At 74.4% G+C, this 55,071-nt stretch carries 53 protein-coding genes (1 of these 53 only partly in view); 18 read left to right on the plus strand and 35 right to left on the minus strand.

Annotated elements, in window-relative coordinates; translation table 11 throughout:
• From dtd to hemH, 3 genes are all read right to left on the minus strand, one after another.
• Positions 1–401: D-aminoacyl-tRNA deacylase (dtd, locus tag EV699_RS15970; protein WP_132544596.1), on the minus strand; the 401-nt coding region annotated here is incomplete at its 3' end.
• Entirely contained in the window at positions 398–1,348 is a 951-nt protein-coding gene (gene pip, locus EV699_RS15975; RefSeq protein WP_132544598.1) for a prolyl aminopeptidase, read from the minus strand. The genes dtd and pip, both read right to left, overlap by 4 nt.
• Before the next feature lie 496 nt (positions 1,349–1,844).
• Entirely contained in the window at positions 1,845–2,942 is a 1,098-nt protein-coding gene (hemH, locus tag EV699_RS15980) for a ferrochelatase (protein ID WP_132544600.1), read from the minus strand.
• A 146-nt stretch (positions 2,943–3,088) separates the two neighbouring features.
• Here hemH and EV699_RS15985 point away from each other — a divergent pair, with 146 nt between their 5' ends.
• Genes EV699_RS15985 through EV699_RS16000 form a run of 4 tightly spaced genes read left to right on the plus strand, consistent with a single transcriptional unit; the run spans position 3,089 to position 6,669 of the window.
• Positions 3,089–4,042, plus strand: a complete 954-nt coding sequence (locus tag EV699_RS15985; RefSeq protein ID WP_132544602.1) for a 2-hydroxyacid dehydrogenase — start codon at positions 3,089–3,091, stop codon at positions 4,040–4,042.
• Positions 4,043–4,068: 26 nt separating this feature from the next.
• Entirely contained in the window at positions 4,069–4,329 is a 261-nt protein-coding gene (locus tag EV699_RS15990; RefSeq protein WP_132544604.1) for a TIGR02647 family protein, read from the plus strand.
• Positions 4,330–4,357: 28 nt separating this feature from the next.
• Positions 4,358–5,803 carry a cryptochrome/photolyase family protein gene (locus EV699_RS15995; protein WP_132544606.1) on the plus strand — a complete coding sequence of 482 codons (1,446 nt, stop codon included), beginning with the start codon at positions 4,358–4,360 and terminating at the stop codon, positions 5,801–5,803.
• Complete coding sequence (locus tag EV699_RS16000) at positions 5,800–6,669, plus strand: eIF2B alpha/beta/delta subunit family protein (RefSeq protein ID WP_132544608.1); 870 nt, start codon at positions 5,800–5,802, stop codon at positions 6,667–6,669. Before EV699_RS15995 ends, EV699_RS16000 begins: the two co-directional genes overlap by 4 nt.
• Here the strand turns inward: EV699_RS16000 and waaA are convergent.
• A complete protein-coding gene (gene waaA / locus EV699_RS16005) occupies positions 6,653–7,966 on the minus strand; it encodes a lipid IV(A) 3-deoxy-D-manno-octulosonic acid transferase (protein WP_132544610.1) in 1,314 nt (437 codons plus the stop codon). The genes EV699_RS16000 and waaA overlap by 17 nt on opposite strands.
• Positions 7,957–9,153, minus strand: coding sequence for an FAD-dependent oxidoreductase (locus EV699_RS16010; protein WP_165904173.1), 1,197 nt, complete (start codon positions 9,151–9,153; stop codon positions 7,957–7,959). The genes waaA and EV699_RS16010 overlap by 10 nt, the downstream gene beginning before the upstream one ends.
• 255 nt (positions 9,154–9,408) lie before the next feature.
• Between EV699_RS16010 and msbA the strand changes: the two genes are divergently transcribed.
• The 3 genes from msbA to EV699_RS16025 all read left to right on the plus strand — a co-directional run bounded on the left by msbA (position 9,409) and on the right by EV699_RS16025 (position 13,083).
• Positions 9,409–11,151: a lipid A export permease/ATP-binding protein MsbA gene (msbA, locus tag EV699_RS16015; protein ID WP_132544614.1), complete on the plus strand. Its 1,743-nt coding sequence runs from the start codon at positions 9,409–9,411 to the stop codon at positions 11,149–11,151.
• Between the two features lie 86 nt (positions 11,152–11,237).
• Positions 11,238–12,512 carry a GGDEF domain-containing protein gene (locus tag EV699_RS16020; RefSeq protein ID WP_132544616.1) on the plus strand — a complete coding sequence of 425 codons (1,275 nt, stop codon included), beginning with the start codon at positions 11,238–11,240 and terminating at the stop codon, positions 12,510–12,512.
• 73 nt (positions 12,513–12,585) lie between these two features.
• The gene (locus tag EV699_RS16025) at positions 12,586–13,083 is read left to right on the plus strand and encodes a hypothetical protein (protein WP_132544618.1); all 498 of its coding nucleotides are present in this window, start codon (positions 12,586–12,588) and stop codon (positions 13,081–13,083) included.
• Between the two features lie 57 nt (positions 13,084–13,140).
• Here the strand turns inward: EV699_RS16025 and EV699_RS16030 are convergent, their stop codons facing one another.
• From EV699_RS16030 to EV699_RS16045, 4 genes are all read right to left on the minus strand, one after another.
• The gene (locus EV699_RS16030) at positions 13,141–13,623 is read right to left on the minus strand and encodes a copper chaperone PCu(A)C (RefSeq protein WP_132544620.1); all 483 of its coding nucleotides are present in this window, start codon (positions 13,621–13,623) and stop codon (positions 13,141–13,143) included.
• 73 nt (positions 13,624–13,696) lie between these two features.
• A complete protein-coding gene (locus EV699_RS16035; RefSeq protein ID WP_132544622.1) occupies positions 13,697–15,244 on the minus strand; it encodes a copper resistance CopC/CopD family protein in 1,548 nt (515 codons plus the stop codon).
• A 15-nt stretch (positions 15,245–15,259) separates the two neighbouring features.
• Positions 15,260–15,778 (minus strand): YcnI family protein, encoded by a 519-nt coding sequence (locus tag EV699_RS16040; RefSeq protein ID WP_132544624.1) that lies wholly within the window; start codon positions 15,776–15,778, stop codon positions 15,260–15,262.
• A 179-nt stretch (positions 15,779–15,957) separates the two neighbouring features.
• Entirely contained in the window at positions 15,958–16,335 is a 378-nt protein-coding gene (locus EV699_RS16045) for a DUF2946 family protein (RefSeq protein ID WP_132544626.1), read from the minus strand.
• A gap of 179 nt (positions 16,336–16,514) precedes the next feature.
• Here EV699_RS16045 and EV699_RS16050 point away from each other — a divergent pair, with 179 nt between their 5' ends.
• Positions 16,515–17,495: a TAXI family TRAP transporter solute-binding subunit gene (locus EV699_RS16050; protein WP_132544627.1), complete on the plus strand. Its 981-nt coding sequence runs from the start codon at positions 16,515–16,517 to the stop codon at positions 17,493–17,495.
• A gap of 36 nt (positions 17,496–17,531) precedes the next feature.
• On the opposite strand, the gene EV699_RS16055 is transcribed toward EV699_RS16050, so the two are convergent.
• Together EV699_RS16055 and EV699_RS16060 are read right to left on the minus strand one after the other, a co-directional pair.
• Complete coding sequence (locus EV699_RS16055; protein WP_132544629.1) at positions 17,532–19,865, minus strand: AAA family ATPase; 2,334 nt, start codon at positions 19,863–19,865, stop codon at positions 17,532–17,534.
• Positions 19,866–19,962: 97 nt separating this feature from the next.
• Positions 19,963–20,973 carry an NAD(P)H-quinone oxidoreductase gene (locus EV699_RS16060; protein WP_132544631.1) on the minus strand — a complete coding sequence of 337 codons (1,011 nt, stop codon included), beginning with the start codon at positions 20,971–20,973 and terminating at the stop codon, positions 19,963–19,965.
• A gap of 154 nt (positions 20,974–21,127) precedes the next feature.
• On the opposite strand from EV699_RS16060, the gene EV699_RS16065 reads away from it, so the two are divergent.
• Positions 21,128–22,315 carry a response regulator gene (locus tag EV699_RS16065; RefSeq protein ID WP_132544633.1) on the plus strand — a complete coding sequence of 396 codons (1,188 nt, stop codon included), beginning with the start codon at positions 21,128–21,130 and terminating at the stop codon, positions 22,313–22,315.
• Here EV699_RS16065 and EV699_RS16070 read toward each other — a convergent pair.
• Positions 22,312–22,770, minus strand: a complete 459-nt coding sequence (locus EV699_RS16070; protein ID WP_165904174.1) for a DUF2059 domain-containing protein — start codon at positions 22,768–22,770, stop codon at positions 22,312–22,314. The two genes, EV699_RS16065 and EV699_RS16070, sit on opposite strands and share 4 nt — an antisense overlap.
• Positions 22,771–22,967: 197 nt before the next feature.
• Between EV699_RS16070 and EV699_RS16075 the strand changes: the two genes are divergently transcribed.
• The 3 genes from EV699_RS16075 to EV699_RS20270 all read left to right on the plus strand — a co-directional run bounded on the left by EV699_RS16075 (position 22,968) and on the right by EV699_RS20270 (position 27,194).
• Positions 22,968–23,825: an energy transducer TonB gene (locus EV699_RS16075; protein ID WP_132544637.1), complete on the plus strand. Its 858-nt coding sequence runs from the start codon at positions 22,968–22,970 to the stop codon at positions 23,823–23,825.
• Between the two features lie 81 nt (positions 23,826–23,906).
• Positions 23,907–26,651: a cation-transporting P-type ATPase gene (locus EV699_RS16080; RefSeq protein WP_132544639.1), complete on the plus strand. Its 2,745-nt coding sequence runs from the start codon at positions 23,907–23,909 to the stop codon at positions 26,649–26,651.
• A 126-nt stretch (positions 26,652–26,777) separates the two neighbouring features.
• Positions 26,778–27,194, plus strand: coding sequence for a DUF1127 domain-containing protein (locus EV699_RS20270; protein WP_243662706.1), 417 nt, complete (start codon positions 26,778–26,780; stop codon positions 27,192–27,194).
• 104 nt (positions 27,195–27,298) lie between these two features.
• Here EV699_RS20270 and EV699_RS16090 read toward each other — a convergent pair whose 3' ends face one another.
• From EV699_RS16090 to EV699_RS16120, 7 genes are all read right to left on the minus strand, one after another.
• The gene (locus tag EV699_RS16090) at positions 27,299–27,625 is read right to left on the minus strand and encodes a YnfA family protein (protein WP_132544641.1); all 327 of its coding nucleotides are present in this window, start codon (positions 27,623–27,625) and stop codon (positions 27,299–27,301) included.
• A gap of 16 nt (positions 27,626–27,641) precedes the next feature.
• Positions 27,642–28,178, minus strand: a complete 537-nt coding sequence (locus EV699_RS16095) for a hypothetical protein (RefSeq protein ID WP_132544643.1) — start codon at positions 28,176–28,178, stop codon at positions 27,642–27,644.
• On the minus strand, positions 28,156–28,653 hold the full coding sequence (locus EV699_RS16100; RefSeq protein WP_132544645.1) for a hypothetical protein: 498 nt from the start codon (positions 28,651–28,653) through the stop codon (positions 28,156–28,158). Before EV699_RS16100 ends, EV699_RS16095 begins: the two co-directional genes overlap by 23 nt.
• 53 nt (positions 28,654–28,706) lie before the next feature.
• Positions 28,707–29,282 carry a DNA-3-methyladenine glycosylase I gene (locus tag EV699_RS16105; protein ID WP_132544647.1) on the minus strand — a complete coding sequence of 192 codons (576 nt, stop codon included), beginning with the start codon at positions 29,280–29,282 and terminating at the stop codon, positions 28,707–28,709.
• Between the two features lie 13 nt (positions 29,283–29,295).
• Positions 29,296–29,754 carry a bacteriohemerythrin gene (locus EV699_RS16110; RefSeq protein WP_132544649.1) on the minus strand — a complete coding sequence of 153 codons (459 nt, stop codon included), beginning with the start codon at positions 29,752–29,754 and terminating at the stop codon, positions 29,296–29,298.
• Between the two features lie 62 nt (positions 29,755–29,816).
• Positions 29,817–30,467, minus strand: a complete 651-nt coding sequence (locus tag EV699_RS16115) for a hypothetical protein (protein ID WP_132544651.1) — start codon at positions 30,465–30,467, stop codon at positions 29,817–29,819.
• A gap of 48 nt (positions 30,468–30,515) precedes the next feature.
• Positions 30,516–31,181, minus strand: a complete 666-nt coding sequence (locus EV699_RS16120) for a GNAT family N-acetyltransferase (RefSeq protein WP_132544653.1) — start codon at positions 31,179–31,181, stop codon at positions 30,516–30,518.
• Between the two features lie 156 nt (positions 31,182–31,337).
• On the opposite strand from EV699_RS16120, the gene EV699_RS16125 reads away from it, so the two are divergent.
• A complete protein-coding gene (locus EV699_RS16125) occupies positions 31,338–31,748 on the plus strand; it encodes a hypothetical protein (protein ID WP_132544655.1) in 411 nt (136 codons plus the stop codon).
• A gap of 126 nt (positions 31,749–31,874) precedes the next feature.
• Here the strand turns inward: EV699_RS16125 and EV699_RS16130 are convergent, their stop codons facing one another.
• Entirely contained in the window at positions 31,875–32,873 is a 999-nt protein-coding gene (locus tag EV699_RS16130; RefSeq protein WP_132544657.1) for a LysR family transcriptional regulator, read from the minus strand.
• Between the two features lie 129 nt (positions 32,874–33,002).
• On the opposite strand from EV699_RS16130, the gene EV699_RS16135 reads away from it, so the two are divergent.
• The 4 genes from EV699_RS16135 (at position 33,003) to EV699_RS16150 (ending at position 38,271) form a co-directional block, all read left to right on the plus strand.
• Entirely contained in the window at positions 33,003–33,956 is a 954-nt protein-coding gene (locus tag EV699_RS16135; protein ID WP_165904175.1) for a tripartite tricarboxylate transporter substrate binding protein, read from the plus strand.
• Positions 33,957–34,105: 149 nt separating this feature from the next.
• Positions 34,106–36,253 carry a mechanosensitive ion channel family protein gene (locus tag EV699_RS20450; RefSeq protein ID WP_132544661.1) on the plus strand — a complete coding sequence of 716 codons (2,148 nt, stop codon included), beginning with the start codon at positions 34,106–34,108 and terminating at the stop codon, positions 36,251–36,253.
• A gap of 74 nt (positions 36,254–36,327) precedes the next feature.
• Complete coding sequence (gene msrA, locus EV699_RS16145; RefSeq protein WP_132544663.1) at positions 36,328–36,981, plus strand: peptide-methionine (S)-S-oxide reductase MsrA; 654 nt, start codon at positions 36,328–36,330, stop codon at positions 36,979–36,981.
• A gap of 78 nt (positions 36,982–37,059) precedes the next feature.
• Positions 37,060–38,271, plus strand: a complete 1,212-nt coding sequence (locus tag EV699_RS16150) for an ArsB/NhaD family transporter (protein ID WP_132544665.1) — start codon at positions 37,060–37,062, stop codon at positions 38,269–38,271.
• Here the strand turns inward: EV699_RS16150 and EV699_RS16155 are convergent.
• The 9 genes from EV699_RS16155 to EV699_RS16195 all read right to left on the minus strand — a co-directional run bounded on the left by EV699_RS16155 (position 38,268) and on the right by EV699_RS16195 (position 47,172).
• Positions 38,268–38,858 (minus strand): DUF4202 domain-containing protein, encoded by a 591-nt coding sequence (locus EV699_RS16155; RefSeq protein WP_132544667.1) that lies wholly within the window; start codon positions 38,856–38,858, stop codon positions 38,268–38,270. The genes EV699_RS16150 and EV699_RS16155 overlap by 4 nt on opposite strands.
• A gap of 170 nt (positions 38,859–39,028) precedes the next feature.
• Positions 39,029–40,756, minus strand: coding sequence for an allophanate hydrolase (gene atzF / locus EV699_RS16160; protein ID WP_132544669.1), 1,728 nt, complete (start codon positions 40,754–40,756; stop codon positions 39,029–39,031).
• 25 nt (positions 40,757–40,781) lie between these two features.
• Complete coding sequence (biuH, locus tag EV699_RS16165; RefSeq protein ID WP_132544671.1) at positions 40,782–41,465, minus strand: biuret amidohydrolase; 684 nt, start codon at positions 41,463–41,465, stop codon at positions 40,782–40,784.
• Complete coding sequence (locus tag EV699_RS16170) at positions 41,462–41,842, minus strand: cupin domain-containing protein (RefSeq protein WP_132544673.1); 381 nt, start codon at positions 41,840–41,842, stop codon at positions 41,462–41,464. Before EV699_RS16170 ends, biuH begins: the two co-directional genes overlap by 4 nt.
• Complete coding sequence (locus EV699_RS16175) at positions 41,839–42,501, minus strand: cysteine hydrolase family protein (protein ID WP_132544675.1); 663 nt, start codon at positions 42,499–42,501, stop codon at positions 41,839–41,841. The genes EV699_RS16170 and EV699_RS16175 overlap by 4 nt, the downstream gene beginning before the upstream one ends.
• A gap of 13 nt (positions 42,502–42,514) precedes the next feature.
• Positions 42,515–44,020, minus strand: a complete 1,506-nt coding sequence (locus EV699_RS16180) for an ABC transporter ATP-binding protein (protein ID WP_132544677.1) — start codon at positions 44,018–44,020, stop codon at positions 42,515–42,517.
• Between the two features lie 11 nt (positions 44,021–44,031).
• Positions 44,032–44,943 carry an ABC transporter permease gene (locus tag EV699_RS16185; RefSeq protein ID WP_132544679.1) on the minus strand — a complete coding sequence of 304 codons (912 nt, stop codon included), beginning with the start codon at positions 44,941–44,943 and terminating at the stop codon, positions 44,032–44,034.
• The gene (locus tag EV699_RS16190) at positions 44,940–46,037 is read right to left on the minus strand and encodes an ABC transporter permease (RefSeq protein ID WP_132544681.1); all 1,098 of its coding nucleotides are present in this window, start codon (positions 46,035–46,037) and stop codon (positions 44,940–44,942) included. Before EV699_RS16190 ends, EV699_RS16185 begins: the two co-directional genes overlap by 4 nt.
• A gap of 16 nt (positions 46,038–46,053) precedes the next feature.
• The gene (locus EV699_RS16195; protein WP_243662707.1) at positions 46,054–47,172 is read right to left on the minus strand and encodes a BMP family ABC transporter substrate-binding protein; all 1,119 of its coding nucleotides are present in this window, start codon (positions 47,170–47,172) and stop codon (positions 46,054–46,056) included.
• Positions 47,173–47,392: 220 nt separating this feature from the next.
• On the opposite strand from EV699_RS16195, the gene EV699_RS16200 reads away from it, so the two are divergent.
• Positions 47,393–48,079 (plus strand): GntR family transcriptional regulator, encoded by a 687-nt coding sequence (locus EV699_RS16200; protein ID WP_243662708.1) that lies wholly within the window; start codon positions 47,393–47,395, stop codon positions 48,077–48,079.
• A gap of 10 nt (positions 48,080–48,089) precedes the next feature.
• Here EV699_RS16200 and uca read toward each other — a convergent pair whose 3' ends face one another.
• From uca to EV699_RS16230, 6 genes are all read right to left on the minus strand, one after another.
• Positions 48,090–51,674, minus strand: a complete 3,585-nt coding sequence (gene uca / locus EV699_RS16205; RefSeq protein ID WP_132544687.1) for an urea carboxylase — start codon at positions 51,672–51,674, stop codon at positions 48,090–48,092.
• 133 nt (positions 51,675–51,807) lie between these two features.
• Positions 51,808–52,443 (minus strand): urea amidolyase associated protein UAAP2, encoded by a 636-nt coding sequence (locus tag EV699_RS16210; protein WP_132544689.1) that lies wholly within the window; start codon positions 52,441–52,443, stop codon positions 51,808–51,810.
• A 12-nt stretch (positions 52,444–52,455) separates the two neighbouring features.
• Positions 52,456–53,196: an urea amidolyase associated protein UAAP1 gene (locus tag EV699_RS16215; protein ID WP_132544691.1), complete on the minus strand. Its 741-nt coding sequence runs from the start codon at positions 53,194–53,196 to the stop codon at positions 52,456–52,458.
• On the minus strand, positions 53,189–53,980 hold the full coding sequence (locus EV699_RS16220; protein WP_132544693.1) for an ABC transporter ATP-binding protein: 792 nt from the start codon (positions 53,978–53,980) through the stop codon (positions 53,189–53,191). The genes EV699_RS16215 and EV699_RS16220 overlap by 8 nt, the downstream gene beginning before the upstream one ends.
• Entirely contained in the window at positions 53,977–54,804 is an 828-nt protein-coding gene (locus tag EV699_RS16225; protein ID WP_132544695.1) for an ABC transporter permease, read from the minus strand. Before EV699_RS16225 ends, EV699_RS16220 begins: the two co-directional genes overlap by 4 nt.
• Positions 54,805–54,839: 35 nt before the next feature.
• On the minus strand, positions 54,840–55,071 hold the end of the coding sequence (locus EV699_RS16230; protein WP_132544697.1) for a putative urea ABC transporter substrate-binding protein. 866 nt of this gene lie beyond the right edge of the window; the window shows 232 of its 1,098 coding nt (coding positions 867–1,098); its start codon lies beyond the right edge, outside the window — the gene reads right to left on this strand; its stop codon occupies positions 54,840–54,842.

Genomic DNA, 55,071 nt, shown 5'->3' on the forward strand with positions numbered 1-55,071 from the left:
ACCAGGCTCACCTGCATCTGCGCGCCGAACACGCCGGTCGACACCGGCGCGTGCGCCGCGCGGGCCAGGGCGACCAGATGCGCGAACAGACGCTCGCCCTCGGCCGGTGCGGCGGCCGGCGTGAAACTCGGCCGCGTGCCCTTGCGCGTATCCGCCGGCAGGGTGAACTGGGGCACCAGCAGCAGGCCGCCACCGAGCTCGGCGAGGCTGCGGTTCATCCGCCCGGTGTCATCCGGGAACACGCGGTAGCCGAGCAGGCGCTCGAGCAGGCGCGCCGCCTGTGCCTCGCCGTCGCCCCGCTCGACGCCGACCAGCACCAGCAGCCCGCGGCCGATCTCGCCGCGAACATGGCCGTCGACCTCGACCCGCGCCTGCGTCACCCGCTGCAGCAGCCCGATCACGCGTAGCGATCCGCCAGTTCGTCGGTGGCGCGCACGAGCGCCGCGGCGATGCCGGGTTCGCTCGCCGCATGCCCGGCGTCGGCGACGATCTCCAGCCGCGACCCCGGCCACGCCTTGTGCAGCGCCCAGGCCCCGTCGAGCGGGCAGATCACGTCGTAGCGCCCGTGCACGATCACCCCCGGGATGCCGGCGAGCCGGGGCGCATCGCGCACCAGCTGGTCGGGGGCGAGGAAGCTGTCGTGCATGAAGTAGTGGCATTCGACGCGCGCGAGCGACAGCGCCATGTGCGGATCGGCGAACTGGTCGACGGTGCTCGCGCTCGGCAGCAGCGACAGCGTCGTGCCCTCCCACACCGACCACGCCTTGGCGCAGCGCATGCGTTCGATCTCGTCGTCGCCGGTCAGGCGGGCGTAGTACGCCGCCACCATGTCGCCGCGTTCGGCCTCGGGGATCGGCGCCACGTAGCCTTCCCAGGCATCGGGGAACAGGCGGCTCGCGCCCTCCTGATAGAACCAGCGGATGTCGTGCGGCCGGCACAGGAAGATGCCGCGCAGCACCAGGCCCAGCACGCGCTCGGGGTGCGTCTGGGCGTAGGCGAGCGCCAGCGTCGAGCCCCACGAGCCGCCGAACACCACCCAGCGTTCGATGCCGAGCGCCCGGCGGATCTGCTCGATGTCGGCGACGAGATGCCAGGTGGTGTTGTCGACGAGCTCCGCGTGCGGGGTGCTCTGCCCGGCGCCGCGCTGATCGAACAGCACGATGCGGTAGCGCTCGGGGTCGAAGAAGCGCCGGTGCAGCGGCTGGCACCCGGCACCCGGCCCGCCGTGCAGGAACAGCACCGGCAGGCCGCTCGCGCGACCGCACTCCTCGACGTGGAGGACGTGCCGTGCGTCGACGGCCAGGCGATGGGCGGCGTAGGGCTTGATCTCGGGGTAGAGCGCGGGCATGCGGCCTCCGGTGGCGAAGCAAGTAGGCGCGACGCGATCCACGGCCGGATCGCTCGGGAGTAAGAAATTTCGCACAACAGATTCAGCCTCAGGCGGACACGCGAAGAGGCTTTTTCGCCCCCCCGACGGCTGGTCGCCCCGGGATTATCTGCGACAATACGCGCCATGGGCAGGCAGCCCGCCGGCGAAGGGAAGGACATTCGCCGCACGCACAGGAAGCGCGGACACGGACGTTACGGCCATGAAGGCACGGAGTTCAGGCGCAACGCCTGCTCCGCACGGACAAGGATCCCGATGGACGCGGCCCGTGGCGGGGCCGGAGACACGGAACGTCGCGCCAGGGATCGGGCGCTCCACGGACGGACCTGTGTCGGCCTTGGCGCCAGGACGGCGCGAGATCGGCACGGTGCATCACCTTCTCGACCAAGTCAGGCTGCTTGGCAAGCTGTAGCCGGCGGGGGACGACCCCGCCGGCGCTCTTCCATTGGTGCCCCTGTCAGTCCGCCGCCCCCAGCGCGAGCGCCCGCGTCCGTCCTGGCGTGCGGGTATCGGACGGGGCCGCCGCGTCGAACGTGGGCCACCCGCCGCAGTGCTGGCGGATCAGGCCGACCAGCAGGTCGAGGTGGGCCGGCGTGTCGTTCAGCGCGGGGATGTAACGCAGCGCCTCGCCCCCGGCGTGCACGAACGTGTCGCGGTTCTCGACGGCGATCTCCTCGAGCGTTTCCAGGCAGTCGGCCGAGAAGCCGGGGCAGATCACGTCCGCGCGCCTGACGCCGGCGCGCGCCCATTCGGCGAGCAGCACGCTGGTGTAGGGCTGCAGCCATTCGGCGCGCCCGAACCGCGACTGGAAGGCCACGGCCCAGCGCCCCTCGCCGAGCTGCAGCCGCTCGGCGACGAGGCGCGCGGTCTTGTGGCACTGGCAGAAGTACGGATCGCCGAGTTCGAGGTTGCGCCGCGGCAGCCCGTGGAACGAGAACAGCAGGCGCTCGCCGGCCGCCGCCTCGGCCCAGGCGGTACGCACGCTGGCGGCGAGCGCATCGATGTAGCCGGGTGCGTCGTGGTAGCTGCCGACGGTGCGCAGCTCCGGCACCCAGCGCCAGCGCCGCAGTTCGGCGGCCACGGCATCGAAGGCGCTGGCCGTCGTGCTCGCCGAGTACTGCGGGTAGAGCGGCAGCAGCAGGATGCGCTCGCAGCCGCGCTCGCGCAGCTCCCGCAGCGCCGCGGCGATGGATGGCTCGCCGTAGCGCATGCCCAGGGCCACGTGGACCGGCGCCCGGCAGACGGCGCTCAGGCGCGCCTGCACCCCTGCCGCCTGCCGCCGCGCGATCGCGAGCAGCGGCGAACCGGCCTCGGTCCAGATGCTCACGTACTTGGCCGCCGACTGCGCCGGGCGCACGCGCAGGATCACGCCGTGCAGGATCAGCCACCACAGCGGCCGCGGAATCTCGACCACGCGCGGGTCCCAGAGGAACTCGGCGAGGTAGCGGCGCAGCGCGGCGGCCGTGGGGGCCGCCGGCGTGCCGAGGTTGCAGAGCAGGATGCCGGTCGCGGGCTCGCGACCATGGCGAAAGGGGCGGACGTCCGTCGATGTCATGTGCGCTCCTCGGCGGCAACGGGGGCGTCGAGTATAGAAGGGACACGCCGCAGCGCCGGCGGGTTCACCTTCCGTGCGGCGAGACTGGCCGGCCCGGCGCGACCCTGCTACGGTGCCGCATCCCCGCCCACCCCCGGAGCCGGTCCATGCACGGCGTGTTCCTCGACCGCGGTTCGCTCGATCTCGGCGATCTCGACCTCGCCCCCCTGCTCGACGCCCTGCCCGCCCTGCACTGCCACCCGGCCACCGCCGCCACCGAAACCGCCGCGCGCGTGCGCGCCGCCGAGATCGTCATCAGCAACAAGGTGGTGCTCGATGCCGCGGTGCTCGCCGCCGCGCCCGCGCTGAAGCTGATCTGCGTCGCCGCCACCGGCACCAACAACGTCGACCTCGGTGCCGCGCGGGCGCGCGGCATCACCGTCTGCAACTGCCGCGGCTACGGCACGCCGTCGGTCGCGCAGCACACGCTGACGCTGATGCTCGCGCTCGCGACGCGCCTGCCCGACTACCAGCGCGCGGTGGCCGCAGGCCGCTGGCAGCAGGCCACGCAGTTCTGCCTGCTCGACTTCCCGATCCGCGAACTGGCGGGCAAGACGCTCGGCATCATCGGCCAGGGCGAGCTCGGCGGCGCCGTGGCGCAGCTCGCCGAGGCGCTGGGCATGCGCGTGCTGCGCGCCGCCCGCCCCGGCCAGCCCAGCGCCGGCGGGCGCGTCGCGCTGGCCGAACTGCTGCCGCAGGTGGACGTGCTGTCGCTGCACTGCCCGCTGACCGCCGAAACCCGCAACCTGATCGGCGCAGCCGAACTCGCGCTGATGAAACCCGACGCGCTGCTGATCAACACCGCGCGCGGCGGCCTGGTCGACGAAGCGGCGCTGGCCGCCGCCCTGCGCGCCGGCAGGCTCGGCGGCGCCGCGTTCGACGTGCTCACCGAAGAGCCACCCGTGCACGGCAATCCGCTGCTCGCGCTGGACCTGCCCAACCTCATCGTCACCCCGCACAACGCCTGGGGCAGCCGCGAATCGCGGCAGCGGATGGTCGGCCAGCTCGCCGAAAACATCCGCGCCTTCGTCGCCGGCCGCCCCGTGCGCGTCGTGGCCTGATCCCGAGACCGGAGACCGCGCCCCCCATGGCCCACCCCCTGACGCCCGAGACCCTCGCCGAACTGCGCCTGCTGGCCCTGTTCGACCTCAACTCGCACCAGCGCGGCCTGAAGATCCACAGCCATGCCGCCGCCGAGATCATCGGCGCGGCGGAGCGCCTGTTCGCCAAGGGGCTCACCAGCCAGCACGACGGCGGCTACCTCACCGATCTCGGCTACGAAGCCGCGCGGGCGCTGCGCGACGTGCTCGACATCCTCGACGCCGAGGCCGAACCGCACGGGCACTGAACCGGGGCCCCGCCCGCGACGCCCGCCGATGAGCACGGCCCTGGTCTGGCTGCGCCGCGACCTGCGCCTCGCCGACAACCCCGCGCTCGCCCACGCCTGCGCCCACCACGCACAGGTCGTGCCGGTGTTCATCTGGGCCCCCGACGAGGAGGCGCCGTGGGCCCCCGGCGCCGCCTCGCGCTGGTGGCTGCATCACAGCCTGGCGGCCCTTGCGGACGCGCTGGCCGCGCGCGGCTCGCGCCTGCTGCTGCGCCACGGCCCGACCCTGCAGGCGCTGCTCGCGCTCGCCGCCGAAACCGGCGCCGGGGCCGTCTACTGGAACCGCCTGTACGAACCGGCGATCACCGCGCGCGACAGCGCCGTCAAGGCTGCGCTGCGGGCGACGGGGCTGCGTGCCGAGAGCTTCCAGGCGCACCTGCTGTGGGAGCCGTGGACCCTCGCGAGCGGCGCCGGCGAGCCCTACCGGGTGTTCACGCCGTTCTGGAAGGCCGCCAGCCGCGCGCCCGTCGCCCTCCCCCGGCCCGCCCCGGATGCGCGGCCGGCGCCGGCCGCGTGGCCGGCGAGCGTGCCGCTCGCCACCTTCGGGCTGCTGCCGCGCCTCGGCTGGGATACCGGGCTGCGCGCGGCGTGGACACCCGGCGAGACCGGCGCGCTCGCGCGGCTGGGCGCGTTCACCGACGCCGCCCTCGCCCGCTACCGCGACGAACGCGACCGACCGGGCCGCGCCGGGGTGTCGCGCCTGTCGCCCCACCTGCACTTCGGCGAAGTCTCGCCGCGGCAGGTGTGGCACGCGGTCACCACGGCCTGCGCCGGCGCGCCGCTCGAACACCCCGGCGGCGAGGCCTTCCTGCGCGAGCTGGGCTGGCGCGAGTTCGCTCACCACGTGCTCTTCCACTTCCCGCACACCGCCGAGCAGCCGATGCAGGAACGCTTCGCGCGCTACCCCTGGGCAGCCGACGCCACCGCCGAGCTCGCCGCCTGGCAGCGCGGGCGCACCGGCTACCCGCTGGTCGATGCGGGCATGCGCGAGCTGTGGACGAGCGGCTGGATGCACAACCGCGTGCGCATGCTGGTGGCGAGCTTCCTGGTCAAGAACCTGCGCATCCCCTGGCAGCAGGGTGCGCGCTGGTTCTGGGACACGCTGGTCGACGCCGACCTCGCCGCCAACAGCCTCGGCTGGCAGTGGACCGCCGGCTGCGGCACCGATGCCGCGCCGTACTTCCGCGTGTTCAACCCGCAGCGCCAGGGCGAGCAGTTCGATGCCGACGGCCGCTACGTGCGCCGCTGGGTGCCCGAGCTCGCGGCGCTGCCGGAGCGCTGGCTGCATGCGCCGTGGACACTGCCGACGGACGAGCAGGCGCGCACGCGCTTCGTGCCGGGCCTGAGCTACCCGCGTCCGCTGGTCGACTTCGCCGCCAGCCGCGCCGCCGCGCTCGCCGGCTTCGAGGCGATCAGGGCCGGGGCGGCACCGTGACGCCGGCCTTCACCGCCGGGCTCGCCGCCCTCGCCGCCGACCGCCGCCACGGCGCCACCGAACTCGCGCGCAGCAGCCTCGAACTGCTGGCAGCGCTCGCGACGACGCTGCCGGCGCAGGACGTCGACGCGCTGCGCGCGGCCCTGTGTGCGGCGGCAGCGCAGGTGCGCGCCTGCCGCCCGAGCATGGCGCCGCTTGGCAACCTCACCGACGCCTGGCAGGCCGAGCTCGCCGGGCTGCCGCCGACGCTCGCCGTGGCGCGCCGCGCGGCGGCCGACGCCGCCACCCGCCTGATCACCGCCACGCACGCCGCCACCGCGGCGCTCGCCGGGCACATCGCCACCCTGCTCGGGCGCGACCGCACCGTGCTGACCCACAGCTTCAGCTCGACGGTGCTCGCCGGCCTCGCCCGCCTCGCCGGCCACGGGCTGCAGGTGCGCGTCACCGAAGCGCGTCCGCTCAACGAGGGCTGGACCCTCGCCACCCGCCTCGCCGCGCTCGGCATCCCGGTCAGCGTCTACACCGACGCCCAGGCCGCGCTCGCGCTGGCCGGCGCCGACGCGGTGCTGCTCGGCGCCGACACCCGGCTCGCCGACGGCGGCTGCGTCAACAAGGCGGGCTCGCTGCCGATCGCGCTCGCGGCGCGCGCGGCGCGCGCGGCGGGCGTACCGGTGTACGTGGCCTGCGAGCAGGTCAAGCGCAGCCCGGCGCGCGCGGCGACCGTCGCGCTGGAACGCATGGAGGTGGCGGAACTGGGCTACCCGGAGGTGCCGGGGGTGACGCTGTGCAACACCTACTTCGAGGTGGTGCCGGGCGCGCTGGTGAGCGCCTGGGTGAGCGAGGACGGCGTCACTGCGGCGGGCTGAGGGGCGCCGCGGCGCCGGCGAGCACGGTCTCGATGCGCGCCAGCAGGCGCTCGAGCGCACCGCGGTTCGCCGCCACCGCGGCACGCCCGCGCGCCCCGGCGGCGCGCGCGGCGGCCGGATCGGCGAGCCAGTCGGCGGCGCGCGCGGCGAGCCCGGCGGCGTCGGCGACCCGCTGCGCCGCGTCGGCGTCGAGCAGCAGGCGCTCGGCCTCGGCGAAGTTGAACATGTGCGGCCCGAACAGCACCGGCAGCCCGAGCGCGGCCGGTTCGAGCACGTTGTGGCCGCCGACCGCGGCGAAGCTGCCGCCGACCCAGGCGAGGTCGGCCGCCGCGTACAGCAGCAGCAGTTCGCCGAGCGTGTCGCCGAGGTAGACCTCGGCGCCGGCCGCCGGCGCGTCACGGCTGCGCCGCAGCACGCGCAGCCCGCGCCGGCGCACGAGTTCAGCGACGCCGTCGAAGCGCTCGGGGTGGCGCGGCACCAGGATCAGCAGCAGCTCCGCAAAGCGGCCGCGCAGCATCGCCGCCGCGTCGAGCACCGCCTCGTCCTCGCCGGCGTGGGTGCTCGCGGCGATCAGCACCGGGCGCTGCCCGGCGCCGAGGGCGGCCCGCAGCGCCGCGCCCGCCGCACTGACCCCTTCAGGCAGGCTGAGGTCGTACTTGAGGTTGCCGAGCACCTCGACGCGCGGCGCGCCGAGGGTGCGGAAGCGTTCGGCGTCGGCGTCGGCCTGCGCGGCGATCAGCGTGGTGTCGGCGAGCGTGGCCGCGGTCAGGCGCGGCACGCGCGCGTAACCGCGTGCCGAGCGCGCCGACAGCCGCGCGTTGGCGACCAGCACCGGCACGCCGCGCGCCGCGCAGGCCGCGAACAGGTTCGGCCACAGCTCGGTTTCCATGATCAGCGCGATCCGCGGCCGCGTGCGCGCGAGGAAGCGCGCGACCGCCCCGGGCAGGTCATAGGGCATGTAGACGTGATGGACGCGCTCGGCGAAGGTGTCGCGCACCTGGGCCGAGCCGGTCGGCGTCGTCGTGGTGATCAGCACGGGCACGTCGGGATGGCGGGCCTGCAGCGCGCGCACCAGCGGCACGGCCGCACGCACCTCGCCGAGCGATACCGCGTGCAGCCACAGGCAGCCCGCGGCGGGCAGCGCATCGATGCAGCCGAAGCGTTCACCGATGCGGGCGCGGTAGGCCGGATTGGCGCGCCCGCGCCACCACAGCCGGGCGAGCGCGAACGGCGTCAGCAGGGTGAGCAGCAGGCTGTAGGCGCGGCGCGGCCGGCCGGCCGGCCGCTTCAGAGCCATTCGCGGCCGTCTTGGTCCCATGGGTCGTCGGCGACGTCGGGCCGCGGCCAGTCGTCGAGCAGTTCGAGGCTGCCCGGCTCGGGGCGCACGCCGCCGCTACCCAGCATGTCCATGACCTGATCCACCAGCAGCGGGATGGTGCTGAGGCTCGCCGGCCACGCCGTGATGGCATCGCCCATCTCGCGCACCACCGGCAACACCGCCACCCCGGCACGCTGACGCGCCGCGGCGCGATCGACGCGCACCGTCGAGAACTGGGCCTCGCGCAGGTCGACCCACGGCAGTTGCTCGGCGAGCTCCTTGCGGCAGGCCGCGATCTGCTGCGCCGGCTCGAACTGCGAGCCGACGTCGGCGAGCGCACCACCGACGTACCAGACCGCGCGCCCCTCGTTGTCGCGGTGCGAAGTGAGGTTGAAGCGGCGCTGGCCGTCGCGGTCGATGGCGTTGACGTACAGGTCGTCGGGCAGGTGGGCGCCGCGCACCATGACCATGTGCTGGCGCCAGACGTGCAGCGGCACGCAGCCGAGCACGGTGACGCCGATGCCGGCCGTGAACACGATCTTGCGTGCCTTGATCACCACCGGCTCACGCCCGTCGGCGCGCAGGTTGAACGCGCCGTCGCGCGCCTTCACCGCCGGGCCGCGGTTCTGGAACACGTAGGGCATCACCGGTGCCGCGAGCGCCGCCACCACCGAGCGGTTGTCGACCACCAGCCCCTCGATCAGCCGCAACTCGCCGCGAAACCCCTCGTGGCGCAGCGAAGCCGGCAGCTCCGTCGTTTCGCCCACCGGCGTGCCGGTGGCCTCGCGCACGCTGCTCTTGCGGCGGAACAGCTTGCCGATGCCGAAGCCTCCCGGCTTCTTGCTGTCGAGCGTCCAGCTGTAGGTGCGTTCGGCGAGGGTGGCCGCCTGCGAGAGATCGACGTCGTCGACGGCGCCGGCGAGGTGACGGCGCCAGCGCTCCGGCATCTGCGCCAGGAGCTTCAGCCCGGGGTCGTTGGGGCTGATCGGACCGATCACCGGTTGCCCGAGGATGAAGCCCTGGCCGTGGACGGTCTGTCCGGAGCCCAGCTGGCTGCCCTCGATGAGGATCGCGTTGTAACCCTCGCGGCGCGCACGGTTGAGCAGCCACAGGCCGGAAACACCACCACCGATGATCAGCAAGTCGACATTCAGGGTTGGGGTCATGAGGATGTCTGCCACCGTGCCGGTACCCGCAGGTACCGCGATCCGTTGCGGGGAAATGCAGGGCGAACGGGGCGCCAGGTCCATGTTCGCGGCGGGCGATGATACCACGCCCCTCCACGCTCCCCGCCGCCGACGGCGCCTTGGCTGTAAAGGAGTGTGACACCTTGAGCGGCGGCCGCCGTGCACTGCCATGACACGTCCGCGCGCGGACCGCTACCATTCAACGTTCCCCTGCCGAAGCCGAAGCCGCCGCTGATGACCAGCCGAGAGCTGTACCTGCGCCTGTTGCACTATGTGAAGCCGCACAGGCGGATGTTCGCGCTCTCGCTCGTCGGCACCGTCGTGCTCGCGCTGACCGAGCCGGCGATCGCGGCGCTGCTCAAGCCGCTGCTCGACGGCAGCTTCGTCGCGCGCGACCCGGAGGCGATCCGCGACGTGCCGCTGCTGCTGATCGGGCTGTTCCTGATCCGCAGCGTGGCCGACTTCACCGGCGCGGTGTCGATGAAGTGGGTGGCCACGCGCACCGTGACCGACCTGCGCTGCGCGATGCTCGCCCGCCTGCTGCAGCTGCCGACCCGCTACTACGACCGCCACCCCTCGGCGACGCTGCTCTCGAAGATCACCTACGACGTCACCCAGGTGATGACCGCGTGCACCGACGCGCTGGTCACGCTGGTCAAGGACGGCGTATCGGTCCTCGGCCTGCTCGCCTGGATGTTCTACCTGAACTGGAAGCTGTCGCTGCTGACGCTCGCCATCGCCCCGCTGATCGCGCTGGTGATGCGCCTGTCGTCGCGACGCCTGCGCCAGCTGAGCCGGCGCCTGCAGGGCGAGATGGGCGAGCTCAACCGCGTCGTCGAGGAGGTCCTCACCGGGCACAAGGTGGTGAAGATCTTCGGCGGCCAGGATTACGAACGCGCGCGCTTCTTCCGCACCGCCAACTGGGTGCGCCGCCTGCAGATGAAGCTCGCCACCTCGGTGGAGTCGAGCGTGCCCGGCATCCAGCTGCTCGGCGTGCTCGCGCTGACCGCGGTGATCTACCTCGCCTCGCTCGAATCGGCGCAGGGCAACATCACCGTCGGCGGCTTCGTCTCGCTGTTCGGCGCGATGGCGATGATGTTCGCGCCGATCAAGCGCCTGACCCGCGTCAACGACCAGCTCCAGCGCGGCCTCGCCGCCGCCGAGAGCATCTTCGCGCTGCTCGACGCCACCCCCGAGCCCGACACCGGCACGCGCGCACTCGGCCGCGCCCGCGGCGAGGTCCGCTTCGAGGACGTGCACTTCAGCTACGCCAGCGGCGCGGCGCAGGTGCTCGCCGGCATCGACCTCGACGTGCGCGCCGGCGAGACCGTCGCCCTGGTCGGCGCCTCGGGCAGCGGCAAGACCACGCTGATGGCGCTGCTGCCGCGGCTCTACGAGCCGAGCGCCGGGCGCATCCGCATCGACGGCATCGACATCGCCGAACTCACGCTGGCGTCGCTGCGCGCCAACATCGCCTATGTCAGCCAGGACATCGTGCTGTTCAACGACAGCGTCGCCGCCAACATCGCCTACGGCAGCGCCACCCCGCCCGCGCGCGCCGCGATCGAGGCCGCCGCCGCCGCGGCGCACGCCATGGAGTTCATCCGCGAGATGCCGGACGGGCTCGACACCGTGATCGGCGAGCGCGGCACTCGGCTTTCGGGCGGCCAGCGCCAGCGCATCGCCATCGCCCGCGCGCTGCTGAAGAACGCACCGATCCTGATCCTCGACGAAGCCACCTCGGCGCTCGACACCCACAGCGAGCGCCAGGTGCAGCAGGCGCTGGAGCGGCTGCGCGAAGGCCGCACCGCCTTCATCATCGCCCACCGCCTGTCGACCATCGAGAACGCCGACCGCATCGTGGTGATGCAGAAGGGCGCCATCGTCGAGATCGGCACGCACGCCGAACTGCTCGCGCGCGACGGCGTCTACGCGGGCCTGCACCGCCTGCAGGAGACGGTGCCCAGCGGGCCGTGAGGACGCCGGCCGCGCCATCGAAACATGACGCCGCGGCCGCGGCTTGCCCGTAGAATTCCCCGGCCCTGCCACGTCCGGGATCCCGCATGTCGCCGTCCCCACCCGTCAACCCCTGCCCGCGCCACCCGGCCCTGCTCGCGCTCAGCCTGAGCGGCGTGCTGCTGGCCACCGCGGGGGGTGCGACCTACACGCAGCTGGTGCGCGACTCCCCGTTCACACACGACTGCGAACGCAGAGCCCTGAGCGCCGGCGAGCGCCGCGGTTTCGCCGTCACCGCCGTGGTGGCCGGCCTCGGCATGCTCGTGATGGCCGGGGCGATCGCGCAGCTGGGCCGCGCCGCGCGCCGCCGCACCCGCCGCCTCGAGGCGCTGCGCGATGCGCTCGCGCACGCCGAGGAGCGCTGGCGCTTCGCGCTGCAGGGCGCCGACGACGGCGTCTGGGACTGGCACGTGCAGACCGGCGAGGAGTACCACTCCGAACGCTGGCGCGCGATGCTCGGCTATGCCGAAGGCGAGATCGCCGATCTCGCGGTGGAATGGGAGCAGCGCATCCACCCCGACGACCGCGAGCAGGTGCTGGCCGACCTGCACGCGCACCTGGCCGGGCGCGTGCCCGCCTACCGCAGCGAGCATCGCGTGCGCTGCCGCGACGGCGCCTACAAGTGGATCCTCGACCGCGGCGTGGTGATCGACCGTGACGCCGAGGGCCGCCCGCTGCGCATGGTCGGCACCCACGTCGACATCTCCGCCGCGCGCGAACTGCAGCAGCGACTGCACGCGCAGGCCGAGGAGCTGCGCGCCGCCAACGCCCGGCTCGCCGAGGGCGAACGGCGCCTCCACGAGATCGCCAATACCGACGCCCTCACCGGCGTGCTCAACCGCCGTGCGCTGCTCGAGCGCGCCCGCAGTGAGGTCGAGCGCGCCCGCCGCTACCACCACCCGCTCGCGGCGCTGGTGCTCGACCTCGACCACTTCAAGCGCATCAACGACACCCACGGCCATGCCGCCGGCGACGCGGTGCTGCGCGCCGTGGTGGGCGCCTGCACCGCGGCGCTACGCACGCCCGACGTGTTCGGGCGTACCGGCGGCGAGGAATTCGTCGCCCTGCTGCCCGAAACCGACACCGCCGCGGCGATCGAGGTCGCCGAGCGCCTGCGCGTGCAGGTGCGCGCGCTCGCCATCGAGATCGAGCCCGGCGTGCACGCCGGCACCACGATGAGCATCGGCGTGGCGATGCTCGAAACCACCGACACCGACGTCGACCGCCTGCTCGCCCGCGCCGACCGCGCGCTCTACCGGGTGAAGCACGGCGGGCGCGACGCCGTCGCCCTGTACACCGATGCCGCCGAAGACCCGTCGTGAACGCGGCCCGGCGCTGCCGCCGCGGCCGCTCGTGCCCCGCGGCGCCGGTGCCCCCCACCTGGAGACCGTCGCCTTGAAAGCCGTCACCGGCGCCTTGCTGGCCGCCCTCGTACTGGGGCCCGCCCACGCCCAGAGCCTCGACGAACTGCTGGTCGAGGAGCTGGGGCGCGCCGACAACGGGCGCATCCTGCTGACGATGGCCTCCCTCGACTGGCAGCAGAACAGCGGCGTGCCGGTCGAGCCCGAGGTGGCGGCGCTGCGGCAGAGCTTTCGCGCGAGCGCGCCGCGACGCTGCGAAAGCCTGCTGAAGCTGATGAAGTTCGACTACCGCGCCAGCCGCTCGCCGCAGGACCAGCGCCTGCTCGACAGCGCGCGCCGCTACCTCGGCCCGCTGCAGGCGCGCGGACTCACCACCGCCACGCTGGAGAACCCCCTCACCGGCATGCTCGCCTGGGGCCTGCTGCGCGACGAGCCGCCGCTGTGCGCCTGCCTGCTGCCGGCCGACGCCGGCGGCGTGCTCGACTGGTGCGCACGCTTCCAGCTGCGCCCCGACGGCAACTGGCCGTACTGAGCACCGGCCCGGCGGCCGGCACTCACGTCCGGTCCGCCACCGTACCCCCCCACACCCTCAGTGGTGGCGGTGCGGCGTCGGCTTGGCGTCGGCCTTCTCGACCTCGACCTGGACGTCGACCTCGCCGGCGCGCTCGAAGCGCAGGCGCAGCGGGAAGGTGCTGCCGGCGGCGAGCGGCTGCTTCAGACCGAGCAGCATCACGTGCAGGCCGCCGGGCGCGAACGCGACCTCGCTCTTCGCCGGCAGCGCGACGCCGCCGGCGACCTCGCGCATCTTCATCACCTCGCCCTCGTGGATGTGCTCGTGCAGCTCGATGCGCTCGGCGACCTCGCCGCTCGCGCCGAGCAGCCGGTCGGCCTCGGCGCCCTCGTTCTCCAGCGTGAAGTAGACGGCGCCGTTGGGGGCGCCGGGGGCGGTGGCCCGCGCCCAGGGGTGGTCGACGGTCAGCGCGTCGGCCTTGACCTCGTGCGCGCCGGCGCTGCCGGCGCCGGCGAGGCCGAGCACGAGGGCGGCGAACAGGATCTTGCGGAAGCGTTGCATGGGGGTAGGTCCTCTCGGGATGGTTGCGGAACGGGGTCCGCGGGATGGCACGGGCGCCGCCGGCGACGGCGCCTCAATCGGCTGCGGCCGGTGCGACCGCGAACTCGAAGTCGAAGACGCGGCGCTCGAAGTCCGACACCGGCAGCCGCACGCGCAGCCGCCAGGCGCCGGACGCGGGCAGGTCGAGGTCGGCAAGCACGAAACGCCCGCGCTCCGCCACGAGGCGGTAGCGCAGGCCGACGAAGCCGCCGGCGGGGCCGTCGAGCTGCAGCAGCAGCTCGGGCGGCGTACTGCCGTCGGCGCGCGCGGCCTGCAGTTCCAGGCGGTTCACCGCGCCGGCGCGGCACGGCGTGCAGCGCAGTTCGACGCGATGGCCGTCGACACTCAGCACCTGCGCCGGCGCTGCTGGTGCCTGGCTGCGCGGCGGCGACAGGTGGCCGAGCGCGACCGCCGCCAGCACGATGCCGGCGGCGAGCGCGCATTCGGCACCGATGCTGCGGGCGAGCACGGCAGCGGCGCCGCGCGTGCCCGCGGCCAGCGCCGGCGTCAGCACCTGCCGGTTGCGCACGGCGAGCGCGAGCAGGCCGGCGACCAGCACGAGCTTGGCGAGCAGCACGCGGCCGTAGGGGGTGTCGACGAAGGCGGCCGGCGTGCGCAGCTGCACGGCGGCGAGCACCCCGCCGCTCGCGAGCAGCACGGCGACCGCCGGCACCGCGAGCGCGGAGAAGCGCCGCAGCATCGCCACCGCGTCCGCGCCGAGGCCGGCGCGCAGCGGCAGCAGCGCACCGATCCAGAACCCCGCCGCCAGCGCGTGCGCGGCGAGCAGCGGACGCGTCAGCCCGCTCGGCCCGGCACCCGCCGCGTGCCCGGTGAGACCGGCGGCGAGCAGCGCCAGCGCCGCACACGCCCCGGCGACGCGGCGCCGGCGCGCGGCGCACGCCACGGCGAGCGCGAACGCCGGCCCGGCGAGCAACGCCTGGTCGAGCAGCGTGCTGCCGGCACCGACGCGCCATGGCGCCGCCGTCCACAGCGCCGCCGGCGTGGCGGCGCTGAGCAGCGCACCGCGCACGCCGAGCGCGGCGAGCATCGCCGGCCACCACAGGGCGTGGGCGAGGCGCGCGAGGCGCAGGGCGGCCGCCGTCGCCGGGGTGCCGGCCGGCACCCCGGCGAGGAACAGGCAGGCGCCCGCGCCGAGCAGCACCGCCGCGGTCTGCAGGTAGCGCAGCAGCAGGCTCGGACCGCGCCAGTCGAACCCCTCCGTCGGCGCCGCCGGCAGCGGGCCGACGCCGGCCACGCCGACCCCGAAGGCGACGCTGCCGGCGACCGGGTGCGCGTCGGCCGAGGCTACGCAGTAGGCGAGCCGGTAACGCCCGTCCGCCAGCGGCGGCACCGGGCGTGCGCCGACACGCTCGCCGCCGTGGACCTCGGTGAGCGGATGCTCGCTGCCCTGGGCATCGAACAGCGCGAGCGTCACCACCACGACCGGCTCGTTGAAGCGCAGCCACAACTGCGCCGGCGCCTTCGCCAGCGTCGCGCCGTCGGCCGGCCCGGCCTCGAGCAGCACGGCGTGGCCCCAGGCCGGCAGCGTGCCCAGCCACAGCAGGCAGATGAGCAGACGCACGGCGGCGCGGCCGCGTCAGTGCCCGGCCTTGGGACCGAGCCTGAGCGCCGGCGCCGGCTCCTCCAGATCATCGGCGCTGCGGCCGGCGGCGGGGATCTCGATCCAGCGGTGCGCGCCCTTCTCGCACGCCTGCACCACCGGGAAGTACAGCGTCGCGCCGGGGCGGTCGGGCAGCTTCACGCGGGCGACGAACTCGTCGTAGTGCGCATCGGGCAGGCGGCCGCTCCACACGACCTCCCTGACGCCTTCGCTGGCGGTGCGGCCGTGGCCGAGATCGACCGGCTGCGGGTAGGGGGCGATCACGGTGTCGAGCGTCCAGCCCGGCTTGGGCATCGGCTTGACCGCGACGACGCCGTCGGGGATCTGCAGGCGCAGCGTCAGCGTGGGGCTGCCGTCGCAGCCGTGGCCGACGCGGATCACGGCCTTGTAGTAGCTGTCGGCCGGTGCTTCCCGGGTTTCCAGCGTGGCGTGGGCGAAGGCCGTGGACGTGGCGGTGGCCGCGAGGATGGCGGCGAGGACGGGAAGGGACTTCATCGGGACATCTCCTGCAGTCGATACCGCCCGCGCGCCGCAGCGGGGCGCGGGCAGGTGTCGCCGCCCCTTGCGGACGGCGACCCGGCATGCCGGCGCCGCGGCCGGGTGGCACGGCCGCGCCGGCGCCCGACGGACGGGCGGCGGCGGCCGGTGCGCCCGGGCGGGCGACGGCAACGACGTCAGGCGGAGCGGGGCGGGGCGCGCGCCGGCGGCGGGGCGGGGCGCGCGACGGTCGGTGCGGTGGTCGCGACGGGTGCCTGGTGGGCGTCGCGGCCGGCGGCCGGCGTCAGGGCCGGCGCTGCCGCGGCCGGCACGAAGGGGGTGTGGGCGAGCTTGCAGAACGGGCAGTGGCCGGCCGCCGGCAGATCGGTCGCCGGGGCCGGTTTGCCGACGGCGACCAGCAGCGGCGCGCCCGGCGACAGCGAGCACAGCGTCACCGCCAGCACCGGCGGCGCGGCGAGCGCCGGCAGCAGCGCAGGCACCAGCACGCGCAGCAGGAGGCCGACGGCGGCGATCCAGGCGACGAGGCGGGGCGGACGTTGCGGGCGGCGGGTCATCCGGGACGCGGCGGTGGCGGGAGCGGCGCGCACGCTAACCCGCGCCGCCGCCGGCCGGCAAGCCGCCCGTGCGACCGGGGCCGTCGACGCCGGGCGCGGCAGCGACGGCGGCACTCGGCTATAAGTGCTCGGCCGGCCCGCGGGGCCGGCGCGAACAGGCAGCGACGAGGGGCGTTTCCATGCGGATCAGGTTGGGGGGTTGGCTGTGCGGGCTGGTGGCGCTGTTCGGCGCGCTCGCGCTCGGCACGACGGCATCGGCACAACAGTCGGTGCAGGCGCGGGTGATGAACGACAACGCCGTGGGCGTGGTGTCGGGCGGGGTGAACGGGACCTACGTGCGCATCGCCGCCGACCTCGCCACGGTGCTCGACGGCAAGGACCTGCGGGTGCTGCCGATCCTCGGCAAGGGCTCGATCCAGAACATGCAGGACCTGCTCTACCTGCGCGGGGTGGACGCCGCCATCGTGCAGTCCGACGCGCTCGAGTACCTGCGCCGGCAGCCCGGCATGGGCAACCTGCCGCAGCGCGTGCACTACATCGCCAAGCTCTACAACGAGGAGTTCCACCTGCTCGCCCGCGCCGACACCGCGAACGTCGAGGCGCTGCGCGGGCGCAAGGTGAACGTCGACGTCGAAGGCAGCGGCACCTCGATGACCGCGAGCGTGGTGTTCGACGCGCTGGGCGTGAACGTGGAAACCACGCACTTCGACCAGAGCACCGCGGTGGAGAAGCTCAAGGCCGGCGAGATCGACGCGCTCGCCTACGTCGCCGGCAAGCCGGCGACGCTGTTCCAGAAGCTCGCCGGCAGCGAACTGCACCTGGTGCCGCTGCCGCTGAACCCGAAACTGCTCGCGACCTACCTGCCGTCGCGCTTCACCAGGGCGGACTACCCGAACCTGATCCGCGAGGGCGAGGAGGTGCCGACGCTCGCCGTCAGCGCGGTGCTGGCCGCCTACAACTGGCCGGCGGCGTCGCAGCGCCAGCAGCGCCTGGAGCGCTTCGTCGGCCGCTTCTTCGACGCCTTCGACGACTTCCTGAAGCCCGGCCGGCATCCGAAGTGGCAGGAGGTCAGCCTGTCGGCACAGGTGCCGGGCTGGACCCGTGCGCGCTCCGCGCAGCGCTGGCTCGACGCCCGCGGCGCCAGCGACGCGCCGCGCTAAAGCGCGCCCCGACCCCGCCGCCCGGCGCGGCGGCGCTCAGGGACGGGTGAGCTCCTCGATCGCCTGCGCCTGCTCGGGGGCGAGGCCGAGCGCCGAGTGCCCCCACTGGCGCAGCGCGCTGAGCCGCTCCGCGGCCTCCCCCACCCCGGCTTCGAGGGCGCGCCGATACCAGCGCGCGGCCTGCGCGGCGTCGCCGCGCACCCCGGGCAGCGCACGCTGCGCCAGCACCAGCGGGTCGTAGCTCATGCCGAGCGCGAGCGCGGCGCGCGCATCACCGGCATCGAGCGCCGCCTGGTAGTACAGGCGCGCCCCGCCGGGATCGGCCTCGGCCCACAGGCGGTTGCCCAGATCGAGCATCTGCTGTGCGAGCGCGGCATCGGCTGCAGCCGGCGCCGGGGTGCCCGCGGCCGCTGCCGGGGCGGCGCTCGGCCGCAGCGGCGCTGCAGCGGCGGCGGCCGGCGGCGCGGCGGGGGCCCGCTCGGCGACCGGCGCCGCCTCGTGCGGCGCGGCAGGCGCCGTGGTGGGCAGCGCCGCCGCCGGACCGGGCCCGGGACTCGCCGGCGGTCTGACCGCGGGCGTCGCGCTCGGCGTCGCGCTCGGCGTCGCGCTCGGCGTCGCGCTCGGCGTCGCGGGCGGGGCCGCCGCGGCGGGCGACGTTTCCGCCGCTGGCGCCGGCGTCGCCGGCGGCAGGGCCGGCAGGGGCGGCAGCGCCGGACGCTCGCTCCCCGCGGGTACTGCGGCGGCCGGCAGCACCGCCGGCGCCGTAACGCCCGCGGCCGGCGCCGGCACCGCGGCACTGCCGGGCGCCGGGGCGGCGGGTGCCGGCGCCGCGGCGCCCGGCGGCTTCAGGAACGGCAGCGGTGGCGGCACGGCCCCGGTCTGCGGCGGCGTGGCGGGTGCCGGCTGCGCCTTCAGGAACGGCAGCGGCGCCGGCGCCCCCCCGCCGCCGCCGGGTGGCGCAGCGGCGACACCCGGCGCGGCAGCCCCGGGCATGCTCGGCAGCACCAGCCCCGGCCCGGTGCGGGCCGGGGCGGCGACCGGCTGGGTGCCGGTCAGCCGCTGCCAGGCATCGCGCAGCGGTGCGCGGTACCAGACCGCGAGCAGCCCGCCGATCGCCACCGCGCCGACCACGTACACCAGCCACGCCGGCCGGCGCCGCGGCTCGGGCGCGGGACCGTCGAGCGCGAGGCCGGGATCGTTGGCGGCGATCAGCGCCGCCTGCACCTCGTCGGGCACCACTTCGAGCACGGCATCGTGGCGGCTGTCGAGGTGCTCCGCCCTGCCCGCTGCGGCGTCCGGCGCGCCGCGGGCGGCGTCATCGGCGTCGAGCACCCAGGGGTCGAGCCCCGAGCGGCGCAGCACGCGGGCGGGCTCGCGCTCCGCCGGCACGACGGCGTGTTCGGGCTTGGGGAGGATGTCCCAGCTGGTTGCGCGCGGCGCTGGTTCGGGTGCGACCTCGCGGCGCGACGCGGCGGCGGGCGGCGACACCGGCGGCACCGGCGGCGGTGCGGGCCAGTCCCAGCGCGACGGATGCCCGGCGGCGGCCGTCGCCGGCACGACCGGCGACGGCCCCGCCAGCCCGGCCCGCAGCAGCTGGTCGCCACCGAACACCGGGCTGGTCATGCCTTCGGCGGCGGCGTCGACGTGGGTGACCTCGCAGGCCGGGGCGCCGTCGATCCGCGCCAGCCACTGCGCACGCTCCCACAGGCCGCGCAGCGCCCCGGGCACGCCGCCGGCGTGCAGCAGCAGGCGCTCGACCACGGCGTCGCTCGCCGCCGCCGCCGCGGTGAGGCCGCGCACGAAGTCGGCGGCGGCCAGCAGCGACAGCGGCTGCAGCGCCACCTGCGCGCTGCCCGGCGCCGCCAGGCGCTCGCGCAGCGGCCCCTCGGCGACCGCCGGGAAGCCGGCGAGCAGCAGTCCGACATGGGCACCCTCGCCATCGAGGCACAGCGCACAGAGCTCGGCGAGCACGCCGGGTTCGCACAGGTGGGCCTCGTCGAGCGCGATCCACAGCGGCCGGCCGCGGGCGGCACAGACCTGCGCGCAGGTGTGCAGCGCGGCGCGGCGCGCCGCCGGCGACACCGTCGGCGGCACCGCGTGCAGGCGTTCGAGCAGGTAGTCGAGCAGTTCGTCGAGCGTCAGGCGCGCGTCGTAGGCGACGATCCATTCGAGCCGGGCGCCGCTCGCCTCGATCACGCGGCGCATCACCAGGCCCTTGCCGGTACCGGCGACGCCGGTGAGCACGAGCAGGGCCGGCCCGGCGTCGACCGCCTCCAGCAGCCGGGCGATGGCCTGCTGCTGGCCGGCCAGCGGAACCGCCGTGGCGATCGGCCGCGGCAGGGGCTCGGCACCCGGCGCTGTCAGTGTCATCGCAAATCCCCTTCTTGCAACGCAACAAACGCGAGGGCGCGAGTGTACGCAGCCCGGCGCGCGGTCGCCATGCGCGCGGTCGCGCCGCAGCGCCGCCTCAGCCGGCGGCGTCCGGCACCAGCACCAGCTTGCCGATGTGGGCGCTCGATTCCATGCGCGCGTGTGCCGCCGCCGCCTCGGCGAGCGGGTAGATGCCGTCGAGCAGCGGTCGGACCCGGCCGCTCGCGACCAGCGGCCACACCCGCGCGCGCAGTTCGGCGGCGATCGCGGCCTTTTCGGCGACGCTGCGCCCACGCAGCGTCGAGCCGGTGAGGGTCAGGCGCTTCTGCATGATCGGGCGCAGGTCGAGCGCGACCCGCGGGCCGCGCAGGAAGGCGATCTGCACCAGGCGGCCGTCGACGGCGAGCGCGTCGAGATTGCGCGCGGTGTAGTCGCCGCCGACCATGTCGAGGATCACGTCGACGCCGGCGCCGCCGGTGCACGCCCGGGCGACCTCGACGAAGTCCTCGCTGCGGTAGTCGATCGCCCGCGCCGCCCCCAGGCGCACGCAGGCCGCGACCTTGTCGGGCCCGCCGGCGGTGGCGAGCACGCGCGCGCCGAGCGCGCTGGCGAGCTGGATCGCCAGCGTGCCGATGCCGCTCGTCCCGCCGTGCACCAGCAGCGTCTCGCCGGGGGCGAGGTGGCCGCGCTGGAACACGTTGGTCCACACCGTGAACGCGGTCTCCGGCAGCGCCGCCGCCTCGGCCGCGCTGAGGCCGTCGGGCCAGGGCAGGCACTGCCCGGCCGGGGCGCTCGCGTAACCGGCGTAGCCGCCGCCGGCGAGCAGTGCGCAGACGCGCGCGCCGGGCGCCCAGCCGCCGGCATCGGGGCCGAGGGCGACGATCTCGCCGGCCACCTCCAGCCCCGGCAGCTCCGAGGCGCCGGGCGGCGGCGGGTACAGCCCCTGCCGCTGCAGGCAGTCGGGGCGGTTGACGCCGGCGGCGGCGACGCGGATCAGCACCTCGCCCGGGCCGGGCACCGGCAGCGGGCGCGTGGTGAGGCGCAGCACCTCGGGGCCGCCGGGTTCGCGGATCTCGACGGCCGGCATCGTGGCGGGCAGGAGGGTCATCGGCAAGGCTCCTCGGTGGGGGCCGGCGGTCTGGGCGCCGGCACGGTGGCCACAAGCGTGTCACGCGGATTTTGCGATACGCTCTGCAACGATTTCCGCACGCCGGCCCACGGTGGGCCGGGCGGCCGCCTCCCCCATCCGCAAGGAGAGCGCCATGGACAAACGACGCATCCTCTTCGTCGACGACGAGCCCGGCGTGCTCGCCGAACTGGAACAGACGCTGGCCGGCATGCGCGAGCGCTGGGACATGGAGTTCATCACCGATCCGCTGCGCGCGCTGGCGCGGCTCGACGCCGATCCGTTCGACGTGGTGATCTCGGACTCGCGCATGCCCGGCATGAACGGCGGGCAGTTCCTCGGCGAGGTGATGCTGCGCCACCCGCGCGCGGTGCGCATCATCCTGTCGCGGCCGATGGACCGCGACGACGCGCTGGAGGCGCTGAACGCCTCGCACCAGTTCCTCGCCAAGCCGTGCAGCGCCGAGACGCTCAAGGCCGCGGTGGCGCGCGCGCTGGCGCTGCGCAAGCTGCTCGCCGGCGACACGCCGCTGAAGTCGCTGATCTCGCGGCTCGATTCACTGCCGAGCATGCCGGCGCTGTACACCCGCATGGTGCAGGAGCTGCAGTCGCCCCGCTCCACCGCCGACAGCGTCGCCGCCATCGTCGCGCAGGACCCGGCGATGACCGCGAAGATCCTGCAGCTGGTCAACTCGGCGTTCTTCTCGCTGTCGCGCCACGTCAGCGACCTGCCGACCGCGATCGTGCTGCTCGGCCTCGACACCATCCGCGCGCTGGTGCTGTCGGTGCAGGTGTTCTCGCAGTTCGACCCGCAGACCCTGCAGACGCTGTCGGTCGACACGCTGTGGCAGCACAGCGTGCGCGTCGGCGCGCTGGCCAAGCGCCTCGCCGGCTCGGCGGGCGTCGACCGCGAGATGGTCAACGACGCCCTCACCGCCGGGCTCCTGCACGACGTCGGCAAGCTGATCCTCGCCGCCAACCTGCCCAACATCTACGTCAAGGTGGCACCGCTCGCGCAGGCCGAGGGCATCCCCGAGTGCGAGGCCGAGCGCCGCCTGTTCGGCGCCGCGCACGGCGAGACCGGCGCCTACCTGCTCGGGCTGTGGGGGCTGCCCGAGCCCATCGTCGAGGCGGTCGCCTACCACCACCACCCGCAGGACCGCGAGACCCGCGAGCTCAGCGCGCTCGCCTTCGTGCACGCCGCCAACGCGCTGTGCTCGATGACCGGCACCGCCCGCCTCGACCACGCCTACCTCGACGAGCTCGGCCTCGGCGGGCGCCTCGACGCCTGGCGCGAACTCGCCGCCGGCGACGCCGACGTCTAGGGCCGCGGCCCCAGCCCGCGCCAGGGCACCGGCGCCGGCGCCGGTGCCGGCGGCGGTACCCGCGTCATCTCGATGAATTCGCTGGTGTGCTCCTGCAGGCGCTCCATGCCGATGCGGGCGACCGCATCCTCCAGCGCGGGCAGGCGCTCGCGCGCCTTGCGCCCGGTGGGCGAGCCGTAGAACGCCACCAGTTCGCGCAGCTCGCGCTCGCTGAAGGCTTCGCGGTACAGCCGCACCACCTCCGGGCGCAGCGCCTCCCAGCCCATGTGCCGCGCGAAGAAGCGCGTCAGCGCCGCGCGCTGCGGCGCGAGCGCGGGGTTGCGGGCGATCTGCACGCGGATCATCTGCTCGACGTTCTGCTCGATCGCCTCGCGCACGCCGGTCAGCTCGGCGAGGCGCAGCGCGCTTTCGCCCGGCGTCGCCTCGTCGGCGCCGGCCGGCTGCGCGAGCGCCATCGTCACGGCCGCCACAAGGACTCGCAAAAATCCAACAACTGTATGATTTAGAACACTTTCCTGCTTCATTCGGGCTGATTCCTTGTGCTCGTCCGGATCAGTCAGTACCCTTGCCGCCGCGTTCGCAGAGCCACCCGGCGGACGGTGCGCGCACCGTCCGCCGGGGCGTTTTCAGGGTCTTTCGAGGGGATCACGGCATGACCTCATGGTGGCAGCGCGCCCGTGGCCGCGGCATCGCTCTGGCGCTCGCGATCGCCCTGGCACACCTGCTCGCGGGCTGTGCCGGGCTCGGCAGCGACGGCGCCGATCTCGGCGCCCGCTCGGTCGAAGCCCAGCAGGCGCTGATCCGCGACCAGGTCAGCAAGGCCTGGGTCGCCCCCAAGTCCTTCGCCAAGGGCCTGCCACGGCCGCTGGCGGCGAGCCTCGCGGTCACCCTCGACCCCGACGGCACGGTCAAGGTGGTGAAGATTCTGCGCCGCAGCGGCCAGCGTGACTACGACGCCTCGCTGGTCAAGGCGGTGGCCGACGCCTCGCCGCTGCCGCTCAGCAGGGACCCGGCGGTGGCCCCGCACTTCCGCGTCGTCGACATCGACTTCGCCAGCGACCCGGCGCGCCCCGAACTCGCGCTGGTCGAGCCGCACGCGGCAGGCCACACCTACGTCAGCCCCCCGGCGCCGACGGCGCGCGGTGCACCGGCGAACACCGACGTGGTCGGCGTCGCCAGCGCGCTCGCGGCCTCCGGCGTGCTGAGCGCGGTCCCCGAGCGCGAGGCCCGCCCGGTGACGCACACGGCGCGCGCGCACCCGACGACGCGCGGCAGCCGCAGCGTCGCGGCACGCGCGGCGAAGAACGGCAAGGGCAAGGTGGTGGCGAGCCGCAGCGGCACTGCGCGCGCGAGCGGCGGCCGCAGCACCGTCGCACGCCCGGCGGCGACGGCCAAAACGACCCGCGCGACCGCGGCGGCGAAGAAGCCCGCCGCGCCCAAGGTCGTCCCCAAGGACGTGGCGGCGCGCACGGTCGCCGCGGCGAACACCAAGAAACCCCGGCCGAAGTGAGCCCGCGGCGGGCCGCGACGGAACCGCGCGCACGGCGGCGGCGTCGTAACTGGCCGGTACCCCCGTGGAGCACGCCCGCCGATGACCCAGCAGTCAGCCGACGTCAACGCCCCGCTCTGGCACGCGCAGCCGGCCGAGCACGCCTTCGCCGCCCTCGACGCCACCGCCGCCGGGCTCGGTGACGCGCAGGCGGCCGAACGCCTCGCCCGCCACGGCCCCAACCGCCTGGCGCCGCCGCAGCGCGCCAGCGCGCTGACCCGCTTCCTGCGCCAGTTCGACAACATCCTGATCTACGTGCTGCTCGCCTCGGCGGTCACCACCGGGCTGCTCGGCCACCCGGTCGACACCGCGGTGATCCTCGGCGTGGTGCTGATCAACGCCATCGTCGGCTTCATCCAGGAGGGCAAGGCCGAATCGGCGCTGGCGGCGATCCGCGACATGCTCTCGCTGCGCGCCATGGTGCTGCGCGACGGCCAGCGCCGCGAGCTGCCGGCGGAGGAGCTGGTGCCCGGCGACGTGGTGCTGCTCGCCTCGGGCGACAAGGTGCCGGCCGACCTGCGCCTGATCGAGACGCGCAACCTGCGCGTGCAGGAGGCCGCGCTGACCGGCGAGGCCGAAGCGGTGGAGAAGCACCCGGCGGCGGTCGCCGCCGACGCGCCGCTCGGCGACCGCCGCTGCATGGCCTATTCGGGCACGCTGGTGATCTACGGCCAGGCCAGCGGCCTGGTGGTCGCCACCGCGGCCGACACCGAGCTCGGCCGCATCAGCACCCTGCTCGAACAGGTCGGCGCGATGACCACGCCGCTGCTGGAGCAGATCGCGCGCTTCGGGCGCTGGCTGACCGGCCTGATCCTCGGCATCGCCGCGCTGACCTTCGCGATCGGCTGGAGCCTGCGCGGCTACCACTGGGGCGAGATGTTCATGGCGGCGGTCGGGCTCGCGGTGGCGGCGATCCCGGAGGGGCTGCCGGCGGTGATGACCATCACCTTCGCGATCGGCGTGCAGCGCATGGCGCGCCACGCGGCGATCGTGCGCCGCCTGCCGGCGGTGGAGACGCTCGGCTCGGTCACCGTGATCTGCTCGGACAAGACCGGCACGCTGACGCAGAACGCGATGACGGTGAAGAGCCTCGCCGGCAGCACCGCCAGCTACACGGTGGCCGGCGTCGGCTACCAGCCCGAGGGCGGCTTCCGTGTCGACGACGCCGAGGTCAGCCCGGCGGCGGCGCCGCTGATCGGCGAGCTGGCGCGCGCGGTGCACCTGTGCAACGACGCCGTGCTGCGCGAGCACGCCGACGAGTGGACGGTCGAAGGCGACCCGACCGAGGGCGCGCTGCTGACGCTGGCGCGCAAGGCCGGGCTCGACCCCGCGGCGACCAGCGGCGCCTGGCCGCGCCTCGACAGCATCCCGTTCGAGTCGGAGCACCGCTACATGGCGACGCTGCACGCCACCCCGGACGGCGCCGGGGCGGTGCTGTTCGTCAAGGGCGCGCCCGAGCGCGTGCTCGACATGTGCACGGCGCAGCGCGGCGCCGACGGCGAGGAGCCGCTCGCACCGGCGCACTGGCGCCAGCGCATCGAGGCGCTGGCGGCGCGCGGGCAGCGCGTGCTCGCGGTCGCCGAACGGCGCTTCACGCACGCCCCGCGGCCGCTCGCCCCCGCCGACGCCGAGCACGGCCTGACGCTGATCGGGCTGCTCGGCATCATGGACCCGCCGCGGCCCGAGGCGGTGCAGGCGGTGCGCCGCTGCCACGACGCCGGCGTGCGGGTGAAGATGATCACCGGCGACCATGCCGCCACCGCGCGCGCGATCGCCGACGAGCTCGGCCTCGGCGGCAGCGGGCACGTGCTCACCGGCGCCGACATCGAGCGCCTGAGCGACGCCGAGCTGCAGCGCGTGGTGCAGGAGACCGACGTCTACGCGCGCGCGAGCCCCGAGCACAAGCTGCGCCTGGTGGCCGCGCTGCAGGCCAACCGCGAGGTGGTGGCGATGACCGGCGACGGCGTCAACGACGCCCCGGCGCTGAAGCGCGCCGACGTCGGCGTGGCGATGGGCGCCAAGGGCACCGAGGCGGCCAAGGAGGCGAGCGAGATCGTGCTCGCCGACGACAATTTCGCCACCATCGCCCGCGCCGTCGCCGAAGGCCGCACCATCTACGACAACCTGAAGAAGGCGATCGTGTTCTCGCTGCCGACCAACGGCGCCCAGGCGAGCCTGATCGTGGCCGCGATCCTGCTCGGCACCGCGCTGCCAATCACACCGGTGCAGGTGCTGTGGGTGAACATGGTGGTGGCGGTCACGCTGTCGCTCGCGCTGGCCTTCGAGCCGCCCGAGTCCGACGTGATGCGCCGCCCGCCGCGCGACCGCGACGAGGCGCTGGTGTCCGGCTTCCTCGCCTGGCGCGTGGTGCTGGTGTCGGTGGTGCAGACGATCGGCTCGCTCGGCCTGTTCCAGCTCGAGATCGCCCAGGGCACCAGCACCGAGGCGGCGCGCACGCTGGCGGTGAACGCACTGGTCACCGGGCAGATCTTCTACCTGTTCAACAGCCGCTACACCTACGCCTCGTCGGTCGGCCTGCGCGGCTTCGTCGGCAACCCGGTGGCGCTGCTCGGCGCCGGGCTGCTGGTGCTGCTGCAGCTCGGCTTCACCTACCTGCCGCTGATGCACACGCTGATGGGTACCGCCGCGCTCGGCGCGCACGAATGGCTGTGGGTGCTCGGCGTCGGCGCCACGGTGTTCGTGGTGGTGGAGATCGAGAAGGCCGCGCTGCGCCGGCGCCTGGCACGCGCCGCCGGTGGCCGGTCGGCATCACATGATTTCAGCTAAATGACGCAGTGCACAAAACTCGTTTGAGCACTGCACGGAAAATGCCCAGAGTACGCGCCATCGAAGCCCGCCCGCGCGCAGCGCCGCCAGCGCCCCGGGAAGGCCCCCCTGACCGGAGAGATCACGATGTCGTCGCTCAACCTGAACGTTCCGTATTCCACCCAGGTGTCCGTCCTGCGTGCCCGGCCCGCCCCCGCGCCGCAGCCCGAACACGCCGAAGGCGCCGCCGCCCGGCTGCTCACGGCCGCCGTCGGCACGTGGAGCGGATACCAGGCCGGGCGCCCGGCGCAGGCCGAGCACGCCGCGGGCGCCGCCGCCCGGCTGCTCGCGACCGTCGTCAGCGCGTGGACCGAATACAAGGCCGGGCGCCCGCTCGCGACCGCCACGCTGCGCGCCGCGACCGAACGGACGCTGGCGGTGTGGCGCAAGCGCCGGCAGATGCGCGAGGAGCTGAGCTTCAGCACCGACCGCGACCTGGCCGACATGGGCCTGCGCCGCGGCGACGCCGACTACGAGGCCGCCAAGCCGTTCTGGCGCGCCTGAGCGGCTGCGGGCGGCCAAAAGCGGCCGCCGACCACGGCAGACCCGACCGGGGGGCACGGCTCAAGCCGTGCCCCCCGGTGCTTTTCGGGCTCAGGGGTTCGCGCTCAGGCGCCGCGCGGGGCGTACACGATCAGCCCCGCGCCGGCGAGGCACAGCAGCGCCCCGGCGAGGTCCCAGCGGTCCGGCGCCTTGCCCTCGGCGAGCCACAGCCACAGCAGCGCGGTGCCGATGTACACGCCGCCGTAGGCGGCGTAGGCGCGCCCGGCGAAGTCGGCGTCGCTGCGCGTCAGCAGCCAGGCGAAGGCGATCAGGCTGGCGACGCCGGGCAGCAGCCACAGCGCGCTGCGCCCGAGCCGCAGCCAGGCCCAGAAGGCGAAGCAGCCGGCGATCTCGGCCAGCGCGGCGAGGACGAACACGGCGAAGGCGGACATGGCGGCGGCGCCCGGCTCAGGGCTTCGTGATCTCGCGGAAGGTGCCGACGATGCTCTTCAGCCGCGCCTGCAGGCGGCCGTAGTCGGCGGGGCGGCACCAGGCGACGATCTGGAACAGCGCCTCGCGGCCCTCGACCGCGGTGTGCAGGTAGGCCACCGGGGTGTTGCCGTAGCTGCCGCGCACCTCGAACTGGCGGGCGCGCAGGCCGCCGATGGTGAGGTCGTAGGGTTTGCCGGCCTGCGCGTCGACCAGCGGTTCGAGCAGGTCGTCCTGGGTGATCCGCACGAAATCCTCGAAGCCGAGGCCGGGCGTGGCGCCCTTCGCCTCGGTGACGACGATCAGGTACTGGTTGAGCAGGCGCGAACCGATCTGGATCTCGGCGTTGTCGTGCAGCCCGCGCTGCTGCAGCCACTCCTCGGGCATCGTGATCTGGCTGCGGCCGTCGCTCGCCTGCACCACCTGCGGCCCGGCCGCCCAGGCGAGCGCCGCGCACAGCAGCCAGGCGAGCCCGAGCAGGCGCGCGCAGGACTCACTGGCCGGGCGGCGGCGCATGCGCGTCGGCCTCCGCTCCCGCAGCCCCTGCGGCCTCATCCCCGCCCTCCGCCGGCGGCGCGTCGGCGCCGATCACCGCGCTCGCCTCGCAGGCGAGGTCGCGCGCCTGCACCGCCCGCTGCAGCAGCTCGATCGCCGGCACCAGCATGCCGCCGGTCTGCAGCTGCAGCACGCCCTTGATCAGCATGGTGACGTTGTCGGGCTCGCTCAGGTGCTCGACCAGCGCCGAGGGCACCTCGGCGGCCTTGCGCTCGATCAGCCCGGCCGGGTCGACGGCGAGCGCGGCGAGGTAGTCGAGCAGCAGCGTCGGCGGGGTGTCCGGGGCGAGCCCGAGGAAGCGCAGCAGCGCCTGGTCCGGGCGCAGCTTCTCGCCGGCCCAGCGGCCGAGGCGTTCGAACAGGCCCTGCTCGGCGGCGGCGGGCGCCTGCACCGCGGCCGGCGGCGGCGGGCAGTCGAGGCTGGGAAGATCGGGCATCGGGCGTCATGGTGCGGGGCGGGCGCTCATGGAAGCACAGGCCGGCGGCGGGCTCAACGCGCCAGCGCCGCCACCTCGGCGTGGCGGAAGCAGTCGACGGTGTGGTCGTTGACCAGGCCGGCGGCCTGCATGAAGGCGTAGGCGATGGTGGGGCCGACGAAGCGGCAGCCGCGCCGCATGAGTTCGCGGCTCAGCGCCTGCGAAGCCGGCGTCTGCGCCGGCACCTCGGCCAGGCTGCGCCAGGCGTTCTGCAGCGGGCGGCCGTCGACGAAGCCCCACAGCCAGTCGCTGAAGCTGCCGTGCGCGGCCTGCAGCTCGAGCACCGCGCGGGCGTTGCCGACCGCGGCCTCCAGCTTGCCGCGGTGGCGGATCAGGCCGGCGTTGCCGAGCATGGCGTCGATCTCGGCCGCGCCGAAGGTGGCGACGCGCTGCGGGTCGAAACCGGCGAAGGCCTCGCGGTAGGCCGGGCGCTTCTTCAGCACCGTGTACCACGACAGGCCGGCCTGCGCGCCTTCGAGCACCAGCAGCTCGAACAGGCGGGTGTCGTCGCGCAGCGGCACGCCCCATTCCCCGTCGTGGTAGGCGCGGTAGAGCGGGTCCTCGCCGGCCCAGGCGCAGCGCGCGGTCATCGCGTCACCCGGCTCAGTGCCAGAACTTCTTCAGCCAGCCGACGTTGAGCCAGGTGCGCTGCGCGCCGCGGGACAGGAAGTGCTCGCTGTAGAGCCGGTCCTCGCGCTTGATGTGCTCGATCAGCCAGTGCTTGAGGAAGTCCATCAGGTCCACGCGCGAGACGCGGCCGATGTCGTCCAGGCGCTGCTTGAACTGCAGCACCTGCGCGAGCAGCCCCTCGTGGTGGCTCTTGTGGGTCTCGTAGTCGGGGTAGCCGAGGATGCGCATCAGGCTCTCCTCGACCACGAAGTGGGTGCGCGTGTACTCGAGCAGCCTGTCGAAGTCGCGCCGGATGGCCTCGGCGTCGTTGGTCGCCAGCATCGTGGCGTTGATCTGGTTGACCAGATCGACCAGGAAGCGGTGCTGCTCGTCGATCTCCTGGATGCCGACGCTGAGCTCGTCGGACCACTCCATCACGTTGGCGATGCTCATCGGCGTCGGCCCCTCAGGTGTGTGCACGGTCGCAAGCATAGGCGCTGCGCCCGGACGGGCGCTCAGGCCGAGGCCCGCAGCAGGTCCTCGAGGTAGTCGAGGCGACGGCGCGAGATGTCCATGCGGTTGCGCAGGTGCGGGTCGGGTTCGTCGAACATCTCCAGCAGGTCCTCGTAGAAGAACACGCTGAAGCTGTCGATGTAGCGCACGTTGCGGTCGACATCGAGCACCAGGTTGTCGAGCCCGTAGAGGTCGATCAGCTTGCCCTCGTCGTGCCAGGCGCGCGCCGCCTCCAGGAACACCTGCAGCTGCACGCGCGCCTTCGGCAGCGCGTGCAGCAGCGGCACGGCGTCGTCCTCGAAGGTCGGGTTGGCGATGTTGAACCACGGCTGCACCGTCTCGGCGATCACCAGCACGTTGTCGATGCCGTCGACGCTGGTGTAGACGAACATCGCCGCCGGCACGATGTCGCGCAGCCGCGTGCGCAGTTCGTTGTAGTCCCGCTGCAGCACGCGCACCTCGGGGAAGCTGCACAGCGTCCGCGGGCACTTGATCACGCGGTCGACCACCAGTGCGCCGCCGTCGCGCGACAGCACCCGCGTGGTGCGCCACACCTCGCAGTGATTGCCGACCGTCGACATCAGCGTCGTGTTCAGCCCGGCCGTGTTGATGCAGCCGATGCTGGTCGTCAGTTCCCGGTTGCGCCTGCTCATCGCGTCCTCCGTCCCGCCACTGTGCCGCACTGTAACCGATGCCGCCGCTCACTCGGCGCAATCGCCGTTGAGCGCCCGCAGCGACGTCCCCGGTGACCCGTACAGCCAGCGCTCGAAGTGCACGCGGCGCCGCGGCCAGTCGTGGTCGAGCAGCGCGAACCACGCGGTGTCGCGGCTCTCGCCCTTGACCACCATGTGCTGGCGGAACAGCCCCTCGTAGCGAAAGCCCATGCGCGTCGCCGCGGCGCGGCTCGCCGCGTTGCGGCTGTCGCACTTCCACTCGGCGCGCCGGTAGCCGAGCTCATCGAACAGGTGGCCGAGCAGCAGGTAGGTGGTCTCGGTGTTGGCGCGGCCGCGCTGCGCCGCCGGCGCGTACCAGAGGCTGCCGAGCTCGGCGCGCCCCATCGCCGGCTCGACGTTCATCAGCGAGACCATGCCGATGCGCGCCCCGCCGTTGCGGGCGCGCACCGTGAAGGTGAGCTTGTCGCCGCGCGCCGCGCTCGCCGCGAGCGCGGCGGCGAAGGCATCCGCGTCGGCGTAGGGGCCGTCGAGCAGGTAGCGCCACAGCGCCTGCGCCGCCGGCGGCTCGTGCCCGGCACGGTAGAGCCCGGCGGCGTCGGCCACCGGGTCGAGCGGCCGCAGTTCGACGAAGCGCCCCTCGAAGCGGCGCGGGGCGGGGCGCGGCCACGGGCCGCGGGTGCTGGTCTCGCTCATGCGTCACGGCCTCGCGCGGGCGGACGGCGCCCGCTTCGCGCACAGCGTGCCCCAGGCCGCGGGCGCCGCGCCAGCCGCCGCCGGCTCGACGCCGGCGCCGGCGCGCGGAACAATCGGCGCAGCCGCCGACCCGGCGCCGCCGCGGAACCCGTGCCCATGCCCTCCTCCCGCCTCCTCGCCCTCGCCGCGCTGGCCGCGCTCGCCGGCTGCGCCGCCGACATGCGCCCGCCCGGCACCCCCGCCGCCGCGCTGAGCTACACCGGTGCCGGCTACCGCGGCGGCTCCGGCTATGCCGTCGCCATCCACATCGACGCCGCCGGCCAGGGCACCGTGGCGCTCGACAGCGACTGCCGCGGCGGTGCCACCATCGCCCCCGGCAGCGTCGTGCGCGAAGGCGCGCAGCTCAGCCTGCGCGCCTTCGGCTGCAGCGGCAGCACCATCGGCGTCGACCTGGTCAACGTGCGCCTCGAACCCGGGCTCATCGCCGCCGGGCAGCTCTTCTTCCTCGAGCGGCGCGACGGCAACCTCACCCGCATCGGCAAGCCGATGCTGCTCGGCCCGCGCTGAGCCGCGCGGCCCGATCCCTGCGCGCTAGCGCGGCTTCGGCCACGGCGGCCTGACGCCCCGCCTTCGCCGGCGCGGCACGACCGCGCCGCCGGGGTTCCGCGGGCAGCCAGCAGCGGTGCCACGGCCTCAGTCGCCGGTCGAGGAGGCGCGCCCGTAGGATCGGCGGTACCAGTCCGGGCGCTCCTCCGGGTTGCCACGGGACAGTGGCACCTCGCGGCCGGCTTCGAGGGCCTGCAGGCGCGCCTCGATGAAGCCCAGCACCACCCGCAGCGCGGGCGACCCCTGCCGCAGCGGTCGGTGCACCAGCTTGACCGGCGGGTCATCGGGGGTTTCCCAGTCCAGCAGGGCCGGTACCAGACACCCATCGCGCAGCAGGTGCTGGACGGACAGGTCGGCGAAACGGCCGATGCCCTCGCCGGCCAGCACCGCCTCCAGGGCGAGGTCGCGGTGATCGCTGACCAGCCAGCCCGACAGCTTGACCGCCTCCTCCTCGGTACCCCGCCGGTAGCGCCAATAGTCGAGCAGCACCCCCTTCGGCGTGCGCACCAGAAAGGCCGCGTGCCGGGCGAGGTCCCGCGGCCGCTCGGGCATGCCGTGACGGGCCCAGTAGGCCGGGGTCGCGCAGACCAGCAGCCGCATCCGCGCGACCTCGCGCACGACCAGGTCGAGCGCCTCCGGCCAGCCGAGCACGACGCAGATGTCGATGCCGCTGGCGTCGACGTCCGCGATCGTCGTGCGGTCGACCATGCGCAGTTCGATCTGGATGTCGGGATAGTCGCGGTGGAACGCCGGGAGCGCCGGCAGGATCCAGAAGCGCGTCATCAGCGGGGGCGCCTCGACCACGACCGTGCCCCGCGGGCTCTCGCCGCTGCGGCGGAAGCCCTGTTCGGCTTCGGCGAGCCGGGCGACGACGCTCTCGCAGACGGCGAGGTAGCGTTCCCCGTCGGCGGTCAGCACCAGGCCGCGTGCCGTGCGGTCGAAGAGGCGCACGCCCAGCTCCCGTTCGAGCGCGGTGACCAGCTTGGCCACCGCCGGCACGCTCACCGCGAAGCGCCGCGCCGCCCGCGAGAAGCTGCCCTCGCCGGCGGCGGCGACGAAGTACTGGATGGCGCGCAGCTTGTCCATCGGTGTCTCCGGGAGCACGGGAAGCCGCAGCTTAAACCGAAGGTTCACACCGGGCTTGCCGGCCACGGCATCGCCGTGGCGATGACCGGCGCACTACGATGGCCGCACGATCAGCCTCGGAGGTGCGGAATGAAACGCTTGCTGGGTCTGCTGTTGTCGCTCGGTCTGGCAATGGGGGCCGCGCTGGCGGACGGCTACCCCGGGAAACCGGTCAGCCTGATCGTGCCGCTGCCCGCCGGCGGCCCCACCGATGCCGCCGCGCGCATCATTGCAGAGGCGCTCGCGCGGGCGCTCGGCCAGCCCTTCGTCGTCATCAACCGGCCCGGTGCGGAAGGCGCCATCGGCGCCCGCGCCGCGGCGACCGCCGCGGCGGACGGCTACACGCTGCTGTTCGGCGTGGCCTCGCTCGTCGCCCTGCCGCTCCTGCAGGAACCGCCCCCGCTGGATGTGGCCCGTGACCTGAGCCCGGTCGCCACGATCGGGCGCTTCCCGTTCGTCCTGTCCGTCCATCCCGCGGTACCGGCCACCGACGTGGCGGCGTTCGTCGCCTTCGCGCGCAGCCGCGAGGAACCGCTGATGTATGCCGCGAGCACCGCGGGCGAGGAACTCGCGGCTGCGGAGTTCCGGCGGGCGACGGGCGTGCGCCTGACGCGGGTGCCCTACAAGGGCAGCGCGCAGGCCATCCCCGACCTGCTCGCCGGCCGGGTGCAGGTGATGTTCGGGCCGGTCGCCAGCGTGCTGCCCCATGCCCGCGACGGCAGGCTGCGCCTGCTCGCGGCGCTGACGCCGGCACGCATCCCGGCGCTGCCGGAGCTGCCGACGCTGGCGGAAGCCGGCATCGCCGACGTCACGGTGCCGTCCTGGCAGGCGGTCTTCGCGCCCGCCGGGACGCCGCAGCCGATCGTCGCGCGGCTCGCGGCGGCGATCGACACGGCGCTGAGCAGCGCGGAGGTGCGGGCACAGCTCGACCGCCTCATGCTGCAGCCGGAAACCTCGTCGCCGCAGGCACTCGCCCGCAGGATCGACGAGGATGGCCGCATCTGGCAGCGGTTCGCCCGCGACGACATGCGGGCCGCGCCGTGAGGCGAGCGCCGCCAGCGGCTGCGCGGAGACACCGTTGACCGGTGTCATCGGGCTGCCGGCAACCGGATCACAGGGCCGCACGATGCCCCTGCGCGCGGGCACCCCCGCCACGCTGCCAAAACGCCGCGCATGCCGTAGCCTTGGGCGGCATGAAACCGCGCGCCCGCTTCGCCCCCTGGCTGTACCTCCTGCCCCTCCTGTTCGCCGCGATCGCCGCCGTGCACGCCGCCGACGGCGCGGTGACCGTGGTGCTGCACCCGGGCGACCAGCCGCAGCGCCTCGCCACGGTGGTCGAGGCGCTGCGCGACAGCAGCCGGCCGCTGACGGTGCGCTGGGAGGACGCGCCCGCCGCCGCACCGGCCACCGCAGCGGTCGCTCCGGCCGCCAGCGCCGCGCCGGGGCTGTGGACATCGTTCGAGGCCGGCCTGGCGAAGGACCTGCGCGGCCTCGTGTACCTGCCGGCGCTGCTGCAGGCGATCGCGGCGGCGTGGCCGGGGCCGGCGGACACCGCGTGGCTGCTCGGGCTGTTCGCGGTGGCGGGGATCGGCGCCTGGGGGGTGCACGCGCTGCTGCGGCGCCTGTCGGGCACGCGCCCGGCGCCCGCGCCCGACCTGGTCGAGCGCCTGCGCGCGAGCTGCTTCGTGCTGCTGATCGACGCCGCGGCGCTCGCCGCCTTCGTGCTGCTCGGCCGCATCGGCCTCGCCTGGCTGACCGCCGACGCGGCGCGCGAGGCCGGTGAGCGCCTGCTGCTGGGCGGTGCGACCGCGGCCCTGTACCTGCTCTGCGGGCGCTTCCTGCTGGCGCCCGGTGCGCCCGCCCGGCGCCTGCTGCCGCTGCCCGACCCCGGCTGGCACTTCGGCATGCTGCTCGCCTACGGCGTGCTCGGCTCGGCGGTCGGCCAGAGCGTGCGGCTGGCGCAGGACCTGCGCGGCGACGCGCTGGCGACCGAGGGGGGCTTCCTGCTCGGCGCGACGGTGCTGACGCTGCTGAAGCTCGTCTGGTTCTGGGGCGGGCGCCACGGCATCAGCGCGCTGGCCCGCGGCGAAGGCATGCAGCCGCCGTGGCGCTGTGTGCTCGCCGCCGCGCTGCCGTGGCTGCTGATCGCCTTCGCGGTGCTGATCTGGATGCTCGGCTGCATCGCCGCGGCGGCGCCGCAGCGCGCGCACTGGGGCGCGGCGGCGGGGGCGACGCAGATCCTGGTGCTGGTGCTGCCGATCGCCGCCATCGGCGCCGATGCCCTGGTCGGCACGCTGATCGAGCGCCGCACCGGCGGGCGCGCGCTGGCGCCGCTGCCGGCCGCCGCCACCACGGTGGCACGCACCCTCGCCGGCGGCGCCGTGTGGGTGTTCGGGCTGTACGCGATCGCGCGGATGTGGAACCTCTACCTGCTCGATCCCGGCTCGTCGGCCGCGCTGGCGGCGATCGGCGCGCTGCTGCGGATCAGCGCGGCGCTGATCGCGGCCTGGGTGGCCTGGCGCTTCCTCGGCGCCTGGTTCGACGCGCACGCACCGCAGCCGCGCAGCCTGGTGCCGGGCGAGGATGAGGGTGAGGTCCCGGTGCAGCAGGGGCGCTTCGCCACCGTGCTGCCGCTGCTGCGCCACCTGAGCCGCGGCGCGATCCTCGCGGTCGGCACGCTCGTGGTGCTGTCGGCGCTCGGCATCGACATCGGGCCGCTGCTGGCCGGCTTCGGCGTGCTCGGCCTGGCGCTGTCGTTCGGCTCGCAGGCGCTGGTGCGCGACATCATCTCCGGCGCGTTCTTCATGGCCGACGATGCCTTCCGCCTCGGCGAGTACGTCGACACCGGCCGCCTGCGCGGCACCGTGGAGCGCATCACGCTGCGCTCGGTGCAGTTGCGCCACCAGAACGGCCAGATCCACACCGTGCCGTTCGGCCAGCTGCAGGCCGTCACCAATTTCAGCCGCGACTGGGCGACGATGAAGTTCACCATCCGCATCGAGCGTGACGCCGACCTCGAGAAGGCGCGCAAGACGATCAAGAAGGTCGGCCTGCTGATGCTCGAGGACCCGGAGCTCGGACCGGACTTCCTGGTGCCGCTGAAGCTGCAGGGCATCCAGGACATCACCGACACCGCGGTGGTGCTGCGCCTGAAGTTCACCTCGAAGCCGACCCGGCCGACCTACCTGCAGCGCGAGGCGCTGAAGCGCGTCTACCGCGCGCTGCAGGAGGCCGGCGTGGCGCTCGCCTCCAACGTCGTCACCGTGCGCGGTGGCGAGGCGTCGGCCGCCGCGGCAGCGGCCGTGCCCGCCGGCCCCGCCGCCGCGCTGCCACCGCTCTGAGCGCGGCGGGCGGCATCCCGCCGGGCCCTGCGCGCGTAAGATCGGTACCATCCCACGCCCCGAGGAGGCCTCCGATGTTCGGCTTCGGCAAAAAGACCGAGATGGTCGACCCCGCCCATGCGCTGCCCGGCCGCGAGCAGGCGATGCGCGTGCCCGCGCAGCACTACGTCAACGGCCACGCGCTGCTCCCGCCCTTCCCCGCGCCGCTGCAGCGCGCGCTGTTCGGGCTCGGCTGCTTCTGGGGCGCGGAGCGCAAGTTCTGGCAGCGCGCCGGGGTGTGGTCGACGATGGTCGGCTACGCCGGCGGCTACACCCCCAACCCGGGCTACGAGGAGGTCTGCAGCGGGCGCACCGGCCACGCCGAGGTGGTGCAGGTGGTGTTCGACCCGCGCGAGGTGAGCTACGCCGAGCTGCTCGCGCTGTTCTGGGAGGCGCACGACCCGACCCAGGGCATGCGCCAGGGCAACGACGTCGGCACCCAGTACCGCAGCGCGATCTACACCTTCGACGACGCCCAGCTCGCCGCCGCCGAGGCCTCGCAGGCAGCCTACCAGCGCGCGCTGAGCGCCGCCGGCCACGGCGCGATCACCACCGAGATCCGCCCCGCGCCGCCGTTCTACTACGCCGAGGACTACCACCAGCAGTACCTGGCGAAGAACCCCGGCGGCTACTGCGGGCTCGGCGGCACCGGCGTGAGCTGCCCGGTCGGCCTGACCGGCGGCGTCTGAACCACCCCTCGCTTTACCCCCTCCCCCTTCCCTTCCTCCCGCGGCGGGGCGCTTGCGCCCCGCCCATTCTCCAGAGTCATGATGATCGCCACTCTGATCTTCCTTGCCACCTACCTCGTGATCGCCGCCGGGCGCGTGCCCGGCTGGCACATCGACCGCGCCGGCGCGGCGCTGCTCGGCGCCGCGCTGATGGTGGCGAGCGGCGTGCTGACGCTCGAACAGGCCTACGCGGCGGTCGACGCCGACACCCTGGTGCTGCTGTTCGGGATGATGATCGTCGTCGCCAACCTGCGCCTGTCCGGTTTCTTCCGCCTGGTCAACGCCTTCGTGGTGCGCCGCGCGCGCCACCCGCTGCTGCTGCTGCTGGCGGTGGTGCTGGTGTCGGGGCTGCTGTCGGCGCTGCTGGTCAACGACACCATCTGCCTGGTGATGACGCCGCTGGTGCTCGAAGTGGTGCTGGCGCTGAAGCGCCGGCCGCTGCCCTACCTGCTGGCGATCGCGATGGCGGCCAACATCGGCTCGGTGGCGACGATCACCGGCAACCCGCAGAACATGATCATCGGCACGCTGTCGGGGCTGCCCTACGGTGCCTTCGCCGGCGCGCTGTGGCCGGTGGCGGCGGTCGGCCTGCTGCTGGCGACCGTGCTGATCGCGCTCGCCTTCCCGCGCGAGTTCCTGGTGCGCGGCGGCCTCGGCGCCCCGGCGCTGCGCCCGCCGCGTGTCAATGTCTGGCTCGCCGGCAAGTCGGCGCTGGTGCTGGTGGCGATGGTGGCGGCCTTCTTCCTCGGCGTGCCGCCGGCGGAGGTGGCCTTCGTCGGCGGCGCCTACCTGCTGCTGACGCGCCGCGTGAAGGTGGCGAAGATCTACCTGGAGATCGACTGGCCGCTGCTGGTGATGTTCGCCGGCCTGTTCGTCGTCGTCGGCGGGCTCGAACACGCGGTGCTGACGCCGGCGCGCGTGGCCGAGCTCGGCAGCCTCGGGCTCGACCGCCTGCCGGTGCTCGCGCTGCTCACCGCGGCGCTCTCCAACCTGGTCAGCAACGTGCCGGCGGTGCTGCTGCTGAAGCCCTTCGTCGCCCCGCTCGCCGATCCGCAGGCGGCCTGGCTCGGCGTGGCGATGGCCTCGACCCTCGCCGGCAACTTCACGCTGCTCGGCTCGGTGGCGAACCTGATCGTCGCCCAGCGCGCGCGCAGCCTCGGCGTCAGCGTCGGCTTCTGGGCCTACTTCGCGGTGGGCGCGCCGCTCACCGTGCTGAGCATCGCCGCCGGCGTCTGGCTGCTCGGGCCCTAGCCGCCGAGCGCGCGGGCGACGATGCCCTGCGCGTAGGGCGACAGCGGCAGCGTGGCGGCGGCGGCCTGGCCGACCGGCGACATCTTCGCCCAGGTCTTGCGCACGATGCCGATCACCTTGGCCTCGTCGTGCTGCGGGCCGAAGGCGTCGAAGTCGTACTGCAGGAAGGCGAGGCAGATGGCGTCCTCCAGCGCCTGCGCCTCGGCGTCCTGCTTCAGCCGCTCGCGGCGGATCAGCGCCTGCGTGCGGGCGAGGGTGTCGGCGTCGAAGCCGAGCTGCGCCAGCACCGCGCCGGCCTGCTCGGCGTGGAAGCGCTTGAGCTCGGCGCGCCAGCGCAGGTAGCCCTCGCGGGTCATCGGGTAGCCGCTGCGCGGGTGCTCCCAGCGGCGCAGGTGGTGCGCGCGCGCCGCCAGCCGCAGCGCCTCGCCCGCCTGCGGGTACATCCGCTCCAGCCAGGTGCTGACGCGCCGGGCGTTGATCCACTCGCGCGGCACCGGCGCGCCGTCGTCGCCGGGCACGCTGACCGGGTCGTGGGCGTTGGCGGCATCGAAGGCGGCGTAGGCGCGGGCGAGGCGGTCGGCGGTCATGGCGGCGGCTCCGGGCAGGTGACGGCCCCAGAGGATAGCCCCGCCGCGGCACGCGCCGAACCTCCCCGCACCGCGAACCCCTGCCCCCGGGAAGCCCTTCTCCCCCTGGGAGCAGGGCCGCGGGGATGAGGGTTCTTTCAGCAGCGGCGACCCGCGCCCGCGCGGCGGCCTCAGCGGGCGGCGAGGTAGGCGCGCCAGCCGCCGTAGGCGGTGATGTCGGTGGCCTCGGCGAGCGCGTGGCCCTCGCAGATGAAGCCCTTCACCCAGCGCCCGTCGGCGAGTTCCACGCTGCCGATGCCGAGCGGCGCGGGGATGCCGGCCATGAAGCTGCCGAGCGTGGCGAGCGGCAGCCGCCACACCTCGACGGCGATCGCCGTGCCGGCGGCGGGGTCGCGCACCAGCCCCGGGCGGTACGGCGGGCCGCCGGCGAGCGCGTACAGCCGGTACGCCGGCGCGGTGTGGGTGGCCTCGACCAGTGTCGCGCCGCGCTCGGTGAGCTGGTGGTTGAGCGGCAGCCCCGACAGGTGCGCGCCGCACACCAGCAGTTCGAGGGTCTCTGCCGGCGCCGCGGCGGCGAAGCGCGCGCCGAAGGCGAGCAGGCGGCGGTCGTGGCCGGCCGGCGCGAACAGCGTGACGCCCCAGGGCAGGCCGTTCGGCAGGCGCCCGGCGCCGGGCACCGCCAGCGCCGCATAGTCGAGCAGGTTCATGAAGTTGGTGTAGATGCCGAGGTTGGCGTTGAGGCGGATCGGGTCGGCCTCGACCTCGCGGATGCGGTAGTGCGTGGGCGCGGTCGGCGTCAGCACGAAATCCAGCTCGGCGAGCACCGCGTCGGTGCGCCGCTTGAGTTCGAGCAGCCGGTACTGCGCCTGGAACGCCGCCACCGCGCCGAGCCCGGCGGCCGGCTCGATGATCGCGCGCGTCACCGGCAGCAGCGCGTCGGGCCGCGCCTGGATGAAGTCGGCGATCGCGGCGTAGCGCTCGGCCACCCACGGCCCCTCGTAGAGCAGGCGCGCGGCCTCGCGGAACGGCGTGAAATCGATCGCCACCGCCTCGCCGCCGGCGGCGACCATCTGCGCGACCGCGCCGGCGAAGGCCGCGGCCATGTCGGCATCGCCGCAGAATTCGAGCTGCCCGGCGGCCGGCACGCCGAAGCGGAAGCGCGCCGGGGTGTCGGCCGGCACCAGCGCGAGTTCGCGGGCGTAGATGTCCTCGGCGTCGAAGCCGGCGGCGACGTCGAGCACCGCGCGCGCATCGACGGTGTCGAGGGCGAAGATCGAGAGGCAGTCGAGGCTGCGGCAGGCCGGCACCAGCCCGCGCGCCGACAGGAGCCCCTTGCTCGGCTTGACGCCGACCAGCGCGTTGAGCCCCGCCGGCACCCGCCCCGATCCCGCCGTGTCGGTGCCGAGCGCGAAGCTCGCCAGCGCGTGCGCGACGGCGACCGCCGAGCCGCCGCTGGAGCCGCCGGAGACGTACTCCGGGTTGTAGGCGTTGCGGGTGGCGCCGTAGGGCGAGCGCGCGCCGACCAGGCCGGTGGCGAACTGGTCGAGGTTGGCCTTGCCGACCGGGATCGCGCCGGCGGCGACCAGGCGCTCGACCACGTGCGCCGAGCGCTCGGGCAGGTAGGCGTAGGCCGGGCAGGCGGCAGTGGTCGCCACGCCGGCGAGGTCGATGTTGTCCTTGATCGCGAACGGCACGCCGTACAGCGGCAGGCTGGTCGGTTCGCGGCCGTCGAGGGCGGCCAGGTAGGGTTCGAGCTCGGCCGCGGTCAGCGTGCTGATCCAGATGTTGTCGTCGGCGTGCAGCGGGATGCGCGCGAGGATGTCGGCGATCACGCCGCGCGGCGTGCGGGTGCCGGCGACGTAGTCGCGGCGCAGGCTCGAAAGGCTCAGGTCGATCATGGTTCCGTCACGGGTGGCTGCGGGGTCAGGGCAGGTGTGCGAGCAGCGTGGCCGCATCGGCCACGGCGCCGAACACGCCGCCCTGCATTTTGATCATCTTGATCGCCGCGAGGTGATTGCCGTGGTCGGTGGCGCCACAGCAGTCCTCCAGCAGCAGGCACTCGAAGCCGCGGTCGTTGGCCTCGCGCATCGTCGTGTGCACGCAGACGTCGGTGGTGATGCCGGCGAGCAGCAGGTTGCGGATGCCGCGCGTGTGCAGGATCAGCTCCAGGTCGGTGGCGCAGAACGAGCCCTTGCCGGGTTTGTCGATGACGATCTCGCCGGGCGCCGGCGCGAGTTCGGGGATGATCTCCCAGCCCGGCTCGCCGCGCACCAGGATGCGCCCGCACGGCCCGGCGTCGCCGATGCCGGCGCCGATGCGCTGCGAGCGCCAGCGCTTGTTCGCCGGCAGGTCGGCGAGGTCCGGGCGGTGGCCCTCGCGGGTGTGGATGATGGTGTAGCCGCGCGGGCGCAGCGCCGCCAGCACCTGCGCGATCGGCCCGATCGGCGCGCGCGTCAGCGACAGGTCGTAGCCCATCGCGTCGACGTAGCCGCCCTCGCCGCAGAAGTCGGTCTGCATGTCGATGACGATCAGCGCGGTGTTGCCCGGCGCCAGGCGGCCATCGAAGGGCCAGGGGTAGGGGTCGGCGGGGATGAAGGTCTCGCTCATGGCTGCTCTCCGGGGCGGTCGACGGCTGCGGGGTCTTCGAGGAAGCGCACGGGCCGCTCCCAGACGATCAGCACCAGGCAGCCCTCGTCGCTCCACACGTGGTGGCGGCTGCCCGGCGGGTTGACGACGAGGCTGCCGGCCGGGTAGCGCCCGCGCGGATCGCTCTGCGCGCCCTCCAGCACCAGGATCAGCTCGTGGCCGACGTGTTCGTGGGCGGGCACCCGCGCGCCCGGCGCGTAGCGCAGGTAGGCTGCGGTGAAGCCGCCGTCGGCGGCGCGGTAGACCGGGGCGATGGCGACGTCCGGGCGCAGCGGCGCCCAGTCGAGCGCGGCCGGCGCGTTGCCGAGGGCGGCGGCGAGCACGGTCTGCGCGTTCATGCCAGCGCCGCCGCGAACGCCGCGAGCGGCGCGGTCCAGCCGACGATGCCGCCCTGCGCGGCGATCATCGCCAGCGTCGCCGCCTTGAACGCGGGGAAGTAGCTCGCGGTGGCCTCGTCGATCAGCAGGCACTCGTAGCCGCGGTCGTTGGCCTCGCGCATCGAGGTCTGCACGCACACCTCGGTGGTGACGCCACCGAACACCAGGTGGGTGATGCCGCGCGCGCGCAGCCGTTCGTCGAGCCCGGTGCGGTAGAACGCGCCCTTGCCGGGCTTGGCGATCACCGTCTCGCCGGGGTGCGGCGCGCAGGCCGGCACGAAGTCGTTGCCCGGCTCGCCGTCGATCAGGATGCGCCCCATCGGCCCGCGGTCGCCGATGCGCAGGCTCGCCGCACCGCGCAGGCGCTTGGCCGGCGGACAGTCGGCGAGGTCGGGCCGGTGCGCCTCCTTGGTGTGGATGACGGCGATGCCGTGCGCGCGGCACAGCGCGAGCAGGCGCGCGGCGGGCTCGACGCAGGCTTCGAGCCGGCTGACGTCGTTGCCGAGCGCCTCGCCGAAGCCGCCGGGCTCGATGAAGTCGCGCTGCATGTCGATCATCACCAGCGCGGTGGACGCGGGTTCGAAGGCGTAGGGGCCGGGGTCGGCGGCGAGTCGAGGCATGCGGCGCTCCGCTTCAGTGGGCGGCCATGTGGCGGCCGAGGGTGTGACGGTCGGCGGCGGCGGGGGTGGTCTCGTGGACGATGCGCCCGCCGCTGATCACCAGCACGCGGTCGGCCAGCGCGAGGATCTCGTCGAGGTCCTCGCTGACCAGCAGCACCGCGGCGCCGGCGTTGCGCGCCGCCATCAGCCGCTGGTGGATCGCCGCCGCCGAGGCGAAGTCGAGCCCGAACACCGGGTTGGCGACGATCAGCAGCGCCCGCGGCTGCGCCAGCTCGCGCGCCAGCACGGCGCGCTGCACGTTGCCGCCGGAGAGCGCGGCGATCGGCGCGTCGGGCCCCGGCGTGCGCACCTGGAAGGCGGCGATCAGCTCGCGCCCGCGCGCGCGGATCGTGCCGCGGCGCAGCCAGCCCAGGCGCGTCTGCGGCGGGCGGTCGAAGCTGCGCAGCGCGAGGTTGTCGGCGACGCTCATCTGCGGCACGCAGGCGTTCTTCAGCGGCTCCTCGGGCAGGCTGGCGAGCCCGGCGCGGTCGATCTCGGCGCGCGAGCCGCGGTACGCCGCGCCGTCGACCTCCAGCACCCCGGCGGCGACCGCGCGCTGGCCGAGCAGCGCCTCGACCAGCTCGCGCTGGCCGTTGCCGGAGACGCCGGCGAGGCCGACGATCTCGCCGGCGCGCACGTCGAAGCCCATGCCGGCGACCGCGGCCACGCCCTTGTCGTCGTGCACCGCGAGGTCGGCGACGCGCAGCCGCGTCACCCCCGGCACGCGCGCCGCGCGCGCCGGCGGCTCGGGCAGCGCCTCGCTGCCCATCATCAGCGCCGCCATGCGCTCGCGGCCGAGCTCCGCCACGCCGCCGCGGCCGACGTAGCGGCCGCGGCGCAGCACCGTGACCTCGTCGCAGAACGCCTCCACCTCGCGGAACTTGTGGCTGATCATCAGCACGCTGAGGCGCCCGGCGCGGGTCAGCCCGTGCAGCAGGCCGAGCACCTCGTCGGCCTCCTGCGGCGTCAGCACCGAGGTCGGCTCGTCGAGGATCAGGAAGCGGCGGTCGAGGTAGAGTTGCTTGAGGATCTCGGCCTTCTGCTTCTGCCCGGCGGCGAGCGTCGCCACCGGCGCGTCGAGCGGCACGTGCAGCGGCGCGGTGTCGAGGAAGGCTTCGAGGCGCGCGCGCTCGGCGGCCCAGTCGAGCACCGCCGGCAGCCGCGGGCGCGCCAGCACCAGGTTTTCGAGCACGCTCAGGCCCGGTGCGAGCGTGAAGTGCTGGTAGACCATGCCGAGGCCGAGCGCGTCGGCATCGGCGGGGTGGCGGATCTCGCGCTCGCGCCGGTCGACCAGGATCGCACCCTCGTCGGGCATCTGGTAGCCGACGATGCACTTCACCAGCGTGCTCTTGCCGGCGCCGTTCTCGCCGAGCAGCGCGTGGAAGCTGCCGGCGGCGACCTTCGTCGACACCCCCTGCAGCGCGACGAAGTCGCCGAAGCGCTTGCCGAGGTCGACGACCTCCAGTTCCAGTGCGGCCATCGGCCCCTCCGCTAGCGGCTCAGCCGCAGTTCGCCCGGCGCGCCGGTGCGCTCGCTGGCAAAGGCCATCAGCGCGAGCGTCAGCACGTAGGGGGCGGCGTTGAACAGGTGGTAGGCACCGGTGACGCCGGCGGCCTGCAGCGCCGGGCCGAGCGCGCCGGCGCCGCCGAACAGCAGCGCGGCGTACAGGCAGCGCCACGGCTGCCAGCGCGCGAACACCACCAGCGCCACCGCCATCAGCCCCTGGCCGCTCGACAGCCCCTCGTTCCAGCTCCCCGGGTAGAACAGCGACAGCGACGCCCCGCCGATGCCGGCGAGCGCGCCGCCGAGCGCGGTCGCGCTCAGGCGCAGGCGCAGGATCGGCAGGCCGAGCGCGCGCGCGGTGTCCTGCGAATCGCCGACGCAGCGCAGCGCGAGCCCCCAGCGCGTGCGCGTCAGCGCCAGGTGCATCAGCGCGCAGGCGGCGAGCCCGAGCGGGAACAGCACGTTGATGCGCAGCGCCTCGCGCACGAGCGGGTTGCTGCTCCAGGCGCCGAGCTCGAACGCCGGCAGCCCCGGCGCGCGCGGCTGGATGAACGGCTTGCCGAGGAAGAACGCCAGGCCGATGCCGAGCAGCATCAGGCCGATGCCGACGGCGATGTCGTTGACCCGCGGCAGGCTGCAGATCAGCCCGTGCAGCAGCCCGAGCAGGCCGCCGGCGACGATCGCCGCCAGCAGCCCGAGCCACGGCGAGCCGCTCAGCACCGCGCCGCCGTAGGCGCTCATCGCGCCCATCACCAGCGCGCCTTCGAGGCCGAGGTTGATGCGCCCGCCGCGCTCGGTCAGGCATTCGCCGAGGCTCACGAACAGGAACGGCGAGCCGGCGCGGATGGCGCCGGCGAACACCGCCAGCGGCACGGCCCAGAGATCGACGTCGGCGCTCATCGCGGGCGCCTCCGCCGGATGCGCTGCGCCACGGCCTGGAACAGCGGCTCGGCGACCAGGATCGACAGGAACAGGAAGCCCTGCAGCACGTTGACGGTGGCATCGGGCAGGCCGAGGCGGCGCTGCAGCAGCCCGCCGCTCGCCGCCACGCCGCCGACCAGCAGCGCCGTCGGCAGGATCGCCAGCGGCTGCTGGCGGGCGACGAAGGCGACCAGGATGCCGGCGTAGCCGTAGCCGGCGGCGAGCGCGCTGTTCGCCGCGCCGTGCACCGCGGCGACCTCGATCATGCCGGCGAGCCCGGCCGCGGCACCGCCGAGCCCGCAGGCGGCGATCGCCAGGCGCCCGACCGGCAGCCCGACCATGCGCCCGGCACGCGGGTTGCCGCCGGCGACCTTGAGGCCGAAGCCCCACGGCGTGTGGTGGATCAGGAGGTGCGCGAGCACGCAGGCGAGCACGCCGATCACCAGCCCCGCGTGCACGCCGCTGCCGGCGAGCTCGCCGAGGCGCGCCGCGTCGGGCAGCGCCGGCGTCGACGGCTTGTTGAGGCTGGCCGGGTCGCGCAGCGGGCCTTCCACCAGGTGCTTGAACAGCGCCGCCGCGATGTAGGCGAGCAGCAGGCTGCCGATCGCCTCGTTGACGCCGCGCCGCTCGCGCAGCAGGCCGACCAGGCCGATCCACACGCCGCCGGCGAGCGCGCCGGCGAGCGCCATCGGCAGCAGCGCCATGCCACCGAGGCCGCCGAGGTGCACGCCGAGCGCCGCCGCGGCGAGCCCGCCCATCAGCACCGCACCCTCGCCGCCGATCACGATCAGCCCGGCGCGCGCCGGCAGCACCACGCACAGCGCCGTCAGCATCAGCGGTGCGGCGCGCAGCAGCGTGTTCTGCCAGGCGAAGGCGCTGCCGAAGGCGCCCTTCCACAGCAGCGCGTAGACCGCCAGGGGGTCGTGGCCGGCGGCGACGAGGAAGGCGCCGAACAGCAGCGCGGCGAGCGCGAGCGCGCCGACGGTGCCGGCGAGCGCGCGCAGCGCCGCGGCGAGGCGCGGGTCGGGCGCGGCGCGCAGCACGGCGACGGCGGAAGCGGAGGTGGCGCTCATGCGGACCGCCCGCGCCTCAGCCCTGCACGCCTTCGACCAGCCAGTCCATGGCTTCGAGGGCGACGTCGGTCTGCGCCAGTTCGACGCCGGCGGCGATCACGGTACGGCCCTTGTTGTCGGCGAGCGGCCCTTTGAAGATCGTCAGCGCCCCGGCGAGCATCTTCTCCTTCGTCGCGCTCACCGCCGCCTGCCCGGCGGCGGACAGCGCCGGCCCGTACGGCGAGGTCTTGATGTAGCCCTCGCGCAGGCCGCCGCGGATGAAGTTCGGCATCGGCGCGCCGCTCATCGCCGCCTGGACCAGCGTCGTGTACGGCGTCACCCAGTTCCACTGCGCGCCGGTCAGGTAGGCCTGCGGCGCCAGCGCGCTCTGGTCGGCGTGGTAGCCGCACACCATCGCGCCGCGGCGCGCGGCGGTCTCGACCACCACCTTGGGGCTGTCGACGTGGCAGGTGAGCACGTCCGCGCCCTGGTCGACCAGGCTGTTCGCGGCCTCGGCCTCCTTGACCGGCATCGCCCAGTCGCCGGTGAAGATCACCCGCGTGGTGATCGACGGGTCGACCGAGCGCGCGCCCATCGTGAAGGCGTTGATGTTGCGCAGCACCTGCGGGATCGGCTTGGCGGCGACGAAGCCGAGCTTCCTGGTCTTGCTGGCGTGGCCGGCGGCGACGCCGTTGAGGTACTGGCCCTCGTCGATGTAGCCGAAGAAGCTGCCGGTGTTCTTCGGGTGCACGCCCTCGCGCCACAGCCCGCCGCAGTGGGCGAAGCGCACCCCGGGGTACTTGGCGGCGACCTTGAGCACGTGCGGGTCGAAGTAGCCGAACGAGGTCGGGAAGATCAGCTGTGCGCCATCGAGCTCGATCATGCTCTCCATGGTCTTCTGCACCGCGACCGTCTCGGCGACGTTCTCCTCCTCCAGCGCGGTGATGCCCGGCAGCTTGCGGATCTGCGCCGCGGCCTCGGCGTGCGCCTGGTTGTAGCCGTAGTCGTCGCGCGGGCCGACGTAGATGAAGCCGACGGTGAGCTTGTCGCCGGCCGCCAGCGCGCGCGACCACGGACCGGCGAGGCTGACGAGGCTGCCGGCCACCACGGCCTGCAGGAAGTGGCGGCGCGAAACGCTGAGCCGGGATTCGGACACGTCGGACCCTCCTGTTGCATGCAACGATGTACGCCTGAAAATGGCTGCAAGCGAGGTGCCATCCATTGATCGACCGCGATAAAGTCCACTGTGACAATCGGTTATGCTGGGCGCTCCGGCCGCGGCCGCGCGCCATGCGCCCCACGACGGTGCAGAGACGGGGCCCGCGGCACCGTCAACGTGCAGGCCAGCCCCCACAGGAACCAGCGGACGCGAACCCGTGAACACACCCAGACCGAGCGCACAGGACGTCTACGACCGGCTGCGCGAACTGATCCTGTCCTTCGAGCTCTACCCCGGCAGCCGCGTCACCGAGAGCGCGCTGGCCGAGCGCTTCGGCGTCAGCCGCACCCCCGTGCGCGAGGCGCTGCAGCGCCTCGCCAGCGAGGGCCACGTCACCGTGCTGCCCAAGCAGGGGGTGCTGATCCGCCAGCTCGACGCCGCCGAGCTCGCGCAGCACTACCGGGTGCGCGTGGTGCTCGAACTCGCCGTGCTCGCCGACGTCTGCGCCAACGCGAGCGACGCCGACCTGCGCGCGCTCGCCGCCGACTGGGACCCGCAGACGCAGCCGGGGCGCAGCGACGACTTCGCGGTGATGGCGGCGCGCGACGAGACCTTCCACCGCCGCCTCGCCGAACTCGGCGGCAACCGCGTGATGGCGCAGCTGCTGGAGCAGGTCGGCCACCACATCCGCGCCGTGCGCCGGCTCGACTTCACGCTGAACGACCGCGTCGAGCGCACCTACGAGGAGCACCACGCGATCGCGCAGTGCCTGCTCGCGCGCGACCTGCGCGGCGCCCGGCGCCTGCTGCGCCGGCACATCGAGAACAGCCGCCGCGTCGCCAGCGCGGTCAGCCTCGAACAGCTGCGCCGCGTGCGCGCCGCGGCGCTCGGCGAACCGGGCTAGCGCTGCCGCCTCAGCCGGCGGCGGCTTCGAGCACCAGCAGCCGCGCGCCGGCGGCGACCTGCGCGCCCGGCTGGCACAGCAGGCGGGTGACGCGCCCGGCGCAGGGGGCGGCGATGGTGATCTCCATCTTCATGCTCTCCAGCACCACCAGCGGCTGGCCGGCGGCGACCTCGGCACCGGCGGCGACCGCCACCTGCCAGACGCTGCCCGGCACGTGCGCCTCGACCGCCACCTCGGCCTCGGCGAGCGCGGTGTCGGCACCTTCGGTGGGCAGTTCGGCGAGCTCGGCGCTGAAGCGGTCCTGCCCGCTCGCCGCCCAGCGCGCGCGCTCGGCGTCGAAGGCCGCGCGCCGGCGCGCCTCGAACGCCGCGATCGCCGCCGCGTGCTCGGCGAGGAAGGCGCGGTAGCGGCGCAGGCTGAAGGTGGTGGGCTCGATGCGCAGGCGGTAGCGCCCGCGCGGGAAGTCCTCGCGCAGCCGCAGCAGTTCGTCCTCGCTGACCTCGAAGAAGCGGATCTGGTCGAAGAAGCGCAGCAGCCACGGCTCGGGGAAGTCCGCGGTGCGGTGGTAGCGGTTCCACATCTGCACCGTGCGGCCGACGAACTGGTAGCCGCCCGGCCCTTCCATGCCGTAGACGCACAGGTACGAGCCGCCGATGCCGACCGCGTTCTCCGGCGTCCAGGTGCGCGCCGGGTTGTACTTGGTGGTCACCAGGCGGTGGCGCGGATCGAGCGGGGTCGCCACCGGCGCGCCGAGGTAGACGTCGCCGAGCCCCATGACCACGTAGCTCGCGCCGAAGACCGCCTCGCGGACCTGCTCGATCGACTCCAGGCCGTTGATGCGGCGGATGAATTCGAGGTTGCTCGGGCACCACGGGGCGTCCTTGCGCACCGAGGTGGCGTACTTGTCGATGGCGCGGCGGGTCTGGCTGTCGTCCCAGGCGAGCGGCAGGTGCACGACGCGCGCCGGCACCTCGACGTCGTCGACCTCGCCGAGCTCGCGCTCCAGCCGCTGCAGGCGCCCGAGCAGCTCGACCAGCGGCAGCAGGTCGGGCTGGTAGTGCAGCTGCAGCGAGCGGATGCCCGGCGTCATCTCCAGCACGCCGGCCCAGCCCGCGGCGCGGATGCGCTCCAGCAGCACCTGCGCGCGGAAGCGCAGCGCCAGGTCGAGCACCGGCGGGCCGTACTCGATCAGCAGGAAGTCGTCGCCCGAGGGCCGGTAGACCACCTCGACCGGGGTGTCGTCGAGCCGCGCCAGTACCGGCGAGACGATCGCCGCCGGCGCCAGCGCCGGCTCGGCGTGGACGAAGTCGTCGATCCAGCGCCGCTGCGCGGCACGCAGCGCGGTGGCGGCGGCAAAGTCGACCGGCACGAAGCGCACGCGGTCGCCGGGGCGCAGCTGGCCGAGCTGCCAGAGGTCGGCCATCACCACCGTCGCCGGGCAGACGAAGCCGCCGAGCGAGGGGCCGTCCGGGCCGAGGATCACCGGCATGTCGCCGGTGAAGTCGACGGTGCCGATCGCGTAGGCGTTGTCGTGGATGTTCGACGGGTGCAGCCCGGCCTCGCCGCCGTCGCTGCGCGCCCACAGCGGCTTGGGCCCGATCAGGCGCACGCCGGTGCGGCTGGAGTTGAAGTGCACCTCCCAGTCGGCGGCGAAGAAGGCCTCGATGCCGGCGTCGGTGAAGAAGTCGGGCGCGCCGTGCGGGCCGTAGATCACCCGCAGCGTCCACGCGCGGCCGTAGCGCGGGACCGCCGCCGCCGGCAGCGCGCGCTCGGTGCCGTCGGCCGCGGTCGGGTGGAACGGCAGCACGTCGCCGGTGCGCAGCGCCCGGCCGCCGTGGCCGCCGAACTGGCCGAGCGTGAAGGTCGCCTTCGAGCCGAGGTAGTCGGGCACGTCGAGCCCGCCCTTGACCGCCAGGTAGGCGCGCGCGCCGTCGCCCGCCTGGCCGATGCGCAGCACGCTGCCGGCCGGCACCGCGACCGGCGCCCACTGCGCCACCGCGACGCCGTCGAGCTCGACCGGCGTGGTGGCGCCGGTCACCGCGACCAGCGCCGCGGCGTGGAAGCGCAGCGTCGGCCCGTTGACGGTGACCTCCAGCCCGGCCGTGCCCTCGGGGTTGCCGACGATGCGGTTGGCGAGGCGGAAGGCCAGGTCGTCCATCGGCCCCGACGGCGGCACGCCGACGTCCCAGTGGCCGCCGCGGCCGGGCCAGTCCTGCACGGTGGTCTGGGTGCCGCCGGCGAGCACCTCGATGCCGCGCGCGCGGTAGCCGAAGCGCCCCAGCGTGGCGGTGACGTGGGTGCCGGCGACGAAGGCGGCATCGGCGAGCACCTGGCGCAGATAGTCGAGGTTGGTCTCGATGCCGGCAAGCCGCGTGGCGGCCAGCGCCGCGCCGAGGCGCGCGAGCGCCGCGGCGCGGTCCCCGGCGTGGACGATGACCTTCGCCAGCATCGGGTCGTAGAACGGCGGCACCTCGACGCCGGCCTCGATCCAGGTGTCGCAGCGGGCGTCGGCCGGGAACGTCACCTGCGTCAGCAGCCCGGCCTGCGGCTGGAAGTTGCGCGCCGGGTCCTCGGCGTAGACGCGCGCCTGGATCGCGTGGCCGCGCGGCGTGACGCGCAGCGTGGCGAGCGGCGGCAGGTCACCGGCGGCGAGCTGCAGCATCCACGCCACCAGGTCGACGCCGGTGACCATCTCGGTGACCCCGTGCTCGACCTGCAGCCGGGTGTTCACTTCGAGGAAGTAGAAGCGCTCCTCGGCGTCGTCGTAGATGTACTCGACGGTGCCGGCCGAGCGGTAGGCGACCGCGCGCATCAGCCGCTCGGCGCTCGCCAGCAGCTCGGCGCGCACCGCCGGCGCGAGGCGCGGCGCCGGGGTCTCCTCGATCACCTTCTGGTTGCGCCGCTGCAGCGAGCAGTCGCGCTCGCCGAGCGCGATCACCCCGCCGTGGCCATCGCCGAACACCTGCACCTCGATGTGGCGCGCGCGCTCGACGAACTTCTCCAGGAACACCCCGGCGTTGCCGAAGTTGTTGCGCCCCAGCCGCTGCACGCTGGCGAAGGCGTCGCGCAGGCCGGCCTCGTCGCGGCACAGGCTCATGCCGATGCCGCCGCCGCCGGCGGTGGACTTCAGCATCAGCGGGTAGCCGATGCGCGCAGCCTCGGTGACCGCCGCCTCCAGCGTCTCGATCAGCCCGCTGCCGGGCAGCAGCGGCGCGCCGTTCGCCGCGGCGAGCGCGCGCGCGGTGTGCTTGAGGCCGAAGGCCTCCATCTGCGCCGCGGTCGGGCCGATGAAGGCGATGCCCTCCTGCTCGCAGGCGAGCGCGAAGCCGGCGTTCTCGGACAGGAAGCCGTAGCCGGGGTGGATCGCCTGCGCGCCGCTCGTGCGCGCGGCATCGAGGATCTTCTCGACGTTCAGGTAGCTGTCGGCGGCCAGGTTCTCGCCGATCCAGATCGCCTGGTCGGCCTCCTGCACGTGGCGCGAGTGGCGGTCGGCGCTGGTGTACACCGCGACCGCGCGCACCCCGAGCGCCTTCAGGGTGCGGATGACGCGGCAGGCGATGGCGCCGCGGTTGGCGATGAGGACGATATCGAACATGGCCTGGTTCCGAGCCGAGTGGCGGGTCGTCCCGCCGGAAAACCGGATGCGCGCGGGGTCGTCCCCGCGGCCTTGTCCCCGCGCCGTCGCGGCGTTCGCCCCACCCCGCTCCCGGAGGGAGAGGGGCCAGCCGTCAGGCCGCCCACACCAGCATCCGCACCGGGGTCGGGTTGTAGGCGTTGCAGGGGTTGTTGAGCTGCGGGCAGTTCGACACCAGCACCAGCAGGTCCATCGCGGCGCGGATCTCGACGTACTTGCCGGGGGCGGAGACGCCGTCGGCGAAGCTCAGCCCGCCCTCCGGCGTCACCGGCACGTTCATGAAGAAGTTGATGTTGTGGGTGAGGTCGCGCTTGCTCATGCGCCCGTCGCGGGCGATCGCCAGCAGGTAGCTGTCGCGGCACGAGTGCATGTAGCGCTTCTCCAGCGCGTAGCGGACCTGGTTCGACTCCGCCGCGCAGGCGCCGCCGAGGGTGTCGTGGCGCCCGCAGGTGTCGGCGACGATCTCGCCCAGCACCCGGCCCTCGGTCGACATCAGCCGCGTGCCGGCGCCGAGGTACAGCGCCCCCTGCGCGCGGATGGTGTCGACGGCGCTGTAGCGCTCGCTCGGGTCGTGGGCGTTGTAGAACAGCGTGTCGGCGGCCTGGTTGCCTTCGAGGTCGACGATGCGCAGCGTCTGCCCGGCCGCGAGCGTGTGCAGCCAGGCATCGCCGGCGCGGACCACCTCGTCGTGGATCGCGGCGGCGGGATCGAGCGGACTTTCCTTCAGCATGGCGGGCGTTCCTCAGGCGGGCGCGTGCTGGCAGAAGCAGCGGCGGGTGTTCTCGTAGCCGCGGGCGTTCTCCGGGCGCGAGCGGTAGCAGGGGTCGTCGGGCGTCATCGTCCCCGAGCGCCACACCTCGACCCGCACCGGCTTCGGCGCCCAGGCGCGCGCCGGGTCGAGGGGGTGCGGACAGGTGTTGAGCACGACCAGCACGTCCATCTCGGCGCGCAGGTCGACGTGGTCGCCGGGCCGCGAGTGGCCCGGCACGTAGGCGAGGCGGCCATCGGCGTCGGCGGCGACCCTGGAGAAGAAGTTGACGTTCGCCGCCATGTCGCGCTTGCCGAGGCCGTGCTTGCCGAGCTCGATCAGGAAGCGCTCGCGGCCGCTCAGGTGGAAATCGTTGCGCAGCGTCTGGTAGTCGCCGGGGCCGTAGTGGGCCGCGGTCTCGGCGCGGTCGGCGACGCCGCAGACGGTGTCGTGCCAGCCGACGCTGTCGGCGGCGATCGACAGCAGGATGTGGCCCATGTCCGAGTACAGGCAGTGGCCGGCGGTGAGCAGGAAGGTGTGCTGGCACTTCAGCGTGTCGGGCATGTTGTAGCGCTCGAGCGGCTGGCGCGCGTTGTAGGCGAGCAGCGCGACGTTGGCGCCGCCGTCGAGGTCGGTCAGGCGCAGCGCGTGGCCGCGCTCGACGACGAAGGACCAGCTCTCGCCGCCGCGCAGGGTTTCGGTGTGGACCACCAGGTCGGGACGGTACTCAGGCATGGGCGGGTGCCTCGGCAACGGGGGTGAGCTTGCGCACGAGTTCGGCCGGCACGGCGACCGGGCCGCGACCGCGCAGCGGGATGTCGTAGGTGATGGTCGCGCCGTAGGCCTGCGGGGCCTGCGGGTCGACGCGGGGCTTGTCGAACACCAGCACGCGGGTGCCGAGCGCGAAGGCTTCGGGCAGGTCGTGGGTGATCATGAACACGGTCACGCCGCTCGCCTTCCACACCTGGCGGATCAGCGCGTGCATGTCGGCGCGGATGCCGGGGTCGAGCGCGCCGAAGGGCTCGTCGAGCAGCAGCACGCGCGGCGCGTTCACCAGCGACTGGGCGATCGCCAGGCGCTGCTGCTGGCCGCCGGACAGCGCCGCCGGGTAGCGCGTGGCGAAGGCGCCGAGGCCGACCGCGTCGAGCATCGCCGCGGCCTGCTCGCGCGCCGCGCGGCGGGCGCGGCCGAACAGCCGCCCGAGCAGCGGCGCGCGCGCGAGTTCGAGCGCGAGCAGCACGTTGTCCTGCACCGTCAGGTGCGGGAACACCGAGTAGCGCTGGAACACGATGCCGCGCTCGGGGCCGGGCTCGGCGGCGAGCGGCGTGCCGTCGAGCAGCAGCAGCCCGCGCGAGGGCGTCTCCTGGCCGAGCAGCATGCGCAGGAAGGTGGTCTTGCCGCAGCCCGAGGCGCCGACGATGGTGACGAACTCACCGGCCTCGACGACGAGGTTGAGGCGTTCGAGCACCACCTGCTCACCGTAGGTCCTCCAGACGTTGCGCAGCGTCACGCGGCTCATCGGCCACCTCCGGCGCTCGCCGCGAACCACGGGAAGGCGCGGCGCGACAGCAGGCGCAGCGCCCAGTCGATGGCGAAGGCGAGCAGCGTGATCCACGCCACGTAGGGCAGGATCACGTCCATCGCGAGGTAGCGGCGCACCAGGAAGATGCGGTAGCCGAGCCCCTCGCTCGCCGCGATCGCCTCGGCGGCGATCAGGAACAGCCAGGCGCCGCCGAGCGACAGGCGCAGCGCGTCGAGCAGGCGCGGCAGCAGCTGCGGCAGCACCACGCGCAGGATCAGCGTCCAGGTGTTGGCGCCGAGCGTCTGCGCCTTGACGATCAGCTCGACCGGCAGCTCCAGCGCGCGCGCCTGCAGGTCGCGCACGATCACCGGCGCGATGCCGATCACGATCAGCGCGACCTTCGACACCTCGCCGAGGCCGAACACGATGAACAGGATCGGCAGCACCGCCATCGGCGGGATCAGCGACAGCCCGGCGACGAACGGCGACAGCCCGGCGCGCGCGAGCGGGATCACGCCGTTGACGATGCCGACGACGAGCCCGATCGCGGCGCTGATGCCGAGCCCCCAGGCGAGCCGCGCGAGGCTCGCCATGGTGTCGGCCCACAGCAGCAGCTCGCCGCTGCGCTCGCTCGGCAGCGCCGCCATGCGCCAGATCGCCGCGCCGAAGGCGGCGAAGCCGGGCAGCAGCTTGTCGTTGGGGTTGGCGGCGAGGCGCTCGGCCGAGGCCAGCAGGTACACCGCCAGCACCAGCAGGAAGGGCAGCAGCCCGAGCAGCAGGCGCGAGATGCGGTCGGGGTGGCGGTTGACGAGGCGCGGCATGCGGGTGGCCCTCGCGGTGCGGCGGCGCGCGGCCGTCAGAGCTTGCCGTCGGCGGCGAGCGCCATGGTCGCGGCGTCGAAGCGCAGCTTGACGTTGCCGGCGTCGCCGAGCGTGCGCCCGCCGGGGAAGGCCATGCCGACCGCCTCGGCGCTCTTCGCGCCCTCGCCGAGCAGGCCGTGGGCGAAGGAGAACGCCGCCACGCGCTGCATGGTCTGCGGCAGCTCGGGGCTGGTGGCGAAGGCCACCGCCTCGGCCGGCGCGTAGAAC

The organism is Plasticicumulans lactativorans (assembly GCF_004341245.1).
GTDB classification, from domain to species: domain Bacteria; phylum Pseudomonadota; class Gammaproteobacteria; order Competibacterales; family Competibacteraceae; genus Plasticicumulans_A; species Plasticicumulans_A lactativorans.

Bases quoted from the DNA above. Each gene is read 5' to 3' on its own strand.
- EV699_RS16010 (WP_165904173.1), bottom strand. From the start codon at position 9,153: ATGACCCCAACCCTGAATGTCGACTTGCTGATCATCGGTGGTGGTGTT.
- EV699_RS16215 (WP_132544691.1), bottom strand. From the start codon at position 53,196: ATGCCTGAGTACCGTCCCGACCTGGTGGTCCACACCGAAACCCTGCGC.
- EV699_RS16030 (WP_132544620.1), bottom strand. From the start codon at position 13,623: ATGCAACGCTTCCGCAAGATCCTGTTCGCCGCCCTCGTGCTCGGCCTC.
- atzF (WP_132544669.1), bottom strand. From the start codon at position 40,756: ATGATCGACCTGAGCCTTTCGAGCCTGCGCCGCGACTACGTCGCCGGC.
- EV699_RS16120 (WP_132544653.1), bottom strand. From the start codon at position 31,181: ATGAGCGAGACCAGCACCCGCGGCCCGTGGCCGCGCCCCGCCCCGCGC.
- EV699_RS16115 (WP_132544651.1), bottom strand. From the start codon at position 30,467: ATGAGCAGGCGCAACCGGGAACTGACGACCAGCATCGGCTGCATCAAC.
- pip (WP_132544598.1), bottom strand. From the start codon at position 1,348: ATGCCCGCGCTCTACCCCGAGATCAAGCCCTACGCCGCCCATCGCCTG.
- EV699_RS16055 (WP_132544629.1), bottom strand. From the start codon at position 19,865: ATGACACTGACAGCGCCGGGTGCCGAGCCCCTGCCGCGGCCGATCGCC.
- EV699_RS15985 (WP_132544602.1), top strand. From the start codon at position 3,089: ATGCACGGCGTGTTCCTCGACCGCGGTTCGCTCGATCTCGGCGATCTC.
- EV699_RS16090 (WP_132544641.1), bottom strand. From the start codon at position 27,625: ATGTCCGCCTTCGCCGTGTTCGTCCTCGCCGCGCTGGCCGAGATCGCC.
- EV699_RS16170 (WP_132544673.1), bottom strand. From the start codon at position 41,842: ATGAACGCGCAGACCGTGCTCGCCGCCGCCCTCGGCAACGCGCCGGCC.
- EV699_RS16210 (WP_132544689.1), bottom strand. From the start codon at position 52,443: ATGCTGAAGGAAAGTCCGCTCGATCCCGCCGCCGCGATCCACGACGAG.
- EV699_RS16020 (WP_132544616.1), top strand. From the start codon at position 11,238: ATGTCGCCGTCCCCACCCGTCAACCCCTGCCCGCGCCACCCGGCCCTG.
- EV699_RS16110 (WP_132544649.1), bottom strand. From the start codon at position 29,754: ATGAGCATCGCCAACGTGATGGAGTGGTCCGACGAGCTCAGCGTCGGC.
- waaA (WP_132544610.1), bottom strand. From the start codon at position 7,966: ATGGCTCTGAAGCGGCCGGCCGGCCGGCCGCGCCGCGCCTACAGCCTG.
- EV699_RS16190 (WP_132544681.1), bottom strand. From the start codon at position 46,037: ATGAGCGCCACCTCCGCTTCCGCCGTCGCCGTGCTGCGCGCCGCGCCC.
- EV699_RS16065 (WP_132544633.1), top strand. From the start codon at position 21,128: ATGGACAAACGACGCATCCTCTTCGTCGACGACGAGCCCGGCGTGCTC.
- EV699_RS16175 (WP_132544675.1), bottom strand. From the start codon at position 42,501: ATGCCTCGACTCGCCGCCGACCCCGGCCCCTACGCCTTCGAACCCGCG.
- hemH (WP_132544600.1), bottom strand. From the start codon at position 2,942: ATGACATCGACGGACGTCCGCCCCTTTCGCCATGGTCGCGAGCCCGCG.
- EV699_RS20270 (WP_243662706.1), top strand. From the start codon at position 26,778: ATGTCGTCGCTCAACCTGAACGTTCCGTATTCCACCCAGGTGTCCGTC.
- EV699_RS16155 (WP_132544667.1), bottom strand. From the start codon at position 38,858: ATGACCGCCGACCGCCTCGCCCGCGCCTACGCCGCCTTCGATGCCGCC.
- EV699_RS16105 (WP_132544647.1), bottom strand. From the start codon at position 29,282: ATGACCGCGCGCTGCGCCTGGGCCGGCGAGGACCCGCTCTACCGCGCC.
- EV699_RS16125 (WP_132544655.1), top strand. From the start codon at position 31,338: ATGCCCTCCTCCCGCCTCCTCGCCCTCGCCGCGCTGGCCGCGCTCGCC.
- EV699_RS16050 (WP_132544627.1), top strand. From the start codon at position 16,515: ATGCGGATCAGGTTGGGGGGTTGGCTGTGCGGGCTGGTGGCGCTGTTC.
- EV699_RS20450 (WP_132544661.1), top strand. From the start codon at position 34,106: ATGAAACCGCGCGCCCGCTTCGCCCCCTGGCTGTACCTCCTGCCCCTC.
- EV699_RS16180 (WP_132544677.1), bottom strand. From the start codon at position 44,020: ATGGCCGCACTGGAACTGGAGGTCGTCGACCTCGGCAAGCGCTTCGGC.
- EV699_RS15995 (WP_132544606.1), top strand. From the start codon at position 4,358: ATGAGCACGGCCCTGGTCTGGCTGCGCCGCGACCTGCGCCTCGCCGAC.
- EV699_RS16075 (WP_132544637.1), top strand. From the start codon at position 22,968: ATGACCTCATGGTGGCAGCGCGCCCGTGGCCGCGGCATCGCTCTGGCG.
- EV699_RS16060 (WP_132544631.1), bottom strand. From the start codon at position 20,973: ATGACCCTCCTGCCCGCCACGATGCCGGCCGTCGAGATCCGCGAACCC.
- msrA (WP_132544663.1), top strand. From the start codon at position 36,328: ATGTTCGGCTTCGGCAAAAAGACCGAGATGGTCGACCCCGCCCATGCG.
- EV699_RS16045 (WP_132544626.1), bottom strand. From the start codon at position 16,335: ATGACCCGCCGCCCGCAACGTCCGCCCCGCCTCGTCGCCTGGATCGCC.
- EV699_RS16135 (WP_165904175.1), top strand. From the start codon at position 33,003: ATGAAACGCTTGCTGGGTCTGCTGTTGTCGCTCGGTCTGGCAATGGGG.
- uca (WP_132544687.1), bottom strand. From the start codon at position 51,674: ATGTTCGATATCGTCCTCATCGCCAACCGCGGCGCCATCGCCTGCCGC.
- msbA (WP_132544614.1), top strand. From the start codon at position 9,409: ATGACCAGCCGAGAGCTGTACCTGCGCCTGTTGCACTATGTGAAGCCG.
- biuH (WP_132544671.1), bottom strand. From the start codon at position 41,465: ATGAGCGAGACCTTCATCCCCGCCGACCCCTACCCCTGGCCCTTCGAT.
- EV699_RS16100 (WP_132544645.1), bottom strand. From the start codon at position 28,653: ATGCCCGATCTTCCCAGCCTCGACTGCCCGCCGCCGCCGGCCGCGGTG.
- EV699_RS16150 (WP_132544665.1), top strand. From the start codon at position 37,060: ATGATGATCGCCACTCTGATCTTCCTTGCCACCTACCTCGTGATCGCC.
- EV699_RS16220 (WP_132544693.1), bottom strand. From the start codon at position 53,980: ATGAGCCGCGTGACGCTGCGCAACGTCTGGAGGACCTACGGTGAGCAG.
- EV699_RS15990 (WP_132544604.1), top strand. From the start codon at position 4,069: ATGGCCCACCCCCTGACGCCCGAGACCCTCGCCGAACTGCGCCTGCTG.
- EV699_RS16225 (WP_132544695.1), bottom strand. From the start codon at position 54,804: ATGCCGCGCCTCGTCAACCGCCACCCCGACCGCATCTCGCGCCTGCTG.
- EV699_RS16040 (WP_132544624.1), bottom strand. From the start codon at position 15,778: ATGAAGTCCCTTCCCGTCCTCGCCGCCATCCTCGCGGCCACCGCCACG.
- EV699_RS16185 (WP_132544679.1), bottom strand. From the start codon at position 44,943: ATGAGCGCCGACGTCGATCTCTGGGCCGTGCCGCTGGCGGTGTTCGCC.
- EV699_RS16080 (WP_132544639.1), top strand. From the start codon at position 23,907: ATGACCCAGCAGTCAGCCGACGTCAACGCCCCGCTCTGGCACGCGCAG.
- EV699_RS16095 (WP_132544643.1), bottom strand. From the start codon at position 28,178: ATGCGCCGCCGCCCGGCCAGTGAGTCCTGCGCGCGCCTGCTCGGGCTC.
- EV699_RS16130 (WP_132544657.1), bottom strand. From the start codon at position 32,873: ATGGACAAGCTGCGCGCCATCCAGTACTTCGTCGCCGCCGCCGGCGAG.
- EV699_RS16070 (WP_165904174.1), bottom strand. From the start codon at position 22,770: ATGGCGCTCGCGCAGCCGGCCGGCGCCGACGAGGCGACGCCGGGCGAA.